This is a genomic window from Nonomuraea sp. NPDC001636 (genome assembly GCF_040298265.1).
GTDB lineage: Bacteria > Actinomycetota > Actinomycetes > Streptosporangiales > Streptosporangiaceae > Nonomuraea.
On sequence record NZ_JBEOZT010000045.1, the window covers coordinates 6281 to 52102 of the forward strand.

Annotated in this window: 44 protein-coding genes and 1 pseudogene; 18 read left to right on the forward strand and 27 right to left on the reverse strand. The window is 72.0% G+C overall.

Translation table 11 applies throughout. The annotated features are described in order from the left end of the window. Positions 1-470: 470 nt before the first annotated feature. The 3 genes from ABT158_RS47015 to ABT158_RS47025 all read right to left on the reverse strand — a co-directional run bounded on the left by ABT158_RS47015 (position 471) and on the right by ABT158_RS47025 (position 2842). Positions 471-869 (reverse strand): ASCH domain-containing protein, encoded by a 399-nt coding sequence (locus ABT158_RS47015; protein ID WP_352365281.1) that lies wholly within the window; start codon positions 867-869, stop codon positions 471-473. A 9-nt stretch (positions 870-878) separates the two neighbouring features. Further along, positions 879-1901: a hypothetical protein gene (locus ABT158_RS47020; RefSeq protein ID WP_352365283.1), complete on the reverse strand. Its 1023-nt coding sequence runs from the start codon at positions 1899-1901 to the stop codon at positions 879-881. Positions 1902-1996: 95 nt separating this feature from the next. Then, complete coding sequence (locus ABT158_RS47025; RefSeq protein ID WP_352365285.1) at positions 1997-2842, reverse strand: DMT family transporter; 846 nt, start codon at positions 2840-2842, stop codon at positions 1997-1999. Positions 2843-2906: 64 nt separating this feature from the next. On the opposite strand from ABT158_RS47025, the gene ABT158_RS47030 reads away from it, so the two are divergent. The 11 genes from ABT158_RS47030 (at position 2907) to ABT158_RS47080 (ending at position 13207) form a co-directional block, all read left to right on the forward strand. Then, positions 2907-3119 carry a hypothetical protein gene (locus ABT158_RS47030; RefSeq protein WP_352365287.1) on the forward strand — a complete coding sequence of 71 codons (213 nt, stop codon included), beginning with the start codon at positions 2907-2909 and terminating at the stop codon, positions 3117-3119. 138 nt (positions 3120-3257) lie between these two features. Further along, positions 3258-4661, forward strand: a complete 1404-nt coding sequence (locus tag ABT158_RS47035; protein WP_352365289.1) for an aminotransferase-like domain-containing protein — start codon at positions 3258-3260, stop codon at positions 4659-4661. 205 nt (positions 4662-4866) lie between these two features. After that, the gene (locus tag ABT158_RS47040) at positions 4867-5088 is read left to right on the forward strand and encodes a CGNR zinc finger domain-containing protein (protein ID WP_352365291.1); all 222 of its coding nucleotides are present in this window, start codon (positions 4867-4869) and stop codon (positions 5086-5088) included. A gap of 164 nt (positions 5089-5252) precedes the next feature. Further along, positions 5253-5741, forward strand: coding sequence for a GNAT family N-acetyltransferase (locus ABT158_RS47045; protein WP_352320766.1), 489 nt, complete (start codon positions 5253-5255; stop codon positions 5739-5741). 12 nt (positions 5742-5753) lie between these two features. After that, the gene (locus tag ABT158_RS47050; RefSeq protein WP_352320764.1) at positions 5754-6629 is read left to right on the forward strand and encodes a 1,4-dihydroxy-2-naphthoate polyprenyltransferase; all 876 of its coding nucleotides are present in this window, start codon (positions 5754-5756) and stop codon (positions 6627-6629) included. A 216-nt stretch (positions 6630-6845) separates the two neighbouring features. Then, positions 6846-8195: a purine-cytosine permease family protein gene (locus ABT158_RS47055; RefSeq protein WP_352365293.1), complete on the forward strand. Its 1350-nt coding sequence runs from the start codon at positions 6846-6848 to the stop codon at positions 8193-8195. After that, on the forward strand, positions 8192-9931 hold the full coding sequence (locus tag ABT158_RS47060) for an adenine deaminase (protein ID WP_352365295.1): 1740 nt from the start codon (positions 8192-8194) through the stop codon (positions 9929-9931). Before ABT158_RS47055 ends, ABT158_RS47060 begins: the two co-directional genes overlap by 4 nt. Positions 9932-9933: 2 nt before the next feature. Continuing rightward, positions 9934-10932 carry an adenosine deaminase gene (locus ABT158_RS47065; protein WP_352365297.1) on the forward strand — a complete coding sequence of 333 codons (999 nt, stop codon included), beginning with the start codon at positions 9934-9936 and terminating at the stop codon, positions 10930-10932. A 101-nt stretch (positions 10933-11033) separates the two neighbouring features. Further along, positions 11034-11756 (forward strand): GAF and ANTAR domain-containing protein, encoded by a 723-nt coding sequence (locus tag ABT158_RS47070; protein WP_352365299.1) that lies wholly within the window; start codon positions 11034-11036, stop codon positions 11754-11756. A 7-nt stretch (positions 11757-11763) separates the two neighbouring features. Then, on the forward strand, positions 11764-12582 hold the full coding sequence (locus ABT158_RS47075; RefSeq protein ID WP_352365301.1) for an alpha/beta fold hydrolase: 819 nt from the start codon (positions 11764-11766) through the stop codon (positions 12580-12582). 49 nt (positions 12583-12631) lie between these two features. Beyond that, entirely contained in the window at positions 12632-13207 is a 576-nt protein-coding gene (locus tag ABT158_RS47080; RefSeq protein ID WP_352365303.1) for a helix-turn-helix domain-containing protein, read from the forward strand. Here ABT158_RS47080 and ABT158_RS47085 read toward each other — a convergent pair. The 5 genes from ABT158_RS47085 to ABT158_RS47105 are packed head-to-tail and all read right to left on the reverse strand — an operon-like array spanning position 13204 to position 20252. Then, positions 13204-14952, reverse strand: coding sequence for an ABC transporter ATP-binding protein (locus ABT158_RS47085; RefSeq protein WP_352365360.1), 1749 nt, complete (start codon positions 14950-14952; stop codon positions 13204-13206). The genes ABT158_RS47080 and ABT158_RS47085 overlap by 4 nt on opposite strands. 2 nt (positions 14953-14954) lie before the next feature. Continuing rightward, positions 14955-15797: an ABC transporter permease gene (locus ABT158_RS47090; RefSeq protein ID WP_352365305.1), complete on the reverse strand. Its 843-nt coding sequence runs from the start codon at positions 15795-15797 to the stop codon at positions 14955-14957. After that, positions 15794-16747 carry an ABC transporter permease gene (locus ABT158_RS47095; protein ID WP_352365307.1) on the reverse strand — a complete coding sequence of 318 codons (954 nt, stop codon included), beginning with the start codon at positions 16745-16747 and terminating at the stop codon, positions 15794-15796. The genes ABT158_RS47090 and ABT158_RS47095 overlap by 4 nt, the downstream gene beginning before the upstream one ends. Further along, entirely contained in the window at positions 16747-18642 is a 1896-nt protein-coding gene (locus ABT158_RS47100; RefSeq protein ID WP_352365309.1) for a S9 family peptidase, read from the reverse strand. Before ABT158_RS47100 ends, ABT158_RS47095 begins: the two co-directional genes overlap by 1 nt. Then, on the reverse strand, positions 18615-20252 hold the full coding sequence (locus tag ABT158_RS47105; RefSeq protein WP_352365311.1) for an ABC transporter substrate-binding protein: 1638 nt from the start codon (positions 20250-20252) through the stop codon (positions 18615-18617). The genes ABT158_RS47100 and ABT158_RS47105 overlap by 28 nt, the downstream gene beginning before the upstream one ends. A gap of 130 nt (positions 20253-20382) precedes the next feature. On the opposite strand from ABT158_RS47105, the gene ABT158_RS47110 reads away from it, so the two are divergent. Continuing rightward, positions 20383-20619, forward strand: coding sequence for a glutaredoxin domain-containing protein (locus ABT158_RS47110; protein ID WP_352365313.1), 237 nt, complete (start codon positions 20383-20385; stop codon positions 20617-20619). Here ABT158_RS47110 and ABT158_RS47115 read toward each other — a convergent pair. From ABT158_RS47115 to ABT158_RS47150, 8 genes are all read right to left on the reverse strand, one after another. Continuing rightward, positions 20606-22141, reverse strand: a complete 1536-nt coding sequence (locus ABT158_RS47115) for a PucR family transcriptional regulator (protein WP_352365315.1) — start codon at positions 22139-22141, stop codon at positions 20606-20608. The two genes, ABT158_RS47110 and ABT158_RS47115, sit on opposite strands and share 14 nt — an antisense overlap. Further along, positions 22132-22794, reverse strand: a complete 663-nt coding sequence (locus ABT158_RS47120; RefSeq protein WP_352320742.1) for a TenA family protein — start codon at positions 22792-22794, stop codon at positions 22132-22134. The genes ABT158_RS47115 and ABT158_RS47120 overlap by 10 nt, the downstream gene beginning before the upstream one ends. A 9-nt stretch (positions 22795-22803) precedes the next feature. Further along, on the reverse strand, positions 22804-23277 hold the full coding sequence (locus tag ABT158_RS47125; protein ID WP_352365317.1) for a GNAT family N-acetyltransferase: 474 nt from the start codon (positions 23275-23277) through the stop codon (positions 22804-22806). A 146-nt stretch (positions 23278-23423) separates the two neighbouring features. Further along, the gene (gene dapB, locus ABT158_RS47130) at positions 23424-24161 is read right to left on the reverse strand and encodes a 4-hydroxy-tetrahydrodipicolinate reductase (RefSeq protein WP_352365319.1); all 738 of its coding nucleotides are present in this window, start codon (positions 24159-24161) and stop codon (positions 23424-23426) included. A gap of 114 nt (positions 24162-24275) precedes the next feature. Beyond that, complete coding sequence (locus ABT158_RS47135) at positions 24276-25583, reverse strand: M16 family metallopeptidase (protein WP_352365321.1); 1308 nt, start codon at positions 25581-25583, stop codon at positions 24276-24278. Between the two features lie 46 nt (positions 25584-25629). Next, positions 25630-27966 carry a polyribonucleotide nucleotidyltransferase gene (locus ABT158_RS47140; RefSeq protein WP_352365323.1) on the reverse strand — a complete coding sequence of 779 codons (2337 nt, stop codon included), beginning with the start codon at positions 27964-27966 and terminating at the stop codon, positions 25630-25632. Positions 27967-28359: 393 nt separating this feature from the next. Continuing rightward, the gene (rpsO, locus tag ABT158_RS47145) at positions 28360-28629 is read right to left on the reverse strand and encodes a 30S ribosomal protein S15 (protein WP_090945762.1); all 270 of its coding nucleotides are present in this window, start codon (positions 28627-28629) and stop codon (positions 28360-28362) included. Positions 28630-28817: 188 nt separating this feature from the next. Continuing rightward, positions 28818-29744: a bifunctional riboflavin kinase/FAD synthetase gene (locus tag ABT158_RS47150; RefSeq protein WP_352365325.1), complete on the reverse strand. Its 927-nt coding sequence runs from the start codon at positions 29742-29744 to the stop codon at positions 28818-28820. Positions 29745-29846: 102 nt separating this feature from the next. Here ABT158_RS47150 and ABT158_RS47155 point away from each other — a divergent pair, with 102 nt between their 5' ends. Continuing rightward, on the forward strand, positions 29847-30866 hold the full coding sequence (locus ABT158_RS47155; RefSeq protein ID WP_352365327.1) for a TRM11 family SAM-dependent methyltransferase: 1020 nt from the start codon (positions 29847-29849) through the stop codon (positions 30864-30866). A gap of 68 nt (positions 30867-30934) precedes the next feature. On the opposite strand, the gene truB is transcribed toward ABT158_RS47155, so the two are convergent. The 8 genes from truB to rimP all read right to left on the reverse strand — a co-directional run bounded on the left by truB (position 30935) and on the right by rimP (position 38759). Then, positions 30935-31807 carry a tRNA pseudouridine(55) synthase TruB gene (gene truB / locus ABT158_RS47160; RefSeq protein ID WP_352365329.1) on the reverse strand — a complete coding sequence of 291 codons (873 nt, stop codon included), beginning with the start codon at positions 31805-31807 and terminating at the stop codon, positions 30935-30937. Further along, positions 31789-32826, reverse strand: a complete 1038-nt coding sequence (locus ABT158_RS47165) for a DHH family phosphoesterase (protein WP_352365331.1) — start codon at positions 32824-32826, stop codon at positions 31789-31791. Before ABT158_RS47165 ends, truB begins: the two co-directional genes overlap by 19 nt. Continuing rightward, the gene (gene rbfA, locus ABT158_RS47170; RefSeq protein ID WP_352320726.1) at positions 32823-33263 is read right to left on the reverse strand and encodes a 30S ribosome-binding factor RbfA; all 441 of its coding nucleotides are present in this window, start codon (positions 33261-33263) and stop codon (positions 32823-32825) included. The genes ABT158_RS47165 and rbfA overlap by 4 nt, the downstream gene beginning before the upstream one ends. A 39-nt stretch (positions 33264-33302) precedes the next feature. Further along, positions 33303-33599 carry a DUF503 domain-containing protein gene (locus tag ABT158_RS47175; RefSeq protein WP_352320823.1) on the reverse strand — a complete coding sequence of 99 codons (297 nt, stop codon included), beginning with the start codon at positions 33597-33599 and terminating at the stop codon, positions 33303-33305. Positions 33600-33719: 120 nt separating this feature from the next. Next, the gene (gene infB, locus ABT158_RS47180) at positions 33720-36839 is read right to left on the reverse strand and encodes a translation initiation factor IF-2 (protein WP_352365336.1); all 3120 of its coding nucleotides are present in this window, start codon (positions 36837-36839) and stop codon (positions 33720-33722) included. Between the two features lie 125 nt (positions 36840-36964). Then, a complete protein-coding gene (locus tag ABT158_RS47185; protein WP_352365338.1) occupies positions 36965-37264 on the reverse strand; it encodes a YlxR family protein in 300 nt (99 codons plus the stop codon). Then, positions 37248-38252 (reverse strand): transcription termination factor NusA, encoded by a 1005-nt coding sequence (gene nusA / locus ABT158_RS47190; protein ID WP_352365340.1) that lies wholly within the window; start codon positions 38250-38252, stop codon positions 37248-37250. Before nusA ends, ABT158_RS47185 begins: the two co-directional genes overlap by 17 nt. 12 nt (positions 38253-38264) lie before the next feature. After that, positions 38265-38759 (reverse strand): ribosome maturation factor RimP, encoded by a 495-nt coding sequence (gene rimP / locus ABT158_RS47195; protein ID WP_352365342.1) that lies wholly within the window; start codon positions 38757-38759, stop codon positions 38265-38267. A 284-nt stretch (positions 38760-39043) separates the two neighbouring features. On the opposite strand from rimP, the gene ABT158_RS47200 reads away from it, so the two are divergent. Both ABT158_RS47200 and ABT158_RS47205 read left to right on the forward strand, forming a co-directional pair. Further along, positions 39044-39559 (forward strand): hypothetical protein, encoded by a 516-nt coding sequence (locus ABT158_RS47200; RefSeq protein ID WP_352365344.1) that lies wholly within the window; start codon positions 39044-39046, stop codon positions 39557-39559. An 11-nt stretch (positions 39560-39570) separates the two neighbouring features. Further along, on the forward strand, positions 39571-40062 hold the full coding sequence (locus ABT158_RS47205; protein ID WP_352365346.1) for a ferritin-like domain-containing protein: 492 nt from the start codon (positions 39571-39573) through the stop codon (positions 40060-40062). 162 nt (positions 40063-40224) lie between these two features. Here ABT158_RS47205 and ABT158_RS47210 read toward each other — a convergent pair whose 3' ends face one another. Continuing rightward, positions 40225-41967: a proline--tRNA ligase gene (locus tag ABT158_RS47210; protein WP_352365348.1), complete on the reverse strand. Its 1743-nt coding sequence runs from the start codon at positions 41965-41967 to the stop codon at positions 40225-40227. A gap of 129 nt (positions 41968-42096) precedes the next feature. Then, positions 42097-42768: a hypothetical protein gene (locus ABT158_RS47215; RefSeq protein WP_352365350.1), complete on the reverse strand. Its 672-nt coding sequence runs from the start codon at positions 42766-42768 to the stop codon at positions 42097-42099. A 133-nt stretch (positions 42769-42901) separates the two neighbouring features. Here ABT158_RS47215 and ABT158_RS47220 point away from each other — a divergent pair, with 133 nt between their 5' ends. Further along, positions 42902-43870: an acyl-CoA dehydrogenase family protein gene (locus ABT158_RS47220; RefSeq protein WP_352365352.1), complete on the forward strand. Its 969-nt coding sequence runs from the start codon at positions 42902-42904 to the stop codon at positions 43868-43870. A 6-nt stretch (positions 43871-43876) separates the two neighbouring features. On the opposite strand, the gene ABT158_RS47225 is transcribed toward ABT158_RS47220, so the two are convergent. Then, positions 43877-44350 (reverse strand): hypothetical protein, encoded by a 474-nt coding sequence (locus ABT158_RS47225; RefSeq protein ID WP_352365354.1) that lies wholly within the window; start codon positions 44348-44350, stop codon positions 43877-43879. 101 nt (positions 44351-44451) lie between these two features. Between ABT158_RS47225 and ABT158_RS47230 the strand changes: the two genes are divergently transcribed. After that, complete coding sequence (locus ABT158_RS47230; RefSeq protein ID WP_352365356.1) at positions 44452-45519, forward strand: LLM class flavin-dependent oxidoreductase; 1068 nt, start codon at positions 44452-44454, stop codon at positions 45517-45519. Continuing rightward, positions 45516-45822, forward strand: a pseudogene (locus tag ABT158_RS47235) (hypothetical protein); the annotation flags it as partial. The gene ABT158_RS47230 and the pseudogene ABT158_RS47235, both read left to right, overlap by 4 nt.

Below are 45822 nucleotides of genomic sequence, written 5' to 3' on the forward strand. Positions count from 1 at the left end.
CGGACGACGGCACAGGGGACGACGGCACAGGGGACGACGGCACAGGGGACGACGGCACAGGGGACGACGGCACAGGGGACGACGGCACAGGGGACGACGGCACAGGGGACGACGGAGGCCGAAGTATGCGGGAGTTGGGTGGGGCAAGTCGCTGAGGGCGTCAGTGCGGGAGTGACGGCGGTGCGGGTTGGATCGCCTTTGCGGCAGGGCTTGAGTTCGAAGGCCGCGAATGCGTGCCTGGCGGGAGGTGGATGCTCGGCGGGGAGAGGTGCTTGGCCGGGAGTGGATGCTTGGCCAAGGGGCGGATGCTTCGCCCCACGAGTGGATACTTGGCCCACGGGGTGGATGCTTGGTCGGGGTTGTGCATGGGGGGTTGATGGCCGCACTCCCCCAAGGAGGGGTAGTGCGGCTGGGGCGGTGGTTGCTTGGGGGTTGGTCGTTTCGGGGGCTTGGTGTTTTGTGCGCGGGGGTTAGGTGCGGAGTAGGCGGTAGTGGAGGCAGACGATTGTGGAGGTGTCGTTCACCTCGTGGCCCAAGGATGACCAGTAGCGCTGGTGGACGTCCCGCCAGTGTTGGATCGAGGTGAATCCTTCGCCTTCCGCCTCGGCGAACTCCCACGGCACTTCGGCGAACGGCACCAGCGCCACTGAGGTGATCTCGATGGTGGCGGCCTTCTCGCCGGCGTCGTTCACGAGGATCAGGTGTTCGCCGACGTGTTCGACCTCTTCGCCCTCCGCCTCGTAGTCGAGGGGCAGGAGGCCGGCGGTGGCGGTCTTCGTGCCTGAGAGGGTGAGGTCGGTCAGCAGGGTGCGCACCTTGCCGGGGGTGCCGAGGGCGAGGACTCTGCGTCCGTCGATGCGGGGCCACATACGCGCATCCTAGAAGACGGGGATGATCTCCTCCGGGTCGATGACGTTCACCTCGACGCCTTCCAGGTCCAGTTCGGGAATGGCGGGGAAGGCGATGCCCCATCGTTCGACGATCGCGCGGACCTTCGCCATGGCCACGCGCCAGTTCTCCTTCTGTTCCTCGTACGAGAGCACGCCCAATCCCGCTTCCCTGGCGTGGTCCATCAGGACGCGGTGATTGTCGAGGAAGTAGGGCGGGAGTTCCCAGAAACCTTCCGGAGGCTCCCAGAGAATCATGGAGAGGAACACGAAACCGGCCCGCAGCTGGCGGGTGATGAGGCTGCGGGTCTCGTCGGTGAGGCCCGGCCATTCGTTTTCCAGAATGGTCATGCAGATTTGCAGATGACGGGACTCGTCGAGGCCGATGCGCTGGAACATCTCGCCGAAGACCGGATGCCGGGTGCCCGTGGCCATGCCTCTGAACAGCGTGGACGCGGCCATCTCGCCCATCATGAAACTCGTGAACAGGACCGGCAGCGAGTATCTTCCAACGGCGCTGGTGTAGCCGGTCCAGTAGCGTCCGCCGTTGTGGTAGAGCCAGCCGATGTTGTTGTGGGCGGCCTTTTCGAGATCGTCTTCGGGGGTCCAGTTCAGGGGGCCGCCGGGCCACAGCCGGGCGATGGTGCGCTGGCAGCACTCCTCATGGTTCATCTCGTCGCGGGTGATGGAGAAGAAGCACTTCCGTACCGGATCTTCCTCGTGTTTCTCGAAGGCCTGGATGGTTGCGCGGGCGAACACGGCCGGGCCCGAGGCGTCGAAATTGGCGAGGACGGCGAACCAGTACATGATGCCCAGGCGCTGTTCGCGGGTGAAGTCGTCCGGGTTGAGGCCGTCCCATGGGAGGTCGGCCGGGTTCCAGAGTTTGCGCTTGGACTTCTCGTAGATGGCCGCGAGTTTCTCGGTCTCCACGCGCCATTCCATCGGATAGATGTTGGGTTGCGGGATCTCCGGCGCGGGCCAGAAGCCGCCTTCCGGGATCGTGAGGTCCGCCATGGTTGTGACACCTCCCCTGCCATCCTGCGTGGCGGCGTCACGCCATGCAAGCTTCGCCGCGGCCCGGTGCGCACGTCGTCGTGCCAGGACTTTCCCTACGAGCGGGTGCGCTGCGTGACGGCGACGCAGGCCAGGACGGCGAGTGCGGCGGCCACGGTGGCCGGGCCGAAACGTTCGCCCATCAGGACCCAGGCCCAGACGAGGGTCAGCAGCGGCTGCGCCAGCTGGGTCTGGCCGGCTCTGGCGATGCCGCCTCTGGCCAGGCCGGCGTACCAGGGGATGAAGCCGAGGAACATCGAGATCAGCGCCACGTAGGCGAAGCCGGCCAGGGCGGGGGCGGCCGGCGTGACGGGAGTGGTGAGGGTCAGGACCGCGGTGATCACGGCGGTCAGCGGGAGGGAGAGGACGAGGGCGTGGCTGATCACCTGCCAGCCGGGGATCGTCCTGGTCAGGCGGCCGCCTTCGGTGTAGCCGAGCGCGGCTGACAGGAGGGCGCCGACCAGGAGCAGGTCCGGCCAGGCGGCGCCGGCCTGGCCTCGGGTGAGGGTGAAGGCGGTGATCGCGGCGGCACCCGCGGCGCAGGCGGCCCAGAACAGGGGGCGGGGGCGTTCGCCGGCCCGTACGACGGCGCAGGCGGCGGTGGCGGCGGGTAGCAGGGCGATGACCACGGCGGCGTGGGAGGTGCTGGCGCCCAGGTCGAGGGCGAGGCTGCTGAACACCGGGAAGCCGAAGACCACGCCCAGGGAGATCACGGCGTAGGAGGGCCAGTGGCGGCGCGGCGGGAGGAGGGGCAGGCGAGCGACCTTGAGGCAGACCAGGGCGATGACGCCGGCGACGGCGGCGCGGCCGATGGCCACCAGCCAGGGGTCGAAGCCGCGCATCGCGTAGACGGTGCCGGGGAAGCTGCCGGAGAAGGCAAGGACGCCCAGGAAGGCCAGCATCGTCCCTTGCCGGGCGCGGGCGGCGGCTCCGCCGGCGCCTTTCAGGGCGTGGCGAAGGGTGGTGGTGCCGTTCGAACTCCCGGCGCCGTTCGAAGTGGCGGGGCCGTTGGAGATCCCGGCGCCGTTCGAAGTGGCGGGGCCGTTGGAGGTGGCGGGGCTCTTCAAGGGGGTCGGGGAGAAGGTGGGAGAGGTGGCGGGCTCCGGAACAGGGGCTGGGGAGGGGGAGGTTGAGGTGCTGGTCCTGTCGGGCGGGCTGGCAGAGGTGGTCGGGTTCTGAGGGGCTGCCGGCTGGATGAGGGGGGCCGAAGAGGCGGGGGCCGAAGAGGCGGGGGCGGGAGGTGGGGTGGGGGGTGTTGCGGGGTGGGTGGGTGGGGGTGCTACTGCGTTTTGGGCGGTAGCGCTATCCTTGTCCTTCATGACCAACGATAGCAGTATCGCCCAGATTGCTGCGATACTGCGTGAAGAGGCCGACCGTCTGGGGCCTGGTGCGCGGCTTCCGTCCAGCCGGGAGATCATGCGGCGGCACAACGTCAGCCCCGTGACGGTCTCGCGCGCCATCGGCCAGCTCGCCGCCGAAGGGCGGGTGGTGTCGCGTCCGGGAAGCGGCGCGTTCGTGGCGCCGCGGCAGGTCGTGCGCGGTCAGGACCCCCTGGACCTGTCCTGGCAGACGGTCGCCCTCGGCGACCGGGTGGTGGACGACGGGCCGGTGGCGGCGCTGCTCGCGCAGCCGCCCGAGGAGGTGGTGCCGTTGACCGGCGGCTACCTGAACCCGGGGCTGAGGCCGGACAGGCAGCTCGCGGCGGCCGCCGCGAGGGCGGTGCGACGTCCGGACGTCTGGGCGACGCCGCCGTTGAACGGCCTGCACGAGCTGCGCGGCTGGTTCGCCCGCCAGGCCGGGGGCGACGTGACGGCGGCGGACGCGCTGATCGTCAGCGGCGGCCAGGCGGCGCTGACGCACGCGTTCAGGGCGCTGGCGGCCCCCGGGACGCCGGTGCTGGTCGAGACGCCCACCTATCCCGGAGCGCTGGCGGCGGCCAAGGCGGCCGGGCTGCGCGCGACGGCCGTGCCGATGGACCGCGACGGCGTGCGGCCGGACCTGCTCGCCGAGGCGTTCGCCGTCACCGGCGCGCGGGTGTTCTTCTGCCAGCCCACCCTGCACAACCCCACCGGCGCGACGTTGCCCCTGGAGCGGCGCGCGCAGGTGCTGGAGGTGGCCAGGGCGGCGGGGGCGTTCGTGATCGAGGACGACTACGCCCGCTACCTGTCCCCTGCCGCTCCCCCGTCGCTGGCCTCCATGGACGCGCACGGCACGGTCGTCAACGTGGGCTCGCTGACCAAGATCCTGTCCCCCAGCCTGCGGGTGGCGGCGGTCGTGGCCCGTGGGCCGGCCGCGCACCGGCTGCGGGCCAGCCAGCTCGTCGAGTCGTTCTTCGTGGCGCGGCCGTTGCAGGAGACGGCGCTGGAGTTCGTGGGCTCGGCGGCGTGGGGCAGGCATCTGAACACCGTGCACGCCGAGATCGCGACCAGGCGGGACGCGCTCACGGCGGCGCTGGCGGCCCACGCCCCCGGGGTGGAGGTGCATCTGGTGCCGATCGGCGGTCTGCACCTGTGGCTCCGGCTGCCCGCGGAGGTGGACGAGAACGCCCTGGTCGAGACGGCCCGGCGGTACGGGACGCTGGTGAGCCCGGGGCGGATGTACTACCCGTCGGAGCCGCCGGGGCCGCGGATCAGGGTGACGCACATGGCCGCCGCCAACCTGACGGTCCTGGCGGAGGGGGTGCGGAGGCTCGGGCGGGCGCTGGACGCACAGGTCCGGTGATCGGACGCCCGGCCCGGTGATCAGACGCCGGTTCGGGCGACGCGGGCGCGCCCGGACGCGCCCGGACGCGATCACCGCCGCATGGGCCACCCCCGCCTCAGTCGGTGGGCGGGGATCGACACGCGCGGATCGACACGCGTGGCTGGCGGATGGGCAGGCGCGGATGGGCAGGCGCGGATGGGCAGGCGCGGATCGACACGAGCGGATGAGGGCGCGGATCGGCGGGCGGAGGTCGTTGGAGGTTGTTGGAGTGGGTCGTCGTACGGGTGGAGGAACGGGTCGGCGGGTGTTCAGCGACGTGGCCGGGAATCGTTCGCGCTCATGGTGTTCGATGCCGGTATGCGGTGACACCACCAAGACACGCGCATACCGGGCGGGGAAGCGGGGTTCGCGTCATCTCCAAGGCTCAAACACCGATACGGTGTAACTCGTGCCTTGTGGCACGAACGGCAGGCGAAGGAGCGGGCCGAGATGGCAGACGTAGGCGTCCGGGCGGCCCGGCGCGAGGATGTTCTCCAGGTTGCGAATACTCAGATCCGCGCCTGGCGCTACGGATATCGGGAGTTCCTCCCGGAAGGCCCACTCGAGCAGATGACGGGGCCGGCGGCCGAGAAGATGTGGCTGCGTCAGTGGGACGAGGCGATCGTCGCCCCGCCCGGCCCCTCGCACCGGGTGCTGGTCGCGGTGGAGACCATCCTCGACACCGAGGGTTTCCCCGCGCTGGGCGCGGGCGGCAGCGCGGCGCTGACGACCCCGCGCGGCGGCGAGCGGGTGGTGGGGCTGGCCTCGCACGCCCCCGCCGAGGACCCCGACCTGGATCCGGGCAGGGTCGCCGAGATGCTGACGCTGCTGGTCGATCCCGACTTCGTGCGCCGCGGCCACGGCAGCCGCCTGCTCAACGCCACCGTCGACTACCTGCGTGAGGACGGCTTCCGCCAGATCGTCACCTGGGTGTTCGCCGACAACTACGCTGTGCTCGGTTTCCTGGAGTCGGCCGGCTGGGGCGAGGACATGGCCGAACGCGTCCTCGACATGGGTCGTCCGATCCGCATGGTCAGGCTCACCACGGATATCAGCTAGAGGTTCGACAGCATGGCAACCCCCGGTCAGTGGATCGCGGGCGCGCGCCCGCGCACCCTTCCCAACGCCGTAGTCCCCGTCATGGTCGGTACGGGCGTGGCGATCGGCGACGGCGGATTCGTCTGGTGGCGCGCGGTCCTGGCGCTGCTCGTGGCGCTGTCCCTGCAGATCGGCGTCAACTACGCCAACGACTACAGCGACGGCATCCGCGGCACCGACGACCAGCGCGTCGGCCCGATGCGGCTCGTGGGCTCGCGGGCGGCCACGCCCCGGCAGGTCCTGACGGCGGCGCTGGGCTGCTTCGCGGTCGCGGCGGTGCTCGGGCTGGTGCTGGTGGTCGTGACGCGGGCGTGGTGGATCCTGCTGGTGGGGGTCGCGTGCATCGCGGCGGCCTGGTTCTACACCGGCGGCAAGCGGCCCTACGGCTACCGCGGCCTGGGTGAGCTGGCGGTCTTCGTGTTCTTCGGCGTGGTCCCGGTGATGGGCACCGCGTACGTGCAGACCGAGCAGCTGAGCTGGACGGCGTTCCTGGCCTCGATCCCGGTGGGGTTGTTGTCCTGCTCGATGCTGGTGGTCAACAACCTGCGCGACGTCCAGACGGACGGCACGTCGGGCAAGCGCACGCTGGCGGTGGTGCTCGGCGCCGAGCGCACCCGGGCGTTGTACGTGTTGTGCCAGGTGGTGCCGTTCGTGGTGGCGCTGGCGATGATCGCGGTCACGCCGTGGGCGGCGCTCGCGGCGCTGGCCGCGCCGCTCGCGGTCACGCCGATCAGGACGGTGCTGGGCAAGGCCGTCGGTCCGGCGCTGATCGCGGTCCTGCAGCAGACGGGCAAACTGCAGATGGCGTACGGCCTGCTGTTCGCAGTCGGCTTGGCGATCACCTTGTAGCGAGTCACAGCGGTCGGCTTGGCGCCCACCTTGTAGCCGGTCACAGCGGTCGGCTTGGCGATCACTCTCCAGCCAGGTACGGCAGTCGGCTTGGCGATCACTTTGTAGCCGGGGCACAACTGGCTCCCAGTACGCTCGTATGTCCCGATAACTCACCAGGTCACCCCCCTACGGTTCACTGTGTGCGCACACACCCAGCGACCCTCAGGAGGGGCCATGGAACAACGCGGGATCGAACTGGTCTCGGCCGGCGAAAGGTACGGCCGCCCGCGTGACCTGCTTTTCCTCTGGTCCGGGACGACGATGGGCATCTTCACCCTCGTCTACGGCATCACGATCGTGGCGGCGTTCCAGCTCAGCTTCACGCAGGCGGTCATCGCGATCGTCATCGGCAACCTGCTGTCGTTCCCGCTGGTCGGCCTGACCAGCCTGCAGGGCCCGGCCACCGGCACCTCCACCATGGCGGTCTCCAGGGCCGCCTACGGCCCCAAGGGCGCCCGCGTGCTCAGCTTCTTCGGCTGGCTCAACATGGTGGGCTTCGAGGCCGGCGGCATGGTGCTCATCACATTCGCGGCGCTGTCGCTGCTGGAGCAGGCGGGGGTGAGCGACCAGGGGCTCGGGCTCAAGGTCGTGGTGATCCTGGTGGCGGCGGCGATCCAGCTGGTGCTGCCGCTGATCGGGCACGCCGCGGTGATGAAGGCGCAGAAGTACTTCACCTGGGTGTTCGTCGTGCTGTTCGGCCTGATGGCGATCCTGATCGCGCCCAAGGTGGAGCTCGGGGGCGGCGGCGGGTCGGCGGACTTCGCCACGTTCACGATGGCGATCGCGATGATCATGTCGGCGGGCGGGCTGTCGTGGGGTCCGCTGGGCGGCGACTACTCCCGCTACCTGCCGGCGAGCTCCTCCAGGAAGGCGGTCTTCGGGTACGCGGCCCTGGGCGGGTTCGTCCCGTACGTGCTGCTGATGACGCTCGGGGCGGCCGTGGCGACCGTGGTCAAGGACAACACCGACCCGATCTCGGGGCTGCCGGGCGCGCTGCCGCAGTGGTTCGTGGTGCCGTACCTGCTGCTGGCGATCGTGTCGCTGTTCGCGGTCAACACCACCGACCTGTACTCCTCGGGGCTGAACCTGCAGGCGGCCGGGATCAAGGTCAAGCGCTGGGTGGCGGTCGTCGGCGACCTCGTGCTCTGCGTGCTCATCACGTTCGTGGCGGTGACCTCGAACAGCTTCAACACCATGCTCAACAACTTCCTCGCGCTGCTGATCATCTGGCTGGCGCCCTGGGCCGGCGTCTACATCACCGACTGGCTGCGCAGGAGGGGACGCTACGACGCCGAGGCGCTGTTCGACGAGCAGGCGCCCGGCCAGGTCCGGTGGCCGGCGATCATCGCGCAGGTCCTGGGCATGGCGGCGGCGGCCCTGTGGATCAACTCGGCCGTCTTCGTCGGGCCGCTGTCGGAGGCGACGGGCGGCAGCGACTTCAGCATCTTCGCGGGCTTCCTGGTGGCCGGTGCGGCGTACGCGCTGCTCGTGCCGCGGCCCGCCGTACGGACTGTGGAGGCATGATGGACCGCGACCTGCTGGACGTGGCGTACGGGCGGCGGCCCGCGGACACGATCATCACGAACGGCACGCTCGTCAACGTGCTGACCGGCGAGCTGTACCCGGCCGAGATCGGCATCGTGGGCGGCCGGATCGCCGCCGTGGAGCCGGTGCTGGAGCGTGGCCAGGACACCGAGGTGATCGACGCGCGCGGCGGCTACCTGGTGCCCGGCCTGATCGACGGGCACCTGCACATCGAGTGCAGCAAGTTGTCGGTCACCAGCTTCGCCGACCTGGTGGTGCCGTTCGGCACGACGAGCGTGGTGTCGGGGCTGGACCAGATCCTCGTGGCCGAGGGGCTGCCGGGCGTCCGGCGTTTCCTGGACGAGTCGGCGGCGACCGGCATGCGAATCTGGTGGGGTGCACCCGCCAAGGCGCCCTACACCGTGCCTGAGTCGACCGTCGGGTATCCGTTCGGTCCGGCTGAGCACAGGATCGCCCACGAATGGCCGGAATGTGTGGGGATCTGGGAGACCGTCCAAGAGATGGTGGAACACTCCGATCCTGCCGTCATGGAGGCTCTCGACCTGGCTCGGGAGCGGCGGCTGCCGGTGTTCGGCTGCGCGCCGCTGTCCGACCCGCGCCGGATCAGCGGGCTGGCGGCGGCCGGGGTGCGGCTCGACCACGAGTCGTACTCGCACGAGGAGATGCTGGAGAAGCTGCGCCGCGGCATGTACGGCATCATCCGCGAGTCCTCCGTCGCCCACTTCCTCGACGAGAACATCAAGGCCGTGGCCCTGGCCGGCTCCCGCAGGCTGGCGTTCTGCACCGACGACGTGCACGCCGCCGACGTGCTGGCGGGCGGCCACATGGACAAGCTCGTCCGGATGGCGGTCGCGGCGGGGATCGACCCGATGACGGCGATCCAGATGGCCACGGTGAACTGCGCGGAGATGTACCGCATCGACCACCTGGTGGGCAGCCTGTCCCCCGGCCGGTTCGCGGACGTCCTGATCGTCGACTCGCTGGAGGACTTCCGGGTCCGCGAGGTGATCGCGAACGGCGTGCCCGCCGCCCGCGACGGCCGGATGGTCACGCCGACGCCCGCCCCCGAGCGCGGCCCGGTCCGGCCGTTCCCGATCGCCCCGGTCACCGCCGGCGACCTGGTGCTGCGCGCCGAGGGCGAGCAGGCGACCGTGCTGACCCTCGGGTTCACCGAGCAGGTCTTCGTCCGCCGCAGGCGCGACGTGACCCTGCCGGTGACCGACGGCGTCGTGGAGCCGTCCGTGGAGCAGGACGCGCTGCTCGTCACGGTCGTCGAGCGTTACGGCAAGACCGGCAACAAGCCGGTCGCCATGGTCAGCGGCATGGGCCTGCGGGCCGGCGCGATCGCCACCAGCGCGGCGCCCGACGACAACAACATCATCTGCGTGGGCGCCTCCCGCGAGGACATGGCGCTGGCCGTCAACACCGTCGCCGAGCAGGGCGGCGGCCAGGCCGTGGTGGTGGACGGCGAGGTGCGGGCGCTGCTGCCGCTGCCGGTCGGCGGCATCGTCTCCGACCTGCCGGCCGCCGAGATGGCGGTGCTGGAGGAGCGGCTCGACGACCTGGCCCGCGAGCTGGGCTGCACGCTGCCGGCGCCGCTGATGTACCTGTTCTTCCTGTCGATCACCGCGATCCCCGACTACGCCGTCACCGACCTCGGGCTGGTCGACTGCGTACGGCTCGAGGTCGTCGACCCCATCCTCACGGAGGTTTGATCATGAAGGACTTCATCGCCGGTCTCCCCAAGTGCGAGCTGCACCTGCACATCGAGGGCACGCTGGAGCCGGAGCTCAAGTTCGACCTGGCCCGGCGCAACGGCATCGCGCTGCCCTACACGTCGGTCGAGGAGATGCGGGCCGCCTACTCCTTCGACGACCTCCCCTCCTTCCTCACGGTCTACTACGAGGGCATGCAGGTGCTGCGCACCGAGCCCGACTTCTACGACCTGGCCATGGCCTACCTGCGCAAGGCCGCCGAGCAGAACGTGCGCTACGCCGAGATCTTCTTCGACCCGCAGGCGCACACCTCGCGCGGGGTGCCGTTCGACGTGGTGATCCGCGGGCTGCGGCGGGCGCTGATCGACGCCGACCGGCAGCTCGGCGTGCGGGCCCAGCTCATCATGTGCTTCCTGCGCGACTTCCAGGCCGAGTACGCGATGGCGACGCTGCTGGAGTCGCTGCCGTACAAGGAGTGGATCGTCGGCATCGGGCTGGACTCCGACGAGAAGGGCAACCCGCCGGCCAAGTTCGCCGCCGTGTACGAGCGGGCCCGCCAGGAGGGCTACCTGCTGACCATGCACTGCGACGTCGACCAGGACAACTCGATCGAGCACATCCGGCAGGCGATCGAGGAGATCGGCGTCGACCGGATCGACCACGGCGTCAACATCCTGGAGGACCAGCGCCTGGTGGACCTGGTGCTGGCCCGCGGCATCGGCCTGACCTGCTGCCCGATCTCCAACGGGTACGTCACCGACTCCATGAAGGCCGAGGGCATCCGCAAGCTCATGGAGCTCGGCGTCCGGGTGACGATCAACTCCGACGACCCGGCGTACTTCAACGGGTACGTGGGCGAGAACCTGGTGGCGCTGCAGGAGGAGCTGCAGCTCACCCGCGAGGAGCTGGCCCGGCTGGAGCGCAACGCGTTCGAGATCACCTGGCTGCCGCGGCACCTGAAGGACGCCTACCTGGCCGAGGTCGACGCCTACCTCGCCTGAGGAGTCCCGGGAAAACCTCCGGCGGGGCCCGCTTAGAACCCCGCTGGAGGGGCAGGCTGTCTGGTCGCAGGCGTGAGCCGCAGCCGAGCGCGAGGGATTTGTTGAACAGGACCGCTGTTCCGGCCGGAATCGACGAGTTCGAACGGGCACTGGCGCGGAGTGTCGTCATCGCCGCCCGTGCGATGCCCGACTCTCCGCTGGTCAGTGTGACGTTGTGCACCGAACACGGCATCCGTCCGGCGGCGTGTGCGCACGCCCGCGCCGGGATGCTCGACGGCATGCAGTCGGCGGCCGGGCGGGGACCGAGCTTCGACGCGATCGAGGCCGGGCGCGCGGTCACGGCGGCCGGTCTGGCGGCCGGCGACGCCCCCTGGGGGTCCTTCTGCCCGCAGCCGCACGGGATCCTCAGCCTGCACGCCGAGCCGCTGACCTCCCAGGGACGGCTGCTGGGCACGCTCAACCTCTACTCGGCGGGCGCGGGCGGCTTCGCCGCGCCGACGCACGTCGCGGCGCAGGTGAGCGCCGCGACGATCGGCGTGCTGTTCGACGTGGCGATCGGCGCGGCCCGTACGCGGGAGGTGGCGGCGCAGCTGAAGGAGGCGCTCGGCACCCGCCCGGTCATCGACCAGGCGATCGGCATCGTCATGGCGCAGCGCCGGTGCACCGCGCACCAGGCGTTCGAGATCCTGCGCAACGTCTCCCAGGACCGCAACCTCAAGGTGCACCACGTCGCGGCGACGATCGTCCGGTCGGTGAGCGGCGGCCCGCCGCAGCGGCCGCGGTTCGAGGATCCGCCGCCCGACGACCACGGGCACCCGGCATAATCGCCCCATGCCCTCCTTTCTCGCCCACGACGGGACCGAGCTGGCCTACCACGCGTACGGGACGGGCGAGCCGCTGGTGTGCGTGCCCGGCGGACCGGGCCGCGCCTCTCGCTACCTGGGCGGCCTCGGCGGCCTGCCCCGGCGGCTGATCCGGCTGGACGGCCGGGGCACCGGCGACTCGGCGATCCCGGCCGACCCCGGGACGTACCGGTGGGACCGGCTGGCCGAGGACGTCGAGGCGCTGCGGGAGCACCTGGGACTGGACCGCATGGACCTGCTGGCGCACTCGGCGGGCGCGAACGTGGCCGTCCGGTACGCCGGGCTGCATCCGGCCCGCCTGAGGTCGTTGTGCCTGGTCGCGCCCTCGCCGGTCGCCGCGGGTTTCACTCCGACCGAGGAGGACTGGCAGGCCGGTCTGGAGCTGCGCGCGCACGAGCCGTGGTACGCCGCCGCCCTGGCCGAGTTCCTGGCCGACGAGGGCGTGGAGCGCCACCGGTTCTTCTACGGCCCCTGGACCGAACGCGCCGCGGCCCATTCCGCCAGGGCCGAGGAGGAGTGCGGCGAGGCCGCGGCGGACGGCTTCTACGCGCCGTCCCCGGTGACGCCCGAGGAGGTCAGCGCCGGGCTGGCCGCGCTCGACGCGCCGGCGCTGCTGCTGACCGGCGACCTGGACGTCCACCCCTGCCGCCTTTACGCGCGGCCCTTCGCCGCCCTGTTCCGCGACGCCACGCCGGTGACGCTGCCCGGCGCCGGGCACTTCCCGTGGGTGGACGACCCGGCCGCGTTCGTCTCCGCGGTGTCCGGTTTCCTGGACAAGACGGGCTGACGCGCAGGGCATGATGGTGGTGGACGCCGGGACAGGAAGGACTCACCACGTGCGGCAGGAACTCGCGGTCACCAACGGGCAGGCCGCCGGGGTGCGCGGCGCGCTGGCGGGCAACCTGCGGCGCACGCGGCTGGCCCGGGGGTTCAGCGTCCGCGAGCTGGCCGAGCTGACCGGGGTGAGCAAGGCGCTGATCTCACAGATCGAGCGCGGCGTGGCCAACCCGACGATCGAGGTGCTGACCCGGCTGGCGGGGGCGCTGGAGCTCACCTTCGCCGAGCTGACCCGTACCCGGCTCGCCGAGCCCGAGGTGCTGCGCAGGAGCGAGGGCCGGCCGGTGGCGGTGGGCGACACGACCGTGCGCGGCCTGTTCGCCGCGGCCGACCGGCGGCGGTTCGAGCTGGCCGAGGGCGAGCTGCCGCCGCTGACGCGCAGCGCCAGGAGCGCCCACGGGCACGGGTCCGTGGAGCACGCCTACGTGGTGTCCGGCGAGGTGACGGTCGAGAGCGACACGTGGTCGGTGCGGCTGGGCGAGGGCGACGCGGTGCGGTTCGGGGCCGAGGTCGACCACGTCTACTCCACCGGCGAGCGCGGCTGCCGGATGCTCACGCTGATCTCCTACGACTAGCCGGGCCAGCGGCTGCTTCCGTCGGGCACGCTGGCCAGCAGCTCGCGGGTGTAGGGGTGGGCGGGGGCGTCCAGCACCCGGTCCACGTCGCCGGTCTCGACGCATTCGCCGGCCCGCAGCACGTACAGGCGGTCGGCGAGCTGGCGGACGACGGCCAGGTCGTGGGTGATGAACAGCAGGCCCATGCCCAGGCGTTCCCTGAGCCCGGCGAGCAGGGTGAGCACCTGCGCCTGCACGGAGACGTCGAGGGCGGAGACCGGCTCGTCGCAGACCAGCAGGCGGGGCTCGCCGGCCACGGCCCGCGCGATGGCCACGCGCTGCCGCTCGCCGCCCGACAGGCCGGCCGGGCGCTTGCGGGCGAGCGCGGGGTCGAGGCCCACCAGGCGCAGCAGCGCGCCGACGTCCGCGGGGCGTCCGTCGGCGGCGAGCGCCTCCTTGAGCGTCGCACCGACGGTACGCGCCGGGTTGAGCGTCGAGTACGGGTCCTGGAAGATCATCTGTGCCGTCCTGCGGGCCTGGCGCACCGCCTGGCGGGACAGGCGGGTGTGGTCGGAGCAGTCGAGCCCGTCGAGGGTGACGACGCCCGCGTCGGGCCGTTCCAGGCCGGTGACGCAGCGGGCCAGCGTGGTCTTGCCCGACCCCGACTCGCCGACGACGGCCACGACCTCGCCCGGCGCCACGGTCAGGTCCACACCCGCCAATGCCGGCCGCGACGCGCCCGCGTACGTCTTCCGCAGGCCCGTCACCGCCAGCAGGGGCGCGGCGGCGGTGCGCGGCGGCGACGGCACGCCCGGCGGGGGCGGCGGCGCCTCGGGCAGCGCGGCGGCCCGTACGCAGGCCGACAGGCGAACCTCCGCGCCCGGCACCGGCACCAGGGCAGGGACGCCCGCGCGGCACTCCTCCCCCGCGTGCGCGCACCGGTCGGCGAACCCGCAGCGCCCGGCCACCGCGTCGTGGGCCGGCACCGAGCCCGGCACGGACGGGATGACCGGCAGCCGCCGGTCGGCGGGCGGCTCGGCGGCCAGCAGCGCCCGCGTGTACGGATGCCGCTGCTCCTTGCGCACCTCGGCGGCCCGCCCGACCTCCATGACCCGGCCCGCGTACATGACCACGACCCGGTCGCACATCGAGAACGCCAGCCGCAGGTCGTGGGTGATGAGCAGGAACGTCATGTCCCGTTCGCGCTGGATGCGGCGGATGAGGGCAAGAACCTCGCGCTGCGTGGTGGCGTCGAGGGCGGTGGTCGGCTCGTCGGCCAGCAGGATCCGCGGCGCGGCGGCCAGCGCGCAGGCCAGGCCCACCCGCTGCCGCATGCCGCCGGAGAGCTGGAACGGGTAGCGGCCCGCCACCTCGCCCGGCAGGCCCACCTCGGCCAGCAGCCGCGGCACCTCGGTCCTCGGGTCGGCGCCGTCCGGCAGGCCGTCAGCGATCTGCTTGCCGGCCCTGCGCAGGGGGTTGAGCAGCGTGAACGGGTCCTGCATGAGCAGCGAGACCGTGCCGCCGCGCTGCCGCCGCCTGGCCCTGGGGTCGTCGTCGACCCGCCGTCCGTCGATCTCGACCAGGCCGGTGGACTCCAGCCCGGCGGGCAGCAGCCCGAGCAGCGCGCGGACGGTCAGCGACTTGCCCGAGCCGGACTCGCCCACGATCGCCACCGACTCGCCGGCGGCGACCTCGAAGGACACCTGCGACAGCAGCGTACGGCCGGTGTCCGGCTGCCGTACGGTCAGGTCGGCCACCCGCAGCATGGTCACCGGGCCCTCCGCTCGAAACGTTCGTGCAGCCAGTCGCCCACCAGGTTGAGCGCGGCGGCGGTGACGATCACGGCCAGGCCGGGCGCGATGACCGCCCACGGGTTGGCCAGCAGCTGGGTGCGGTTGTCGGCCAGCGTGCGCCCCCAGTCGGGCGATCCGGCCGGGACGCCCAGGCCGAGGAAGGACAACGACGACAGCGAGACCAGGGCGAAGGCGAAGTTCAGGAAGGCCGAGGCCAGGCTGACCGGGACGATGTTCGGCCAGATGTGCCGGGTCATGATCCGCCAGGACGACAGGTTCTTGAGCAGCGCCGCCTCGACGTAGGGCCGGTGCCGCTGCTCCAGGACGGCGCCGCGCACCACGCGCGTGTCGGTGGGCGCGAACAGCACCACCAGCACGGCGACGGCCAGGCCGTAGCCGCCGCCGAGCACGCCCGCCACGACGATCGCGACCAGCAGCGCGGGCAGCGAGAACATCAGGTCGGCCCAGCGCATGACCAGGGTGTCCGTCCAGCCGCCGAAGTACCCGGCGGCCAGGCCGAGCAGGTTGCCGATCAGCATGGAGCCGGCGGCCACGGCGAACGCCCCCGGCACGGCGGTGCGGGCGCCCGCGACGAGCAGGCTCAGCACGTCGCGGCCGAGGTCGTCGGTGCCGAGCGGGTGGCCGGGGCCGGGCATGGAGATGCCGGTCATCAGGTCCTGCGCGGTGGCGCCGGGGACCAGCCAGGGCGCGAACGCGGCGGCGGCCACGACGACCACGAGCACGGCCAGCGCCAGCGGCACGGCGATCGGGAACCGGCGGATCACGGCACGCCCGCGCGTACGGGCGGGCGCGGTCACGAGGCGCCCCCGCCGAGCCGCACGCGCGGGTCGGCCACCGAGTAGGCGACGTCCACCAGCAGGTTGACGGCGGCGATCAGGAGGGTGAGCAGCAGCGCGAGCGCCTGCACCACCGGCACGTCCTTGAAGGTGACCGAGTCGACCAGCAGCGACCCGAGCCCCGGCAGCGCGAACGTGACCTCCACCAGCACGGTCCCGGCGAGCATGCCGGTGACGACGAGCCCGGCCGCGGTCAGCACGGGCACCAGCGAGTTGCGCATGGCGTAGCCGAGCACGACGGGCGCGCTCAGGCCGCGGGCGCGGGCGAAGACCACGTAGTCCTGGTCCAGCTCGCGGACGAGCGCGGCCCTGCTGAAGCGCAGCAGCATCCCGGCCGCCCCGGCCGCCAGCGCGACGGCGGGCAGCGTCAGGTGCCACAGCTCGCTCGCGAACCCCTCCCCCGTGCCGTAGACGGGGAACCAGCCGAGCCCCAGCGCGAACACCACGAGCAGCAGCAGGCCGACCGCGAACGGCGGCGCGCTCAGCCCCACCACCCCGGCGGTCACCACCAGGCGGTCGCTCGCCCGGCCCTTGCGCAGCGCGCCCAGCACGCCGAGCGGCAGGCCGATCAGCGCGGCCAGGAGCGTGCCGTAGCCGGTCAGGACGAGCGTGCGCGGCAGGCGTTCGCCGAGCATCCCGGCGACCGGCTGGCCGGTCCTGATGGAGGTGCCGAGGTCGCCGCCGAGCACGCCGCCGAGCCAGCGCAGGTACTGGACGGCGACGGGGTCGTCGAGGTGGTAGCGGGCGCGCAGGGCGGCGATCGTGTCGGCGGTGGCCGGACGGGTGCCGAGCAGGGTCTGCTGGATGTCGCCCGGGGCCAGGTAGAGCAGGCCGAACACGCCGGCCGACAGCAGCAGCACGACGGCCGCGGTGCCCGCGGACCTGCGCAGCAGGAACCCGGCCCAGCCCATCACAACACCCCGCCCCCGGTCAGCCAGCCGATCACGCGCTCCGCCGCGTCCCTGCGGTGGGCGGGCTCGACCAGCTCGTGACCCTCCCGAGGGTAGAGGACCAGCTGAGTGCTCACGCCCGCCGCCGACCAGGCACGATAGAGCTGTTCCGCCTGGCCGGGAGGGGTGGTGCGGTCGCGCTCGCCGTGCAGGATCAGGGTCGGGGTGGCGGCCCTGGCGGCCTCGGCGGCGTGGTGCACGGGTGAGCGGGCGGCCAGGCGTTCGCGTCCCTCGCCGGTGGCCGGGTCGGCACCGGCGTGGTAGAGCGGGTCGAAGCCGCCCGCGAGGTTGCTGGCGGTGGAGAAGCTCAGCCAGTCGCTCACGCCGGACATGACGACGGCGGCGCGGAAGCGGCTCGTGCGGGTGACGGCCCAGGCGGTCAGGTAGCCGCCGTAGCTCAGGCCCATGACCGCGGCCCGGTCCGGGTCGGCGACGCCTTCGGCCACCAGGTGGTCCACGCCGGCCAGCACGTCGTCCAGGTCCGCCGCGCCGACCTGGCCGATGACCGCGCGGGCGTAGTCCTGGCCGCGGCCGCTGCTGCCTCTGGGGTTCGGCAGCAGGACGGCGGCGCCGGCGTGCGCGAGCGGCACGGCGAGCTGGTTGGACTCGGCGGGCGCGAACGAGCTGGACCACAACCAGGTGGGCCCGCCGTGCACCATGACGACCAGCGGCCTGGGGCCCTCTCCGGCGCCGGGGGTGGTGAGCAGCAGGCCGCTGACCGGCAGGCCGTCGCGGCCCGTCCAGGTGAGCTCCTCCTGGTGCGCCGCCAGCCCGGCCAGCCCGGCGTTGAGCGCGGTGACCGGACGCCAGCCGCCTTCCCGCAGGACGGCCACGGCGACCTCGGGCGGCTGCTCGGGGCTCTCCCAGCAGGCCGCGGCCACCGTGCCGGTGCGGTCCACGGACAGCGAGGGCTGGCCGTCGCGGCCGCCCAGCGTTCCCCGTGCCGTCCAGCGGCTCAGGACGCGGCCGTCGGCGGCGCTGAGCACCCCGCCGTGCACGCCGGTGCCCGACCAGCCGGTGAACCACAGGGTGTCGTCGTCCAGCCAGCCGAGGTCGGTGACGTCGTCCAGGTCGCCCAGGTAGGCGACCTCCCCGGTGACCAGGTCGGCCCGCAGGACGCGGCCCGAGACGATCGACAGCCCCTCGACCACCACGGCGGCCCGTCCGCCCGGGGCCAGCCGGGGCCGGGCGAGCTGCCAGGACGTGCGGTGCAACGTGCGCACCTCGCCGTCCTCGACCAGGTCGAGCCGGGGCCGGTAGTAGCCGGCGGGCGTCTCGTCCGCCGAGGTCACGGCCAGGGCGCGGCGTCCGCGCCAGTCGGCGTCCCACACGGTCAGGCCGGGCAGCGCGAGCGTGCGCGGGCGGTCGTCGCCGATCTCGAACCAGGCCAGGCGGCGCAGCCGGCCGCCCGGCGTCAGGACGAAGGGGTCGGACGGGTCGTGCACGCGCAGGCCCAGGTGGCTGCCGTCGCGCTCGCTGCCGGGGTCGGCCAGCCGGACCAGGACGGTGCCGTCGTCGCCGGGGATCAGGTCCTCGATCTCGCCGTCCACGCGGGCCCGCCAGCCGTCGACGGCCAGCTCGGACGGCGTCGGCGTGCGCAGCAGCCGCCCGTCGGGCAGCCAGCGGACCGGGCCGTGGCACTCGCCCGCGGCCTCCATGGCGCCGTCGAGCCCGACGACGTACGCGACGCCGTCGATCACGCAGGCGACGCGGTCGCCGCCGGGGTGCAGCGACACCGACTCGGGATAGCGCATCCCGGCCAGCGCCTGATGCACGTCGATGGGGTCGCGCGTGCCGGTCGCCCGGCTCGCGCAGGTGGCGTCGGTCATCAGCGTGCGGCCACCTTCGTCGCCCACGGGCCGACGAAGAAGTAGGGCCCGAAGCCCTCGGCGGTGACCGCTCTGCCGAACGCGGTGGCCGCCTCGCCCCACCACAGCGGCTGGTACGGCACGTCCGCCGCCGCCCTGACCAGCGCCTGGCCGAGCAGCTTGCCCCGGGCGGCGTCGTCGGTGCCCGCCTTGGCCTGGTCCAGCAGGCCGGTCACCTCGGCGTTGTCGTACTCGGCGATGTTGGTGCCGTTCTCGCCGGTGGCGCCGCCGTGCAGGAGCTGCTGGACGTACTCGGCGGGGTCGCCGGTGGTGGCGAAGTACCAGCCGAGGTAGACGCCGGAGCCGTGCTTGCCGAGGTCGGCGATCCACTGTTCGAGCGGCACCTCCTTGACCTCCAGCGTGATGCCGATGGTCTTGAGGTTCTCGGCCAGGGTGAGCGCCGCCCGGCCGAGCTGCGGGCCGCTGCTCGGATAGGTGAGCGTGTCGGCGAACCCCTGCGGCGTGGCCGACTTCGCCAGCTCGGCCTTGGCCTGGGCCAGGTCGAAGCCGTACTGGGGGATGGCCGCGTACAGGGCGGTGACCTCGGCCTCCTCCAGCACGCCGCCCCACTGGGCCGGGTCCGGGACGGCGGTGGCGACCTTGCCGTGGCCGCGCAGCACGCTCCTGACGATGCCCTCCCGGTCCACGGCGTGGGCGACGGCCCGGCGCACGTGCACGTCGTCCCAGGGCTTCTTGGCCGTGTTGAAGGCCAGCGTGACCAGCGAGCGGTCGGCGGCGGTCAGCACCTGCGCGCCGGGCACCGCCTTCCACTGGTCGATCTGCTCGGCGGGCACGTTGAGCGCGACGTCCACGTTGTCGCCGCGCATGGCCAGCAGCCGCGTGGACTCCTCGGGGATGAAGTCGATCCTGATCTGCCGGAAGGCCGGCTTGCCGCCTCCTCCCGGGCCGCCCCGGTAGGCGTCGTTGCGCTCCAGCGTGACGTGCGAGTCGGGGGCGAACTCGGCCACCTTGTACGGCCCCGTCCCCAGCAGCTTGCCCTCCGGCGTGCCGATGCGCTCGCCGGTGGCCTCGATGAACTTCGCGCTGGTCACCAGCAGCGTGCCGGGCGTGGGCACCCAGGCGAACGCCGCGTCGGGGCTCTTGAGCTTGATCGTCACCTCGGCGTCGCCGGTGGCCTCGATCGTGTCCACGTTGGCGTAGGCGTAGGCGAAGGCGGTGGTCGAGCCCTTCTTGGCGTGCAGGTTCAGGCTGGCGACCACGTCGGCGGCGGTGAGCGGGCTGCCGTCGGAGAAGGTCACGCCGGGGCGCAGCTTGTAGACGTAGGTGGTGGCGTCCTTCCTGGCCCAGGACTCGGCCAGGGACGGCTGGAGGCTGCCGTCCGGGCCGACGCCGACCAGGGACTCCTGCACGAGGAGGGCCACGACGTAGTTCATGATGCCCGCCTCCTTGGCCGCGTCCAGCGACCCGATGGAGGAGGGCAGCGCGACGCGCAGGACGTCGATGCTCTTCTTGGCGGCCGTCCCCGCCTCCTGCTCGCCCGGCCCGCAGGCCGACAGCAGGCCGGGCAGCACGGCGAGCGCCCCCGCGAAGGCGGCGGACCGCAGGACAGAACGCCGGGAGACAGGCAGATCGGTCACCGGGGGACCCTACTTTCACACGACCGGTCAACCCGCCTAGCTGCAGTGTCTACCGGTAAACTCCAGTTGGCACATGAGAGTATTCGGCGCCTGCGCCACGAGTCAAACCCACCTAACGAATCGGAAATACATGATCACCGTGTACAGCGCTCCCTGGTGCGGTCACTGCCACCGGCTCAAGGCGCAGCTCTCCCGCGCCGGCATCCCGTACACCGAGATCGACGTGGACGAGACCCCCGGCGCCGTCGACCTCATCGCCGAGCTCAACGGCGGCTCCTGGCTCATCCCCACGGTCGTCTTCCCGGACGGCTCCGCCCTGGTCAACCCCGGCGTGGAGGAGGTGCGGGCGCGGCTCAGCGCATCCTGAGTGCCAGCATGAAGTCGACCCGCTCGTCCCAGGAGTTGAGCGACCTGCCGGTCAGCTCCTCGATCCGGCGCAGCCGGTAGCGCAGCGTGTTGACGTGCACGTGCAGGCGCTCGGCCGTGGCCGCCCACGAGCCCGACTCCTCCAGGTACGCCTGCAACGTCTCCAGCAGGTCCGTCTGGTTGGCCGCGTCGTACGACTCCAGCCGCCCCAGCAGCCGCGACCGGAACGCCCGGCGCAGCTCCCCAGGGATGGCGGCCAGCAGCGTGCGGTGGGAGCTGACGTCGTCGCCGGTGATCACGCTGACCCGGTCGCCGCTCAGCCCGGCCAGCGTGAGCGCGTGCCTGGCCTCCTCGATCAGGCTGCTCAGCGCCGCCGGACCGGTCGTCACGCTGCTCACCCCGAGCATGATGCGGCCCTGGCCGAGCCCCGCCTCCAGGGTGCGCGCGCCCCTGAGCACGTGGGCCGTCAGCTCGTCGGCCGTGTTGCCCGCCAGCGGGACGAGCGCGACCGCCTCGGCGGGGCCGGTGGCCGTGACGATGCCGGGCGCCAGCGGCCGCAGCAGCTCGTCCAGCACGGGCACGGCGACCTCGTCGCCGCCGCCGTCGAGCCGCGCCGACAGGGCGACGGCCAGCAGTCCGTGCTCGGTCTCCACGTGCAGCGTGTGCAGCCGCGACACCACGCCGGGCAGCGCCGCGTCGCCCGACTCCAGCAGCGTCAGGAGCTGGTCGAGCACCCGCCGCTCGATGCGCTGCGCCGCCTCCAGCCGCGAGCGCTCCAGCGCCACCAGCGCGGCCAGCTCGACGACCAGGTCCTCGTTCTCGCCCTGCACCTGCTCCCCCGCGTACGCCAGGAACCAGTTGGCGATGCGGTGCGGCGCCCCCTTGCTGACCGGGAACACCGACAGCGTCGTGCCGTCCTCCTGCGTCACCATCCCGGGCAGGAACCGCGCGGTCAGGAACGTGTGCGCCAGCCGCAGCCGGGCCGCGGCGTCCAGCGGCTGCGAGCCGACGACCACCCGGCCCGTGGGCGAGAGCACCCAGCAGGGCACGTCCAGCTCGCCCGCCACCGCCGTGACGAGCTTGGTGAGGCTGCCGCCGTCGACCAAGGTGCTGGCCAGCCGCCTGCGGGCGGCGTACGCGGGCCGCGGCGGCGTGCCCAGCTCGGCGATCAGGGCCCGCAGGACGTGCTCGGTGACCTGGCTGAACGGCACGTCCACCGGCAGGGTGAGCAGCGGCAGCCCGGCCTCGGCGCAGGCGTCGAGCAGGTCGGCCGGGGGCACCTTGAGCGCGGTGCCGGCGACCAGCGCCGCCACGTCCCCGAGCCTGGCGACGAAGTCACGCGCGGAGGCCGGGCCGGTGTGCCAGGTCAGCTCGGTGAGCACCAGCTCGCCCGCCTTGACGAACATGGCCGGGTCGGGCAGGTCGGTCGTGGCGACGCCGCGTACGCGCCGGTCGAGCAGGTCGTGCCCGGTCAGCACCTTCAGGGCGAGCTGGTCGGCCTGGAGGAGGTCCCTCAGCCGCATGGCCAGCCTTCCCGGCGCCAGGCCGCGTCCCAGAACATCCACTCGTAGCGGGCCGTGGTGAGCGCGCGGTCGAGCAGCCGCAGCCGTTCCTCGCCGGCCGGCGCCAGCCCGTCCAGCAGGTCGAGCACTCCCGCCACGGTCTCCTGGTAGCCCTCACCGCCGTAGGTGTCGATCCACCAGGCGTAGAGCGGGTCGGGAGAGGACCGGCCGAGCAGGGTCTCGCCGACCCGGGCGTAGATCCAGTAGCAGGGCACGATCGCGCCCAGCGCCTCCGGGAACGTGCCCAGCGAGCACGTGCGCACCAGGTACGACGTGTACCCGACCGTCGTGGGCCCGGCGGGCGTCTTGCGCGCGTCGGCCTCGTCCAGCCCGAACGCGGCCAGCAGCTCCACCACGAGGCTGTGCTCCACCTCGACGGTCATGGCGGCGTCGCGGGCGAAGCGCTGCACGCCGGACGGCTCCGGCGACCGCGCCGCGCACGCCGCCAGCGCCCTGGCGTAGTCGGGCAGGAAGTGCGCCTCCTGCACCACGTAGTGGCGGAACGCCTCCCGCGGCAGGGATCCGTCGGTCAGCCCCGACAGGAACGGGTGGGCCAGGATCTGGTCGTACACACCGCCGACGACCTGCCACAACTCATCACGAAACCGGCTCACCCGCCCAGGCTATCGGCGCATCACGACCCGCGGCGCCACCTCGATGCCCAGCTCGCGCTCGTGTTCCACCAGCGCCCGCAGCTCCGGGCCCCACTCGGCCTCGGGCAGCACCGCGAAGCCGTGCCGCTCGTACCAGGGGGCGTTCCAGGGCACGTCGCGGAACGTCGTCAGCGTGACCGCCGGCGCCCCGACCGCCCGCGCGTGGTCGGCCACCGCCTCCACCAGGCGCCCGCCGATGCCCTGCCGCATGTGGTCGGGGTGCACCGCGAGCTGGTCGAGATGCAGGTTGCCGTCGACCCGGCCGATCAGCGCGAACCCGGCCGGCGGGTCGCCCTCGACCAGCACCGAGGTCGCGTCCGTGACCTCCTCGACCATGGTCGTGCCCGGCGGGAAGACTATGCCGGCCTGCTCGAACAGCTTGTCGGCGGCCAGTTCCACGGAGATCAGCCCGGCCAGCTCGCCCGGGTCGGCCCATCGCACCATGACGACACGGTCTCATGTTTCGGGTGGACCACGCCGCTCGTATTAGTGTTGATGATCGTAGGCCCGGCTGTGCGGAGCCGGGACCCTCTCCTCACGACGTGCCCATGACCCCAGTCACATGCGGTCATGGGCACGTCGTGCAGCGGTCACAGGTCGAGCAGGGGCTCCAGGCCCACGGTGAGGCCGGGCAGCTCGCGCACCCGGCGCACGCCCAGCAGCACGCCCGGCGTGAACGCCGACCTGCTCATCGTGTCGTGCCGGATGGTGAGGATCTCGCCGTCGCCGCCGAGCAGCACCTCCTGGTGGGCGATCAGCCCGGACAGGCGCACCGCGTGCACGTGCACCCCGCCGACGTCGGCGCCGCGGGCGCCGTCGAGGGCGGTGCTGGTGGCGTCGGGCATCCCGCCGAGCCCGGCCTTGCCGCGCGCCTCGGCCACCAGCTCAGCGGTACGCCGGGCGGTGCCCGAAGGGGCGTCGGCCTTGTTCGGGTGGTGCAGTTCGATGATCTCGACGGACTCGAAGTGGCGGGCCGCCTGCTGCGCGAAGTGCATCATGAGCACCGCCGCGATGCCGAAGTTGGGGGCGATCAGGCAGTTGACGCCCGGCGAACGCGCCAGCCACCCGCGCACGGTCTCCAGCCGCCCGGCGTCGAACCCCGTGGTGCCCACCACCGGGTGCACGCCGTGGGCGATGGCCCATTCCAGGTTGCCCATGACCACGTCGGGATGGGTGAAGTCGACCACCACCTCGGCGCCTTCGAGCCCCTCGACGGGATCGTCCTTGTCGAGCGCGGCCACCAGCTCCAGGTCGTCCGCCGCCTCGACCGCCTTGCACACCTCGACGCCCACGCGACCACGCGCGCCCAGCACACCAACCCTGATCACGCCCCCAACCCTATTACGCCCGCCACCCCCTCCCAAGCACCGCCCGAAAGAGAGAGGGGGAGAGCGGAATCCCGCTCTCCCCCTCGACAACAGCCCCGTCCGGGGCGGACCCGGTCAGGCGATGGCCTCCGAGAAGTCCTTGTCCCCGTACGGCCCGATGACGGCCAGCGTGAGCGGCCGGTTCAGGACGTCACGGGCGACCTCCCCGATCTCGTCGGGGGTGACCGCCTCGATCCGCGCCAGCACCTCGTCGACCGACATCAGCTCGTCGTAGACCAGCTCGTTCTTCCCGATCCGCGACATGCGCGACCCGGTGTCCTCCAGCCCGAGCACGAGCCCGCCGCGCATCTGCCCCTTGCCGCGCATGATCTCGTCGGCGGTGATGCCTTCGGCCACCACCCGGGACACCTCGTCGCGGCAGATCTTGAGCACGTCGTCGATCTTCGAGGGCAGGCAGCCCACGTAGATCCCGAACTGCCCGGTGTCGGCGTAGGCCGAGGTGTAGCTGTAGGCCGAGTAGGCCAGCCCGCGCTTCTCCCTGATCTCCTGGAAGAGCCGGGAGGACATGCCGCCGCCCAGCGCGGCGTTGAGCACGCCGAGCGCGAACCTGCGGTCGTCGGTGCGGGACATGCCGGTCGTGCCGAGCACCAGGTTGGCCTGCTCGGTCGGCCGGTCCAGCACCCTGACCCCGGAACGGGTCTCGGCGCCCGGACCGCTGGTGCGCGGCGGGGCGAACTCGTAGGGGCCCTCCAGCGCGCCCGCCCGCTCGTACGCGCGGGCGACCAGCTCGACGACCTCCTCGTGCCGCACGTTCCCCGCCACCGACACCACCGTCGTACGCGGCCGGTAGTACCGGTGGTAGTACTCGGCGATGCGCTCGCGGCCCAGGGCGTTGATCGACTCGACCGTGCCCAGGATGGGCCGGCCGATCGGCGAGTCGCCGTAGAGCGCGGCGGCGAACTGCTCGTGCACCACGTCGGACGGGTCGTCGTCGTGCATGGCGATCTCTTCCAGGATCACCCCGCGCTCGGACTCGACGTCCTCCTCGGTGATCAGCGAGCTGGTCACCACGTCGGCGAGCACCTCGACCGCCACGGGCAGGTCCTCGTCGAGGACCCGCGCGTAGTAGCAGGTGTACTCCTTGGCGGTGAAGGCGTTGATCTCGCCGCCGATGCCCTCGATGGAGGCCGAGATCTCCATCGCGTCCCGCGTGGGCGTGCCCTTGAACAGCAGGTGTTCGAGGAAGTGGGTGGCCCCCATGTGCTCGGGGGCCTCGTCACGCGAGCCGATGCCGACCCACATGCCGACCGCGACGCTACGCACGGTCGGCATGGTCTCGGTCACCACACGGAGCCCGCCCGGCAGGACGGTGCGCCTGACGACCCCGGCTCCGTCCTTGCCGGGGTGCAGCGTGGTGGTCATCACGAGGCCTCCTGCTTCGGGGGTGCCGAGAACTGTGGTTGCCCGGTCACGAGTTGCGGTCGTCGCCCTCGTCGGGGCGGCTGGTGCGCACGCGGGTCCGGGTGCGGCGCGGCCGCTCCGGCTTGTCCTCGGCGGCGGCGGAGTCGGCCTCGGGCGCGGGAGCCTCGCCGTCCTCGGCGCCGGTCGCGGCCTTGGCCTCCTTCTCGGCGGCCTCCTTCTCGATGACCTCGACGGGCACGAGGGAGAGCTTGCCCCGGCCGTCGATCTCGGCGATCTCGACCTGGATCTTCTCGCCGACGCCCATGACGTCCTCGACGTTCTCGATGCGCTTGCCGCCGTGCAGCTTGCGGATCTGGGAGACGTGCAGCAGGCCGTCCTTGCCGGGCATGAGCGAGACGAACGCGCCGAAGGCCGCGATCTTGACGACCGTGCCCAGGTAACGCTCGCCGACCTCGGGCATGTGCGGGTTGGCGATGCTGTTGATCGCCGTGCGGGCGGCCTCGGCCGAGGGCCCGTCGGTGGCGCCGATGTAGATCGTGCCGTCGTCCTCGATGGTGATCTCGGCGCCCGTGTCGTCCTGGATCTGGTTGATCATCTTGCCCTTCGGGCCGATGACCTCGCCGATCTTGTCGACCGGGACCTTGATCGTGATGATGCGCGGCGCGGTCGGGTTCATCTCCGCCGGGGAGTCGATCGCCTCCTGCATCACGTCGAGGATCGCCAGACGGGCGCCCTTGGCCTGCTTCAGCGCGGCGGCCAGCACGGAGGCGGGGATGCCGTCGAGCTTGGTGTCGAGCTGCAGGGCGGTGATGACGTCCTTGGTGCCGGCGACCTTGAAGTCCATGTCGCCCATGGCGTCCTCGGCGCCGAGGATGTCGGTCAGCGTGACGTAGCTGCCGCCCTCGCTGATCAGGCCCATCGCGATGCCGGCGACCATCTCCCTGAGCGGCACACCGGCGTCCAGCAGCGCCATCGTGGACGCGCAGACCGAGCCCATCGAGGTGGAGCCGTTGGAGCCGAGGGCCTCGGAGACCTGGCGGATGGCGTACGGGAACTCCTCGCGCGAGGGCAGCACCGGGATGAGCGCCCGCTCGGCCAGCGCGCCGTGACCGATCTCGCGGCGCTTGGGCGAGCCCACGCGGCCCGTCTCACCGGTGGAGTACGGCGGGAAGTTGTAGTTGTGCATGTAGCGCTTGGTCCGCTCGGGGTTGAGCGTGTCGATGTTCTGCTCCATGCGCAGCATGTTCAGCGTGGTGATGCCCAGGATCTGGGTCTCGCCGCGCTCGAACAGGGCCGAGCCGTGCACCCGGGGCACCACGTGGACCTCGGCCGACAGGGCGCGGATGTCCTTGGTGCCGCGGCCGTCGATGCGGACGCCCTCCTTGACGACCCGCTCGCGCATGAGCTTCTTCATCACCGAGCGGAAGGCGGCGGAGATCTCCTTCTCGCGCCCCTCGAACTCGGGCAGCAGCCGCTCGGCGGCCAGCGCCTTGACCTTGTCGAGCTCGGTCTCGCGCTCCTGCTTGCCGGCGATGGTCAGCGCGGCGGCCAGCTCGGTCTTGATCGCGGCCTCGACCGCGTTGTAGACGTCGTCCTGGTAGTCGAGGAAGACCGGGTACTCGGCGGTCTCCTTGGCGGCGACCTGCGCGATGCGGGACTGCGCCTCGCACAGCACCTTGATGAACGGCTTGGCGGCCTCAAGGCCCTGCGCGACGGTCTCCTCGGTCGGCGCGACCGCGCCGTCGGCGACCAGCTTGAGCGTGTCCTTGGTGGACTCGGCCTCGACCATCATGATCGCGACGTCGCCGTCGTCGAGCAGGCGGCCCGCCACGACCATGTCGAACGTGGCCCGCTCCAGCTCGGGGTGCGTCGGGAAGGCCACCCACTGGCCCTCGATCAGCGCGACCCGCACGCCGCCGATCGGGCCGGAGAACGGCAGCCCGGCGAGCTGCGTGGACAGCGAGGCGGCGTTGATGGCGACCACGTCGTAGAGGTGGTCGGGGTTGAGCGCCATGACCGTGGCGACGACCTGGATCTCGTTGCGCAGGCCCTTGACGAACGACGGGCGCAGCGGCCGGTCGATCAGGCGGCAGGTCAGGATCGCGTCCTCGGACGGACGGCCCTCACGGCGGAAGAACGAGCCGGGGATGCGGCCCGCGGCGTACATGCGCTCCTCGACGTCGACCGTGAGCGGGAAGAAGTCGAAGTTCTCCTTGGGAGCCTTGGACGCGGTGGTGGCAGAGAGCACCATCGTGTCGTTGTCGAGATAGGCGACGGCGGAACCCGCCGCCTGGCGCGCGAGACGGCCGGTTTCGAACCGGACCGTGCGCGTGCCGAAAGAGCCGTTGTCAATGACGGCTTCAGCGGTGTGGACACCCTCCACGGGGGACCTCCTTGTGGTCGGTCACCCGCGCCCTCTTTTCTCACCGGCACCCTCGTGCCTATGAAGGGACCCGCTCGTCAGACGGCCGCCCGTCCGTCGTGCCCGGTGGCACGGTGGCGGCGAGCCGTCAGCGTGTCCCCCATAGAAGGTGCAGCGCCGGTCTTCGATCGAAGCGCCCGGTCATTCTTACCGGAAGCCACTACCGAGGACCGGCCCGCAGGCGTCGCGGGTCGCATGGTGCTGAATCGGACGCGGGGGCTGTGTGTCTCGGATATTCAGTTGTACGCCGACGGCGCGGCGGTTCACCGCCACGACGCGCCGGTCGTGTGCTCCTACCCACATGGGCGGAACCATATGAGAAGGGAGCGGCGCCGGGCGCCGCTCCCTTTCATGTTATCGGCGCAGACCGAGTCGCTCGATGAGCGAACGGTAACGCTGGATGTCGACCTTCTGCAGGTACTTCAGCAGACGACGCCGGCGACCGACGAGCAGAAGCAGGCCACGACGGCTGTGGTGGTCGTGCTTGTGCGTCTTCAGGTGCTCGGTGAGCTCGCTGATGCGCTTGCTGAGCAGCGCGATCTGCACCTCGGGCGAACCGGTGTCGCCTTCGGCCGTCGCGTACTCGCTGATGATGGTCTTCTTGGCAGCGGTGTCGAGGGACACGGCTCTCCTTCGATCTACGGACACGCGCGAATGAGATGAGAGTGCGAACGACCGTGCGTGCCTACAGTCGCCGCGTGAAGGCCGTCATGGGCAGCGCAGCAGCGCCACCGTCACAGAGCCGACATGCAAGGTTACCATCGGAGTCAAGCGTTTCGCGCCCGCGAATCCCGCGCCCGCCGCGGCCGGTGTCACGACGTGATGCGGCGGGCGGCGTCGACGTCGGCCTGGATCTGGTCGATCAGCGCCTCGATCGACTCGAAACGGGTGTTGCCCCTCAGCCGGGCGGCGAACTCCACCGCCACGTGCACGCCGTAGAGCTCCAGGTCGTCGCGGTCGAGCGCGTACGCCTCCACGGTACGCGGCACGCCCTCGAACGTCGGGTTCGTGCCCACCGAGATCGCCGCCGGCCACCGCTCGCCCTCGTACGGCGCGGGCAGGTTGGCCACCGGGACGCACTCCAGCCACCCCGCGTAGACCCCGTCGGCCGGGATGGCCGTCTGCTGCGGCGTCTCGACGTTGGCGGTCGGGAAGCCGAGCTGCCGCCCCCGCTGGTAGCCGCGCACCACCACGCCCTCCACCCGATGAGGACGGCCCAGCTCGGCCGCGGCCCCCTCGACGTCACCGGCGACGATCAGCTCGCGCGCGGAGGACGAGGAGACGCCGTCGAGCAGGGGCACCACCTCGACCTCGAAGTCGTACTTGTCGCCCAGCGTGCGCAGCGTCTCGACGTCGCCGGCGGCGTGGTGCCCGAACGTGAAGTCCGCGCCCACCACGACCACCGCCGCCCCGAGGCGCTCGCTCAGCACGCCCTGGGCGAAGTCGTCGGGGCTCGTCCTGGACAGGTCGAGGGTGAACTCCACCACCTCGACGTCGTCGATGCCCAGCTCGGCCAGCAGCTCGGCGCGCCGCTTGAGCGTGGTCAGCCGCGCCCGCCGGGTGCCCGGCCGCACCACCTCGTCGGGATGCGGCTCGAACGTGACCGCCACGCTGCGCGCCCCCCGCTCGCGGGCCAGCTCGACCGTCCGCTCGATCACCTTGCGATGCCCGCGATGGACCCCGTCGTACACGCCGATGGTCACCACAGACCCTCTCGAACCCCGCACGCTAGGCCCCATTCGTTCGTGGCAGATCAATCCGACACAAGCCTGCCATGCACCTCCCGCTCACCTCCAATCGAGGGGCGGAGCGCGGTATTCCCGCAAGTAGGATGAGCCATCATGCCTCGATACGCGCTCCTGATCCTGCCCGCCTTCAACCGGGTCTACGGCGAGAGCTCCCCACGTCTGACCAGGGGCGAGCTGGCCGTCTTCAGCGACCACGCCATCGAGAACACCGTGCTGGACAGCGCGGAGACCACCATCGGCGGCGTCCCGTACATCACGTTCGAGACCGCCGAGCCGCTCTCCGACTCCGACGTCGCGCTGCTGTCCAACCTGTCCTCCGTCTACGCGGTCTTCGGCGTCGAGGGCGACCTGCTGCGCCCGCTGGCCATACGCCCCCTCGACCGGCTCAGCAGCGACCTGCTGACCATCCAGAAATACGCCGGCAAGACCAACGAACACTTCACCAAGCTGCTGCTCAACGTCACCGTGCTCGCCTCCGACCGGCCCATGTCCGGGAAGTTGTCGGTGTTCGACCCGATGTGCGGCCGCGGCACCACCCTCAACCAGGCCCTCATGTACGGCTACGACGCCTACGGCCTCGACGTCGACGGCAAGGACTTCGAGGCGTACACGCTGTTCATCAAGACCTGGCTGCGCAACAAGCGGCTCAAGCACACCGCCGAGACCGTGCCGGTGCGGCGGGCGCGGGCGCTGGTGGGGCGGCGGCTCAACGTCACGTTCGGGCTGTCGAAGGAGGCCGTCAAGGCGGGCGACGTGCAGCAGCTCGCGGTGGTCAACGCCGACACGCTCAAGAGCCGCGAGTTCTTCAAGCCCCGCACGTTCGACGTCGTCGTCACCGACGCCCCCTACGGCGTCCAGCACGGCAGCAAGGGCGGCGGCGGCCTGTCCCGCAGCCCGCTGGAGCTGCTGCGGCAGGCCGTGCCGGTCTGGGCCGAGCTGCTGCGTCCCGGCGGCGCGATGGGCATCTCCTGGAACACCTACGGCGGCAAGAGCGCCGAGCTGGCCGCGATCCTCACCGGCGCGGGCCTGGAGGTCATGGACTACCCCGACTTCGAGCACTGGGTCGACCAGGCGATCGTCCGCGACATCCTGGTCGCCCGCAAACCCGCCTGACGGCGAGGGCCGCAAACGCGCCTGACGGACGAGGGCCGCAAACCCCGCCTGACAGCCAGGGCCGCGGCTCAGCCCGCGAACACGGCCAGTGGCTTGGCGATCCGGCCCTGCTCCTCCACCAGCGCCAGCAGCTCGCCCTCCGGACCGAACACGCCGATCGGCCCGGCCCCGAGCCCGGCCGCGGGCAGCCGGCCGCCGTGGCCGATCACGCGCGCCTCCTCGGCGGTCACGTCCCGGCGCGGGAACGCCGCCGACACCGCCTCGCCGATGGGCAGCACCACGCACTCCTCGGCGAGCTGGTCGATGCTACGGGCCAGCGACAGGTCGTAGGGGCCGACCCGGGTCCGGCGCAGGCTCGTCAGGTGGCCGCCGACGCCGAGCGCGGCCCCCAGGTCGCGGGCCAGGGCCCGGATGTAGGTGCCGCTGGAGCAGGTGACGACCGCGTCGACGTCCACGACGTCGCCGCCGGCCCTGATGTCGAGCACGTCGAAGCCGTACACGGTGGCGGGCCGGGCCGCGAGCGCGACCTCCTCGCCCGCGCGGGCCATCTTGTACGCCCGCTGCCCGTTCACCTTGATGGCGCTGACCTGCGGCGGCACCTGCATGATGGCGCCGGTGAGCGCCTCGACGCCCTTGTGCACCTCGGCCGCGCCCACCTCCGCCGCCGACGCCGTGGCCACGGTCTCGCCCTCGGCGTCGTCGGTGTTGGTGGACACGCCCAGCCGGATCGTGGCCTCGTAGACCTTCTCGGTCAGCGCCAGGTGCCCGAGCAGCCGGGTCGCCTTCTCCACCCCGATCACCAGCACGCCCGTGGCCATCGGGTCGAGCGTGCCGGCGTGCCCGACGCGGCGGGTGCCCGCGATGCGCCGCATCTTGGCCACCACGTCGTGCGAGGTCCACTCGCCCGGCTTGTCGACGATGATCAGACCGCTCTCGGCCATCCAGCCTTCCCCAGCTCTCGTCTGAACTTGGCCATGGTCTCCTCCACGCTGTCGTAGGAGGTGAACCCGGCCGCGTTGTGATGCCCGCCGCCGCCCAGCGCGGCGCACACGGCCGCCACGTCGACCCCGCCCTTGGACCTGGTCGACACCTGCCAGTCGCCGTGGTCGTCCTCCTTGAGCACGACCGCGACCTCGGCCTCGTCGGTACGGCGGACGATGTCGATCATGCCCTCGATCTCCGAGTACGGCAGCCCGTACGCGGCCCGGTCGACCCGCGGCACGTACGTCCAGACCATCGAGCCCTCCAGCTGCACCCGGTCGAGCGCCCTGGCCAGCACCTTGAGGTAGCCGAACGGCGAGCGGTCCCACAGCTCGCGGGCGATCTCGTCGGTGTGCAGGCCCGTGGCCACCAGCCGGGACGCCATCCGGTGCACGGCCGGCGTGGTGGAGGCGTAGCGGAAGGAGCCCGTGTCGGTCACCAGGCCGGTGTACAGGCAGGTGGCGATGTCCCGGTCGAGGCTGCCGCCGAGCCGGTAGATGAGCTGCTCGGCCAGCATGGCCGTGGCCGCCGCCCGCGGGTCGATGAGGCTGTGCGTGCCGAACCCGGCGTTGGACGGGTGATGGTCGATCACGATGACCTCCTCCGCCCTGGCCGCGTTGGGGCTGAGCAGGCCCAGCCGCTCGAACGTGGAGGAGTCGAAGGTGATCATCAACGCCGGGGCCTCGGGATAGTCGGCCGGCGGGCACAACATCTCCTGCCCCGGCAGGAACCGCAGGATCCGCGGGACCGCGAAGTACTGGTCACCGAAGGAGGCCACGACCCGCTTGCCGATCGAGCGCAGCACGTAACCGACGGCCAGCATCGAGCCGAGCGCGTCGCCGTCGGGCGACACGTGACAGGCCAGGGCGACCTCGTCGACCTGGCCGATGAGCTGGACCGCGCGCTCCCAGGCGGCCTCGGGGATGTCCGTGGCCTCCTGGGAGGGCTGCTCGGCTCGGGCGCGCACGTGCGACGTCACGCCTGGTCGTCCTCACCCTCATCGGGCTTCTTGTAGGGGTCGGCCTCGCCGGCGTAGGCCGCGCCCTCGGCCCGGCGCGCCACCTCGGCGTCCCGCGCCCTGGCGGCGTTGATCAGGTCGTCGAGCTGGCGGGCGCTGTCGGGCAGCGGGTCGTGCCGGAACGTCAGCGTCGGGGTGAAGCGCACGCCGGTCTGGCGGCCCACCTCGGCGCGGATGATGCCCTTGGCACTCTCCAGGGCGGCCGCGCTGTCGGACCGCTCCGCGTCGGAGCCGAACACCGTGTAGAACACCGTCGCCTCACGCAGGTCAGCCGTGATCCGCGTGTCGGTCACGGTGACGAAGCCCAGGCGCGGGTCCTTGATCCGGCGCTCCAGCATCTCGGCGACGATCTGCTGGATGCGGTCGGCGAGCTTGCGCGCTCGTGCGGCATCCACCATGTTCGCTCCCCCTCACGCACGACCTGGCCGTGCTGTCGTTCAATCTTCGTCGTTGTAGAGGCGCTGCCTGGCTGACAGCAACTCGATCTCAGGGCGGAAGGCCACCATCCGCTCGCAGGCGTCCATCACCTCTTTGCAGTTACCCGCGGAGGCGGAGATCACCGCGACGCCCACCTCGCACCTGCGATGCAGGTCAAGATGGCCGGTCTCGGCCACCGCGATGGACGGATAACGTCGCTGCAGCTCGGCGATCAGAGGCCGGACGACAGAGCGCTTCTGCTTCAGCGAACGCACGTCGCCGAGCAGGATGTCCAGGGTCAGAGCACCCACATACATCGTGTGAAACCACCGCTTGGCCTGGTGGGGTGGAAGCACGACCGGCCCGCTGCGGTGGGAAGGGGGCCCGGGCGTGCGAGAGGCGCCCGGCGGAGGTTCCGCCGGGCGCCCGGCCGCGGGTCAGACCCGCGGCTTCTCCCGCATCTCGAACGTCTCGATCGTGTCGTCGATCCGGATGTCGTTGTAACCGACACCGATACCGCACTCGAAGCCCTCGCGGACCTCGGTGGCGTCATCCTTGAAGCGACGCAGGGACGAGACGGTCAGGTTGTCGGCGATGACGACGCCATCGCGGATCACCCTGGCCTTGCTGTTGCGGACGATCGTGCCGGAGCGGACCAGCGAACCGGCGACGTTGCCGATCTTCGGCACCTTGAAGACCTCGCGGACTTCTGCGGTGCCCATCTGGACCTCTTCGAACTCGGGCTTGAGCATGCCCTTGAGCGCCGCCTCGATCTCCTCGATCGCCTGGTAGATGACCGAGTAGTAGCGGATGTCGACGCCCTCGCGCTCGGCCAGGTCGCGCGCCCGAGGCTCGGGGCGGACGTTGAAGCCGATGATGACCGCGTTGTCGTCGGCGACGGCCAGGTTGACGTCGTACTCGGTGATGGCGCCGACCGCGCGGTGCAGGACACGGAGCCTGACCTCGTCGCCGACGTCGATCTTGAGCAGGGCGTCTTCCAGGGCCTCCACCGAACCGGACACGTCACCCTTGATGATGAGCTTGAGCTCGTCGACGCGACCCTTCTCGAGGTTGCTGAACAGCTCCTCGAGGGTGAGGCGGCGGCTCGACTTCGCCATGTCGGCGCTGCGCTTGCGCGCCGCGCGCTGCTGGGCGATCTGGCGGGCCATGCGGTCGTCGGTGACGACGATGAAGTTGTCACCGGCGCCGGGAACGGCCGTCAGACCCATCACCAGGACCGGACGCGACGGCGTGGCCTCTTCGACCGCGTCGCCGTTGTCGTCGAGCATCGCGCGGACGCGGCCGAAGGCCTCGCCACACACGATCGAGTCGCCCACGCGCAGCGTGCCGCGCTGGACCAGGACGGTCGCGACGGGGCCGCGGCCCTTGTCGAGGTGCGCCTCGATCGCGATGCCCTGGGCGTCCATCGTCGGGTTGGCCCGCAGGTCGAGCTCGGCGTCGGCGGTGAGCAGGATCGCCTCGAGGAGGTTGTCGATGCCCGTGCCGTTCTTCGCCGAGATGTCGACGAACAGGGTCGAGCCGCCGTACTCCTCGGCGACCAGGCCGTACTCGGTGAGCTGGGCGCGGACCTTGTTGGGGTCGGCCCCCTCCTTGTCGACCTTGTTCACCGCGACCACGACCGGGACGTCGGCCGCCTGGGCGTGGTTGAGCGCCTCGATCGTCTGCGGCTTCACACCGTCGTCGGCCGCGACCACCAGCACCGCGATGTCGGTGGACTTGGCGCCTCGGGCACGCATGGCGGTGAACGCCTCGTGACCCGGGGTGTCGATGAAGGTGACCTTGCGGTCTTCGCCCTCGTGCGTCGTGGCGACCTGGTAGGCACCGATGTGCTGGGTGATGCCACCGGCCTCGCGCGCCACCACGTTGGTCTTGCGGATGGCGTCGAGCAGCTTGGTCTTACCGTGGTCGACGTGACCCATGACGGTCACGACCGGCGGACGCGCGGCAAGGTCGCCCTCGTCGCCCTCGTCCTCGCCGAACTCGATGTCGAAGGCCTCGAGAAGCTCGCGGTCCTCCTCCTCCGGGCTGACGACCTGGATGTTGTAGTCGAGCTCGGCGCCGAGGAGCTGCAACGTCTCCTCGTTGACCGACTGGGTCGCGGTCACCATCTCGCCGAGGTGCAGCATGATCTGCACGAGCGAGGCGGGGTTCGCGCCGATGCGGTCGGCGAAGTCGGACAGCGACGCGCCGCGCGGCAGGCGGATCGTCGCGCCGTTGCCGCGAGCGACCTGCACACCGCCGATCGCCGGCGCCGACATGTTGTCGAACTCCTGGCGCCTCTGACGCTTGCTCTTACGACCACGCGCGGGACGGCCGCCGGGACGCCCGAACGCGCCCGCCGTGCCACCGCCGCGACCACGGCCGCCGCCACCGGGACGACCGCCGAAGCCACCGCCGCCGCCGCCGGGACCACCGGTGCCGGTACGGGGACCGGCGCCACCGCCACCGGGACGACCGGCGAAGCCGCCACCGCCACCGGGACGACCGCCGCCACCGCCGGGACGGCCACCGCCGCCACCGCCGCCGGGACGACCGCCACCGCCGCCGCCACCGGGACGCGGGCCACCGCCCGGACCGGCAGGACGACCCTGCGGCATCATCATCGGGTTGGGACGCGGCCCACCCGGACGCGGACCACCGGCGCCGGGACCCGGACGCGGACCGGCCGCACCGGGCGGACCGGGACGCGGACCCGCGGGACGCGGACCGGCCTCGCCGCCGCCACCGGGACGCGGCGGACGCGGCATCGCGCCGTCACGCGGCGGACCCTCACGACGCTCGCGCTGGCCGGGGCCACCGCCGTCGCGGTTGCCGCCGGGACGCGGCGGACGGGACTGGCCCATGCCGCTGGCGTTGGACGAGAACGGGTTGTTACCCGGACGCGGGCCACGCGGACCCGGCTTGGGACCGGGACCAGGACGCGGGCCGCCGCCTGCGGGCGCACCCGGACGCGGAGCCTGCTGCTGACCGCCGCCGCCACCGGAAGGCTGCCCGGGACGAGGCGCCGGACCGGGCTTGGGACCCGGACGGGCGGCGGGACCCGGACGCGGCCCCGGAGTCGGACGGGTGGGCGCGCCGGAACCGGCCGCGCTCTCGAAGCGGGCCTGCGGAGCCCCGGAGGTCTCGCCGCGCGCCGCCTCGGGCTGCTGCTGCGGCTGGTGGGGCATCGGCACCGGCGGACGCGGCTGCGCGCCGCCCGCGGGCGCCGCGGGCCCCGGACGCGGGCCCGGCCTCGGAGCCGGACCCGGACGCGGAGAAATAGGGGTCGGCGCCTCCGCGGCGCCGTTGCCGGCCTGGTGTTCTGCCGGACGGGGCGCAGCCTTGGGCGGCTGCGGCCTGTTGGACGACGAACCGCCGCCCCTGGAGGGCCCACCCTTCGATGCGCCCAGAGCTTCGGTGAGCCTGCGGACCACCGGCGCCTCGATGGTGGAGGACGCCGAACGGACGAACTCCCCCATCTCTTGGAGCTTGGCCATGACGACCTTGCTCTCTACGCCGAACTCCTTAGCGAGCTCGTATACCCGGACCTTCGCCACTGCACTCCCTTACTCGGCCCGGGAGGCTGGCTGTGCCGTCCGGACCGTCGTTAACTTGACGTCTTCATCGCCGCGTGCTCATCAGGCGCTCATAGCAATCTGACTCCGCCCATCAACTCGGCGTCCTACATGACATTTCGTGATTCCTCCTCCAGGTGTGCCCGCACTCGCGAGACGTCAAGCGGCCCCGGCACGCGGAACGCGCGCGGGAACGCTCGGCGACGCTCGGCAAGCTCCAGACAGCTCAAGGACGGATGCAGCGATGCACCGCGGCCAGAAAGCCGTCCTCGCAGATCAGGGACCAGATGGTCCTCGATCCGCACCAGGCGGAGCAGCTCGGACTTAGCCGTGCGAACCCTGCAGCCCACACAGGTGCGCTGTGGGGCCGCGTGGCCACCATATTCCAGCTTACCGTGTTGACGCATCTACGGAACCGGCGGCATCCTCGGCTTGTGTGTCAGGCCGGATGTCAATACGCCATCCGGTGAGCCGTGCGGCAAGCCGGGCGTTCTGCCCTTCCTTGCCGATGGCCAGCGAAAGCTGGTAGTCGGGGACCGTCACCCGTGCGACCCGTCCTTCGAGATCGAGAACCTCGACATGGGAAACACGGGCCGGCGACAGCGCATTCCCGACGAACTGGCCGGGATCCTCGGACCAGTCGATGATGTCGATCTTCTCGCCGTGCAGCTCGGTCATCACGCTGCGGACGCGCGAGCCCATCGGGCCGATGCAGGCGCCCTTGGCGTTGACGCCCGGCTTGCGCGACCGGACCGCGATCTTCGTGCGGTGGCCGGCCTCGCGGGCCACCGCGGTGATCTCCACGGTGCCGTCGGCGATCTCGGGCACCTCCAGCGCGAAGAGCTTCTTGACCAGGCCGGGGTGGGTGCGCGACAGCGTCACCGACGGCCCCTTGTGGCCCTTCTTCACCTGCACGACGTAGGCGCGGATGCGCTCGCCGTGCACGTAGTCCTCGCCAGGGACCTGCTCGGCGTGCGGCAGCACGGCCTCGATCTTGCCGAGGTCGACCAGCACCACGCGCGGGTCCTTGCCCTGCTGGATCACGCCCGAGACCAGCTCGCCCTCGCGGCTGGCGAACTCGCCGAAGTTGATCTCGTCCTCGGCGTCGCGAAGCTGCTGCAGGATGACCTGCTTGGCGGTGGTCGCGGCGATCCGGCTGAAGTTGCCCGGAGTGTCGTCGAACTCCCTGACGACGTCGCCCTCCTCGTCGAGCTCGGCCGCCCAGATCGTGACGTGGCCGCTGCCGCGGTCGAGCTCGGCGCGCGCCTTGGGCGCCGCGCCCTCGGTGCGGAAGTAGGCGATCAGCAGCGCGTCCTCGATCGCCTTGACGACCAGGTCGAAGGAGATGTCCTTCTCCCGCTCCAGGCTGCGCAGGACGCTCATGTCGATGTCCACGAGGCTTCCCCCTTAGCCTTCGTCGCCGTCGACGTCGTCGGTGTCGTCGATCCGGCGGAACTCCACCTGCACCCTGCCTCGGGTCAGGTCCTGGTAATCGAGCCGGCGGGCGGCGCCGGCGACGTCGAGGTCGACGCCGCTCTCGTCCGCCGCCAGAACGCGGCCCTCCACCACGGTGCCGTCTCTCATCTCGGCCTTCACCAGCCGCTTGGCGGCACGGCGCCAGTGGCGCGGCTCGGTGAGCGGGCGGTCCACGCCCGGAGAGGAGACCTCAAGTGTGTAGGCGGCCTGCCCCATCACGTCGTCGTCGTCGAGCGCCGTGGAGACGGCCTGGCTCACGTCGGCGATGTCGTCGAGGCTCACGCCGCCGTCGCGATCGACGATCACGCGCAGCAACCGCCTCTTGCCCGCCTGGGTGACCGTGACGTCCTCCAGATCGAGGCCCTCCGCGCCGACCACAGGCTCCAGGAGCTTCATCAGGTGGTCGCGGGGTGATGCGCTGCCCATATCGACCTCCCCTATTGTCATGTCTCAGCCGGGCGGACCTCGCCACTGGCTCTCCGCCGTCTGGCTGCGCAGCCAGCGACGACAGTTGACACCCTATCTGTACGGAGGCACGGAGAGAGCGCCACTCGTCGTGGTCGAGTGGCGGAGCGTCGCCTGACGGCGTTCCCGGGCACCAGCCCGTACGATGCTATCTGCGTCCGCAGTCACCTGGAGCCGTCGCCGTCGGCGCCCCGGTCACTGGGGTCCCTCGTCACCGGGTCCGTAGTCACCGGAGGTCCAAGCCCGTGCGCCCGCGTCACCTCTCCAGGCGAGCCGTGCTGGCGGGCGGAGCGGCCGCCCTGACGGCCTGCAGCGCCTCGGGTCCCGCCGGGCCCGCGACCCCGGCGCCCGACTCGCCCGAGACCGTCCTGCTGCGGCAGGTGGTCGCCGACAAGGAGCGCACGGTCGCCCTCTACACCGCGCTGATCGCGGGCGGCGCCGACTCCCTGGAGCCCTTCCGCGCCCGGCACCAGGCGCACCTGGCGGAGCTGCGCAAGTACCTGCCCGCGGGCCCGCCGCCCGCCTCGCCGCCCGTCTCCTCGCCCGCCGTGTCAGCGCCCGCCTCGCCGGGCGCGTCGCCCGGTGCCACGCCGTCGAAGTCGCCCAAGCCCACGTTGTCACGGCTGCGGGACGCGGAGCGCCGGGCCGCGGCGCAGCGGCCCCGTCAGCTCGCCGGCCTGTCCCCCGGCGTGGCCCAGCTCCTCGCCAGCATCGGGGCGTGCGAGGCGGTCCACGCCGTGTCGCTGCCCAAGTCGTCGTGAACGGGATCGTGATGAACGGGATCGTGAAGCACAGCGCCCTGGCGGCCGGGGACGACGTCGAGAAGCTGCGCAAGGCTCTGGCCGCCGAGCACGCCGCCGTGTTCGCCTACGGGCTCCTGGGGGCCCGTACGACCGACTCCCTGCGGGACCTGACCGGCGCCGCGTACGATGCCCACCGGGCCCACCGCGACCAGCTCCGCAATCTGATCATCGGCCGCGGGGGCCGCCCGACCGAGTCGGAGCCCTCCTACGCGCTGCCGTACGTGCCCACGGGCGCCGCGCAGGCCGCGCGCCTGGCCGTGCAGCTGGAGAACGGCGTCACGGCCGCCTATCTGGAGCTGGCCGCCGCCGCGGACCCGGCGCTACGCAAGTACGCCGCCCTGGCCATGCAGGAGTCGGCGACCCGCGCCTACGCCTTCCAGCCGGCACCGCCCGCGGCCTTCCCCGGCATGCCGGGCAGCACCCCGCCCGCGACGCCGGCGCCGTCCCGCTCCGGCGGCTGACGACACCACGCCCGGCCCGGCACCACGGCACGCCCCCATCGCGAGACCGGGCAGCGGCCAGGCCCCCTCACGAGAGCCGGGACAGCAGACCGGCTCCGTCACGGGAGCCGGGACAGCGAATCGACCCGCGGGCTGGGCAACCGCCGGCCCGCGGGGTGTGGGTCAGCGGCAGGCGGCGAGGATGCGGGTGGCGGCCTCGGCGAGGGGGATCTCCTCCTTGACGCCGGTCACCCGGTCGCGCAGCTCGATGACGCCCTGCGACAGCCCGCGCCCGATCACCACGATCGTGGGCACGCCCAGCAGCTCGGCGTCCTTGAACTTGACGCCCGGCGAGACCTGGGCGCGGTCGTCGACGAGCACCCGCAGCCCCTGCGCCTGCAGCTCGCCGGCCAGCTCAAGGGCGGCCTCGACCTGGTTCTCCTTGCCGGTGCCGACGATGTGCACGTCGGCGGGCGCGACCTCGCGCGGCCACACCAGGCCGAGCTGGTCGTGGGCCTGCTCGGCGATGACGGCCACGGCCCGCGAGACGCCGATGCCGTAGGAGCCCATGGTGATGCGGACGGGCTTGCCGTCGGGGCCGAGGGCGTCGAGGCCGGCGGCGTCGGCGTACTTGCGGCCGAGCTGGAAGATGTGGCCGATCTCGATGCCGCGGTCGATGGACAGCGGGGAGCCGCAGCGGGGGCAGGGGTCGCCGGCCCGCACCTCGGCGGCCTCGATCGTGCCGTCGGGGACGAAGTCGCGCCCGGCGACCACGTCGGCGGCGTGCTTGCCGGGCTCGTTGGCGCCGGTGACCCAGGAGCTGCCGGTGACGACGCGGGGGTCGACGAGGTAGCGGATGCCGAGCTCGCGCAGGATCTGCGGGCCGATGTAGCCGCGGACGAGCCCGGGGTGGGCGGCGAAGTCGGCGGCCTCGAAGATGGCGGGCTCGCCGGGCGCGAGCGCGGCCTCCAGGCGCTTGAAGTCGACCTCGCGGTCGCCGGGCACGCCGACGATCAGCGTCTCGACCTTGTCGGAGCCGGGGGTGGTGACCTTGACGACGACGTTCTTCAGCGTGTCGGCGGCGGTGACGGACAGGCCGTGGCGCTCGTTGACGTAGGACACCAGGGACTCGATGGTCGGGGTGTCGGGCGTGTCGAGGACCCGCATCGGCGCGGCGCCGTCGAGGTCGCGGACGGGCGGCGCGGTGGTGGTGACGGCCTCGGCGTTGGCCGCGTAGCCGCAGGAGTGGCAGGCCACGAACGTGTCCTCGCCGGTGGGGGTCGGCGCCAGGAACTCCTCGGAGGCCGAGCCGCCCATCGCGCCGGAGGTGGCGAACACGATCTTGTACTCGATGCCGAGCCGCTCGAACACGCGGATGTAGGTCTCGCGGTGCTGCTCGTAGGAGCGCTTGAGGCCGTCGTCGTCGAGGTCGAAGGAGTAGGAGTCCTTCATGAGGAACTCGCGGCCGCGCAGGATGCCGGCCCTGGGCCTGGCTTCGTCGCGGTATTTGGTCTGGATCTGGTAGAGCGTGACCGGGTAGTCCTTGTACGAGGAGTACTCGCCCTTGACCATGTCGGTGAAGAGCTCCTCGTGCGTGGGGCCGAGGAGGTAGTCGGTGCCCTTGCGGTCCTGGAGCCGGAACAGCAGGTCGCCGTACTCGGTCCAGCGGCCGGTGGCCTCGTAGTACTCGCGGGGCAGCAGGGCGGGGAAGAGCACCTCCTGGCCGCCCATCCGGTTCATCTCCTCGCGGACGATCCTGGTGACGTTCTCCAGCACCAGCTTGCCGAGGGGCAGCCACGAGTAGATGCCGGGGGCCACGCGGCGGACGTAGCCGGCGCGGACGAGGAGCTTGTGGCTCGGCACTTCCGCGTCTGCCGGGTCGTCCCGCAGGGTGCGAAGAAACAACGACGACATGCGCAGCAACACGGCTACTCCTTGCTCGGGCCTGGATCTGAAGGATTACAGGCTATCGACTCGGGGAGCCGCGCCGCGCGGCGTTAATCGGGCGCGCGTCCTGATCGGCCGGATCGCCGGGCTCGCGGCCGGTACGCCGGCTCAGGCCGACAGGGGCAGCCAGCCGCCCACGAAGACGCCCAGGCCGAGGGTGAACAGGCCGGCGAAGACGGCCGAGACCGCCAGGGCGCGCACGCGGGCCCGCCGGTTCCTGCGCAGCACCACGACCAGGGCCACGGCCAGCAGCGCGACCACCGTGGCGGGTCCGGGCCAGAACGACTGCTCGCTGTCGATGAAGCCGGGGGTCGCCCGGTCGACGACGTCGGCGATGAGCAGCGCGCCGATCGCGCCCGCGGCCAGGTCGCCCCAGCGGTCCCGCCTGCGGGTGACGTAGGCGAGCAGGCCGAGGCCGACGAGCAGGCCGACCGTCCAGTTCAGCCCGGCGACGCCGCCGCCGATGACGTCGAAGCCGTCCACACCGCGCAGCGCGCCCGCGCCCATGGCCGCGACCAGGGTGGACACGGCCGCCAGGAACGTGGTCAGCAGCGCCCAGCCGAACCCCGACGCGGTGGCGCCCACGACCAGGGCGAGGGTCAGGTAGGCGTACGGGTCGTAGAGCTGGCCGAACCATTCCGGGCCCTTGCCGGCGGTGAACATGCCGACGAGGCCGACGGCCAGTCCTGCCAGGAAGGCCGCCAGCACGTGGCGTTCCATGCGGCGTAGACGCCGGTCGCATTCGGCGAAGTCGGCGTACTCGATCGCGGTGTGGTTCATCTTCATTCCCTGGTCAATCCCTCCCCCGGAAATGTCTAGGGATGACCACATCCAGATTATGTATCCATCCACAAAAGGCAAATTTCGGTCATCCGTATCCAAGGCAAGCAATCGCTTGGTTTACGATGCCCGGGTGACCCTCTCCGAAGAGCTCGGCGCCGTCGTCCGCGCCTACCTCGCCGACCGGCCGGACGCGACGTGGCAGGCGTTCGCGCGGGACGTGGGCGTGGCGGGGCTGCTCGTGCCCGAGCGGTACGGCGGCGCGGGCTGCGGCCCGGCCGAGGCGGCGGCCGTGGCCGAGGAGCTGGGACGCGTGCTGTCACCCCACCCGTTCCTGCAGTCGGCCGTGCTGGCCGTCGGGGCGCTCCTGGCCGACGGGGACGAGGACGCGCGGGCCCGGCTGCTGCCGGAACTGGCCTCGGGGGCGGCGACCGCGACCGTCGTGCTGCCCGGCGACGGGGACCTGACGCTGGCGGACGACCGGCTCTCCGGCTCGGCGCCGTACGCGCTGGACGGCGAGATCGTGCTCCTCTACACCGGCGGGCACCTGGTCGAGGCCGAGCCGACGCGGCGGACGGCGTACCCGACCATGGACGAGACCCGCCCCCTGGTCTCCCTGACCTTCGACCGCACACCCGTACGAAGGCTGGGCCCGGGGACGTCGTGGGCCCGCGTACGCGACCTCGGGATCGCGGCGCTGGCGGCCGAGCAGACCGGCGGCGCGGCCCGCTGCCTGGAGATGGCCACCGAGTACGCGCGCTCGCGGCGGCAGTTCGGCCGGCCGATCGGCTCGTTCCAGGCGATCAAGCACAAGCTGGCCGACGTGCTGCTGCTCGTGGAGTCGGCCCGGTCGGCGGCACGGGCCGCGGCGGCGGCGCCGGAACCGGAGACGGAGGTCTTCGCGGCCGTCGCGGGGTCGTACTGCGCGGAGGCCTACCTGACGGCGGCGGGCGAGAACATCCAGGTGCACGGCGGCATCGGGGTGACCTGGGAGCATCCGGCGCACCGGTATCTCAAGCGGGCCACGTCCGACGCCCAGCTCCTGTGCCCGCCGCGGACGCACCGCGCCCGCCTGGCCGCGCACGTCTTCGGCGAGGCGTGAGGCGGCTCAGCCGCCGAGCAGCTCCTCCCACGGATGGCGGGTGTTGGTGCGGCGGGTGGTGTCGAGCGCCTCGGCCAGCCGCCACAACCCCGGCCGCGCGCGCACCCGCGCCCGGCCCATGGGGTCGATCGCGCGCAGCTCGAAGCGCACCCCCAGCACCTCCAGCACCGCCGAGCCCGCGCCCGCGGGGCCGGCGGCCGTGAGCGGCGCGCCGCCGGCGTCGCCGACCTGGCCGGCCAGCAGCGCGGCCACCTCCGAGGCGTACGGCCCGTCGCGCCACTCGATGTGCCAGCTCCGGTCGGCGCCGCGCCACCACGTCAGGTCGCGGCACGACTCGATGACGTCGGCCTCGGTCGCGAGGGCGGCCATGACCCGGCCGAAGGCCTCGTAACCGCGCGCGTCGGGGAGCGAGGGATCGTCGTCGCCATGGTCGTGGAACGTGCCGTCCTTCGACCGCCGCAGCGCGTGCTTTCGCCTCACGAGCAACCACTCTGATCGGCGGCGCGCCCTTCCCGCAAGTGTTCGGCCCTGATACGCTCTACCAAGCGAGCGCTTGGTTCACTACTTTCGCCGGAGGCGCGATGACGTCCCTACGGATCAGCCTGGGGTACGAACTGGAGGTCCGCGGCCGCACCCGCGGGGTCGAACGACAGGCGTTCCAGAACGTGATCGAGCAGGTCGTCCTCGGCGATCGGCTGGGGTTCGACACGGCCTGGTTCGTCGAGCACCACTTCACCAGGGGCTTCTCCCACTCCTCCGCCCCCGACCTGATCCTCGCGGCCATCTCCCAGCGCACCGAGCGCATCCACCTCGGGCTCGGCGTGGTGCTGCTGCCGTTCCAGTCGCCCATCCGCACCGCCGAGCGGGTCGCCACCCTCGACGTGCTGAGCGGCGGCCGGGTCGAGTTCGGCACCGGACGCGGCGCCTCCCCCCTGGAGTACCAGGCCTTCCAGCGGCCGTTCGAGAAGTCGCGGCAGATCTGGGAGGACTCGCTGGAGGCCACCCTCGCCATCTGGCGCGCCGACGGCGAGCCGATCAGCAGGTCGAACGAGTTCTTCGAGATCCCCGACGTGGCCGTCTACCCCCGTCCGGTCCAGGAGCCGCACCCGCCCGTATGGGTGGCCTCCACCTCGCTGGAGGGCTACCTGGCCGCCGCCCGGCACGGCTACAACCTGCTGGGCATGACGATGCTCAAGGGCATCGACGACGTCGCCGCCGACATCGCCAGATATCGGGAGTGCCTGGCCGAGAGCGGTTTCGACCCCGCCTCCCGGCGCGTGGCGCTGATGATCCCCTGGTTCGCCGCCCCCACCAGGGACGAGGCCACCGCCACCGCCGCCGACGCCGTCCTGTGGTACATCCGCCGCCAGGTCAACCTGGTCACCCCGCCCGACTACTACGACGCCCGGCACGCCACCCACCGCGTGCTGGGCCAGCTCGCCGCCGGGATGCCGCCGGAGGAGGCGATGGCCACCCTGCGCGAGCACCTCATGGTCGTGGTGGACGACGTCGAGGGCTCGCGCAAGGCGCTGGCCAGGATCGCCGAGGCCGGCGCCACGGACCTGATCATCCAGGCGCAGGTCGGCGGGCTGGCCCACGAGAAGGTTTGCGAGTCGATGACGCTGTTCATGAACGAGGTGGCCCGTTGACCGCCGCCCGCTGGCTGACCCGCGACGACCTCGCCTCGGCCGCACGCACCGCCGAAGGGCTGCTGCTCGTCGCGCCCGACCTGTCCAGCGTGTTCCCGCTCGCCCCCGAGGACGCCGCCGCCGCGACCGGGCTCACCGCGGCGGCGCTGCGCGCGGCCGGGGTCGGCGGGCGCGACCGGGTCGTGGTGGCGCTCGCCGAGCCCGCGGGCGCGCTGTCAAGGCGGGCGGTGCGCGAGCGGGTGGTCTGGCTCGCCGGTGACGACGAGGACTTCATGCGCGCGATCGGGCGCGCGGCCATCGCGC

Bases quoted from the DNA above. Each gene is read 5' to 3' on its own strand.
- ABT158_RS47015 (WP_352365281.1), bottom strand. From the start codon at position 869: ATGTGGCCCCGCATCGACGGACGCAGAGTCCTCGCCCTCGGCACCCCC.
- ABT158_RS47020 (WP_352365283.1), bottom strand. From the start codon at position 1,901: ATGGCGGACCTCACGATCCCGGAAGGCGGCTTCTGGCCCGCGCCGGAG.
- ABT158_RS47025 (WP_352365285.1), bottom strand. From the start codon at position 2,842: ATGCTGGCCTTCCTGGGCGTCCTTGCCTTCTCCGGCAGCTTCCCCGGC.
- ABT158_RS47035 (WP_352365289.1), top strand. From the start codon at position 3,258: ATGACCAACGATAGCAGTATCGCCCAGATTGCTGCGATACTGCGTGAA.
- ABT158_RS47040 (WP_352365291.1), top strand. From the start codon at position 4,867: ATGAGGGCGCGGATCGGCGGGCGGAGGTCGTTGGAGGTTGTTGGAGTG.
- ABT158_RS47045 (WP_352320766.1), top strand. From the start codon at position 5,253: ATGACGGGGCCGGCGGCCGAGAAGATGTGGCTGCGTCAGTGGGACGAG.
- ABT158_RS47050 (WP_352320764.1), top strand. From the start codon at position 5,754: ATGGCAACCCCCGGTCAGTGGATCGCGGGCGCGCGCCCGCGCACCCTT.
- ABT158_RS47055 (WP_352365293.1), top strand. From the start codon at position 6,846: ATGGAACAACGCGGGATCGAACTGGTCTCGGCCGGCGAAAGGTACGGC.
- ABT158_RS47060 (WP_352365295.1), top strand. From the start codon at position 8,192: ATGATGGACCGCGACCTGCTGGACGTGGCGTACGGGCGGCGGCCCGCG.
- ABT158_RS47065 (WP_352365297.1), top strand. From the start codon at position 9,934: ATGAAGGACTTCATCGCCGGTCTCCCCAAGTGCGAGCTGCACCTGCAC.
- ABT158_RS47075 (WP_352365301.1), top strand. From the start codon at position 11,764: ATGCCCTCCTTTCTCGCCCACGACGGGACCGAGCTGGCCTACCACGCG.
- ABT158_RS47085 (WP_352365360.1), bottom strand. From the start codon at position 14,952: ATGCTGCGGGTGGCCGACCTGACCGTACGGCAGCCGGACACCGGCCGT.
- ABT158_RS47095 (WP_352365307.1), bottom strand. From the start codon at position 16,747: ATGGGCTGGGCCGGGTTCCTGCTGCGCAGGTCCGCGGGCACCGCGGCC.
- ABT158_RS47110 (WP_352365313.1), top strand. From the start codon at position 20,383: ATGATCACCGTGTACAGCGCTCCCTGGTGCGGTCACTGCCACCGGCTC.
- ABT158_RS47115 (WP_352365315.1), bottom strand. From the start codon at position 22,141: ATGCGGCTGAGGGACCTCCTCCAGGCCGACCAGCTCGCCCTGAAGGTG.
- ABT158_RS47125 (WP_352365317.1), bottom strand. From the start codon at position 23,277: ATGGTGCGATGGGCCGACCCGGGCGAGCTGGCCGGGCTGATCTCCGTG.
- ABT158_RS47135 (WP_352365321.1), bottom strand. From the start codon at position 25,583: ATGACCACCACGCTGCACCCCGGCAAGGACGGAGCCGGGGTCGTCAGG.
- ABT158_RS47150 (WP_352365325.1), bottom strand. From the start codon at position 29,744: ATGGGGCCTAGCGTGCGGGGTTCGAGAGGGTCTGTGGTGACCATCGGC.
- ABT158_RS47155 (WP_352365327.1), top strand. From the start codon at position 29,847: ATGCCTCGATACGCGCTCCTGATCCTGCCCGCCTTCAACCGGGTCTAC.
- truB (WP_352365329.1), bottom strand. From the start codon at position 31,807: ATGGCCGAGAGCGGTCTGATCATCGTCGACAAGCCGGGCGAGTGGACC.
- rbfA (WP_352320726.1), bottom strand. From the start codon at position 33,263: ATGGTGGATGCCGCACGAGCGCGCAAGCTCGCCGACCGCATCCAGCAG.
- ABT158_RS47175 (WP_352320823.1), bottom strand. From the start codon at position 33,599: ATGTATGTGGGTGCTCTGACCCTGGACATCCTGCTCGGCGACGTGCGT.
- ABT158_RS47185 (WP_352365338.1), bottom strand. From the start codon at position 37,264: ATGCGTCAACACGGTAAGCTGGAATATGGTGGCCACGCGGCCCCACAG.
- rimP (WP_352365342.1), bottom strand. From the start codon at position 38,759: ATGGGCAGCGCATCACCCCGCGACCACCTGATGAAGCTCCTGGAGCCT.
- ABT158_RS47205 (WP_352365346.1), top strand. From the start codon at position 39,571: ATGAACGGGATCGTGAAGCACAGCGCCCTGGCGGCCGGGGACGACGTC.
- ABT158_RS47215 (WP_352365350.1), bottom strand. From the start codon at position 42,768: ATGAACCACACCGCGATCGAGTACGCCGACTTCGCCGAATGCGACCGG.
- ABT158_RS47230 (WP_352365356.1), top strand. From the start codon at position 44,452: ATGACGTCCCTACGGATCAGCCTGGGGTACGAACTGGAGGTCCGCGGC.